The following is a 56,885-nucleotide window of genomic DNA, read 5'->3' on the forward strand; positions in this document are numbered from 1 at the left end:
CGTGTTGGTTGGCCCGGCTGATTCCGGTCCGTCACTCTCCCAGTCGACGACCGACGATAGCGCCGACACGTCGGTCGCCTCAGTCGTCGGCTCGTCGACGGAGTAGGTGGGCAGCCGCTTGGCGTTCGCCTTGGTCCCGAGGTCCACCGCGGTCGATTCGGTATCGGCCTCACAGACCAGCGCGTCGACGTCGAGTCGATCGATCTTTACAGCTAACTCGTCGGTCGTCTCTCGGACGTTCAGCGGCGCGACGGTCACGCCGAGGCGCATCGCCGCAAAAAAGAGCGTCGCGAAGGCGGGACGGGTGTCCATCAGGATCCCGAGACGGCCGCCGCGGTCGACGACGGAGTCGGACTCGAGTGCTGCTGCAATCCGATCGACCCGATGATCGAACTCGGCGTAGGTCCACTCGGTGTCGGTATCGGTGTCGACGTCGATCAGTGCCGGCTGCTGGGGCGTCGCGGCCGCACGATGTGAGAGCAGATCCCGCGTCGGCCACTCGTGTGTACCGATCATTCGTGCCACACCCCCTTGATGCCGAGCCCCTTTGCCTGCGGGACGACGGCAGCGCCGTTCTCGAGCAGGACTGGATCGCGTCCCAGATCATCGGCGAGTAGATCACCCGTCGCGAGACCGCACGCAGGCAGGTTCGGGGTGGCTGCAGCGAGGTGGACGGCACCGGTTCGGGCGACGACGCCGTCGATAGTCGTCGTCACAAGCGGTCTGACTCCGAGTTCCGTCACCCAGGCGGCAATCTTGCGCGCGATGTCGATTCCGCCGAGCGCCATCGGCTTCAGGACGAGGATATCGGCGGCCTGTGCCTCACAAATCGCGTCGACGCCGTGCTCGAGTAGTCCCTCGTCGATCGCGATGGAGAGGTCGCCTGTCGCGCGCTCGCGAAGATCGGCGTGGCCCTCGAGTGCCCCCGCCGGAAGCGGTTGTTCGACGATCGACACGCCGAGTTCGTCGTCGACGAAGGCGTCGATCGCCTGCGCAGCCTCGTCGAAGGTCCAGGTACCGTTCGCGTCGACGCGTAACTCGACTTCGGGGCCGACGACCTCGCGGGTTCGCCGGACGCGTTCGATGTCCGCCGAAACAGGACGGCGACCGACTTTGAGTTTACAGCAGTCAAACCCGCGCTGGACGGCGTTTGCAGTCCGGTGTGCCGTCTCCCTGGGATCGCCGTCACCGACCGTCGCGTTCACAGGCACGCGACCGACCATCGGTCCCTGCCCGACGTAGCGATACAGCGGCGTCGCCTCGTCTGTCGCTCGACAGTCCGTGATCGCGAGCGAAACACCGTGTCTGGCCGCCGCAGCACCCGCGGCTGTTTCGAGTGCATCCTCCAGATTCCCGCCATCGCGGAGTTCCCGACTGGCGCGTTCGAGGGCGTCCTCACAATCCGCAATCGGCTCCGTCCAGCCGGAAAGCGGCGTCGCCTCGCCGTAGCCAACCGTTGTGTCGTCGCCCGCTCGGTCCGCAAGTCGGAGCAGAAATCCCTCCCGCACATCGATCGAGCCCGACGCCGTCTCCAGTGGCTCTCTGAGCGGGAGCGAAAATCGTCGGTACTCGAGTTCGAACCGTGGGGCGTCGCCACCGGACACTTAGATCACCATCCCTGCGGCGAACAGTGCCGCGTACAGTGCGAGCAGTTTGCCGGTTGCCTCGAGCGCTGGGTTGAGTGCCTCGCCGTCGGTTCTGGTCCAGATCGTCCGTGCGGTGATGACGGCATAGGGAATCGTGGCGAGCGGGAGCAGGACGCTCACGGCGAAGCCCTCGCCGAGCCAGAGCCAGACGGGGACGAGGTACGCGAGCGCGAGCATGGCAGTGTACTCGATGCGACTTCCGCGATACCCGAGGCGGACAGCGAGCGTTCGTTTGCCGGTCTCGGCGTCGGTCTCGAGGTCGCGGACGTTGTTGACGATGATGATCGCCGTCGAGAGCGCGGCGATCGGGAGACTGGCGAGAAACGCTCCCCAGGTAATCGTGCCGGCGGGAACCGTCGTGATGAACGACTCGACCGCTGCGGCGGCCTGCACGTAGTAGGTGCCGACGACGGCGACGATGCCGAAGAAGACGAACACGAAGAGATCACCGAGGCCGTGGTAGCCGAGCGGGTAGGGGCCGCCGGTGTAGGCCCAGCCACAGAAGACGCTCACGAGGCCGATGACGAGAATCGGGAGACCGCCGATATAGACGAGATAGGTGCCAGAGAGAATTGCCAGGGCGAACGTGACGGCGGTCGCGAGTTTGACCTGTTCAGGGGGGATGATTCCTGCCTGCGTGACGCGGGTGAATCCCTCGCGGTCGTCGGTGTCTGCGCCCTTGATCGCGTCGTAATAGTCGTTCGCAAAGTTCGTCCCGATCTGGATCAATGCGGCACCGACGAACGCCATCAGCGCCGGCCCGGGTGCGAAGACGCCGTCGTGGATCGCGAGTCCCACGGCGACGATGATCGGGGCTGCGGCCGCGGGCAAGGTCTGGGGGCGGGCGGCCAACAGCCACGCCTTCGTCCGCGACATATCGACCTCGGCCGTACTCATACGTCGAGTGTCCGACTCGAAACAGTGTCAACGTTGGCATTGCAGCCGACCGCGTGGGGAAGCCACATACCGCGATTCTCGGCCGTGACACTGCTCAATACGTCAGCTACCGCCAGTCGCGGCGTCTCACAACTGCCGCAAGCGCGAGCGCAGCCAGCATGCCAAGTGCAGCAATACCCGTGAAGCCGGGAACGCCGTCTGCGCCACTCGCACCTGCCGCAGCCGAGCCATCGATCTGCACGTGCGCGTCACGATCAAAGGTCCCCTGCGGGTAGTCACTAATGAGAATTGCCTCCGAGTCGGTGATCTCGACCGTCTCGTTGCCACTCGGTGCATCCGACGCAACCTCGAACGTAATCGTCGCCATCGGCTCCGTTGTTTTCGCACCGTCACCAGACGGCTCGCGCTCCTGTTCGAGTGTTACCGTCCCCGCGTCCTCGTCGATCTCCTCGGACTCGTGTATCTCGACATCTGGGTCCCCATCAGCCAGCATCCGCTCGTGCACGATATCCGTGACTGTGAAGATATCGGCGTTGTACTCGAGTGTCGCTGCCAATTCGTCGACACCGTCGCCGACCAGATCTCCGTGGGTGTGCGCGACGAGTTCGAGTTCGAGCGTGTCGCCGGCGTCGGCTTCGGTGTCCTCCGGATTGAACCAGAAGCTGGCGATGTTGTCACCGGCACCGACGGGTGCGGGGACGAACGCGACGGCGACGAGCGCGAGACAGCACGCGGCGATGAGGGTGGCAACGCGGAGCCTGTGCCGTCCGCCGTCGCCGTCGCCGTCGCCGTCACCTTCACCTTCACCTTCACCTTCACACTCACTGTCAGTCGCCGACTCTGGGCGTGGTGTCGTCATTGCTCGGGAACGGTGAACTCGACCGAGGGCATCTCGAGGAAGGCTGTGTCGTACCCCTGGTGGCGCGCGACCTGTGGTGGTGAGTCGATCGTGACCGTCACTGAATCGCCGGCTTCGATCTGTGCGTCGTCGACCACCAATCCGTAGTGGATGCCGTACTCGCTATCGAGGGTTTCCGTGAGCCCTGCGTCAGGGCCGACGACCGTGTCGCCGTCGCGCTCGACGGTGACGCTGAGCGCGGCGTCGGCGAGCGGGACACGGTTGTACGGCGTTCGTGGGGAGACGAGGAGGTACTGGCCGGTGGCAGCGTTACCGTCGCCGTCGCCGTCGTCAGCGAGCCGTTCCGCGTCCGCGGATCCGTCCTCGAAGAGTGCTGCGAGGATCGCTGCATCGTCGCTTCGTGGGAGCGAGTCGTGGTCGGTTGGAACGCCGGCGGAACCGGACTCGTCGTCAGCAGTAGCGAGGATCGTACCGTCGTACTCCTCGATCTGGGGGAGAGCGGAGTAGGGGACGTGTGCGTGGTCGCCGTGGCCGTTGTGGTCGTTCTCACTGTCGTGATCGTGTTCATCTCCGTGGTCGTGTTCGTGTTCTCCGTCGTCGTGGCTGTCGTGGTCGCCGTGTTCGTGGCCGTCGTCGTGTTCATCCTCGTGGTCGTGACCGTCGTCGTGGTCGTCGTGGTCATCGTGATCACCATGCTCGCCGTGATCACCGTGATCCATCGGCTCCAGTGCACCACGGTCTCCCCACTCAGATTCGTCGAGGTACTGGACGCCGCCGATCACCTCGTGGCGGAACTCGTCGTCGTACTCGAACTCGAAGGTCGCGCTCACGCGCTCGTCGAGTCGGCCCACGAGGTCGCCGGTCTTTCGCACCGAAAGCGGCGGAACCGTCACCTCGACGGTGTATGTCCCGTCTTCGGGAAGGGTGACGTTGTCGCCAAAGTGAAAGCCCATCTCCTGGGAGATCATCGACCACGGCGAGACCGGCGACCCAACCTGCTCGTCGCCGTCGTAGACACGAATTTGGACGCCGTCGTCGACTGGCAGCACAGTTCCCGTCTGCTGGTCCCAGAGCGTGAACATCATGTGGACGCCACGGCCGTCGTCCGGACTCTCGCGTTCGACGGCGTCCTCCCCGCTGCCAGCGATGGTCCAGAAATCGTGCGGATACGAGAGCATCGGGCCGAGCATCATGTCGCCGGCTTCGACCGGATCGAGCATCCGCATGGCCTCGCGGTGGGTCGGGAGGTAGACCGCGTTCGGCGGGTCCTCCACCTCGATCGTGGGTCGCCCGTCGCCGTAGTCCTCGCCGGCACCGTTCTCGTCGCCGTTTTCGGCGTCCGGATCGTCTTCGTCTTCCTCATCGTCGTCACCGCTGAGACAGCCGGCGAGTGCGAGCACCCCCGTCGCTGCGCCCGTTTTGGCGATGAGCGTCCTGCGGTCGATCTCCATCTCGTCTGTGATCGGCGTAATGTCCTGCATGGTGTATCTGTCGTGTTTGCTGGTTTGATTGTGGTTCTCGTTTCGCGTCAGTGGGTGATGGAACGTTTCAGGCGTCCGGATTCGCTACCGGCAGCGCGCGCAACTCCCGCGGCGGGAGCAGGTAGTTCCCCCGCCGGTTGACGAAGATGTAGTGGAGGATCCCGTTGTTCGCCGAGGGCACGTCAAGATCCGCGCCCGTCATCGCCTCCCGTACCCGGACGAAGTCTTCAACCTCGTGCTGGAGCGAGACGAAGTGCAGCCCCGGCCGGTCGCCGTCGATCGTGTTGAAATCGCGGCGCAAGAGCCGCGGTTCCCCATCTTCGCGCCCTCGTGCTGCCTTCTGAGCGTGACCGACGACACCCTCCTGCCTGGCGTCGGCAGCCGTCGCCTCGATCCGCTCGTCGCTCAGTCCGCTGTCGGTTCCCAGTTCCTCTCCCACCTCACCGACGAGTTCCGCCGCGGCGTGTTCCGGGCTGAACATCTTCGAGACGCGCTGGTAGTGGTTCTCCTGCTCGAACCAGACTTCGAGCTGGATGTCCATCGAGGAAACGTGCTGTGTCGTCCCATCGGTAAACGGCCCGGAATCGATGGTCACGCGGCCTTCGCTCGCCTGCGTGCGGTCGAATCCTGAACGAAAGCCCATGAAAAACGGCGCGTCCTCGGGGACCGCGTCAGGGACGTTGGAGACGTCCGTGTGCTCCGCCGGCAGCCCCTCACCGACAAACCCAGTTCGGCGGTTCTCATCGACGCGCTCGAAGACGTCCGCGAGGTCGGACTCGAGTACGACGCCGTTGCGTTCAGGCTCCTCCTGCTCACCGAACAGTCCCTCCTCGACTTCGAGGACGACCTCGGGGCGGTCGCTCGCGAGGTGGAGCAAGGCGTCGAACTCGTCGAAGGCGGGGTCCTCGCGGGACGTGAGCGCCTCTGGTTCGGGGAGGTCGACTGTCTCGGGGAGGTCCGCGTCGAATCGCTCGAAGTACGCCGGCGTGTAGCCGAGCGTAAACAGCAGTCCGTCGGTGCTCCACTCGTAGGCGCGTTCGAGCGTTCTGAGGGTTGATTCGGTGATGTCGCGGGCATCTGCGGTTGGTTCTCCGTCGGCAGTCGCACGCTCAGTCAGCGCCAGTGGGAGCAAGACGTGGTGTGCCGGGGGGCTGACGTTCCCGTCGTCGTCGCGCGGTGCGAACTCGTTCCAGGCGTGCTGGCGAGCGGGCAGCGAGTCGGGGTCGTCGGTTCCCGGTGGGACGTCGCTTCCGTCGTCGTTCTCGTCTCCGTCGCTACTCGCGTCGAGACATGCACTGAGTGCGGTCGCGCCGCCAACGGCGACGAGCGCGCGGGCGTACTCCCGGCGGGAGAGCGTGGACCGATCGGGGAGCGTCACTAGTCTCACCACGGGACCGGATGGTCCAAAGCGTTACTCTTCGCGACGAGTCTACCGTTATCGTCGACAGAACGTGTTCGGCTCTCAGCCGAATTCCGTCCAGGAGTTCGACCGACCAGCACCATTTCGACGGTGGACTCGAGTACCCACGGCTCGTCGTTTGCGGCAAGCATTGCGAGCGGCGGACGAGAAGTCACCAGCGCCGGGTCACCTGGTCAGTAGTGCCACGGATAGTCGTCGAATTCAGGATCACGTCCCTCGACGAACGCGTCGCGGCCCTCTTTCGCCTCGTCGGTCATGTAGCCAAGCCGGGTCGCCTCCCCGGCGAACACCTGCTGGCCGATCATCCCGTCGTCGGTCATATTGAACGCGTACTTCAGCATCCGCATCGCCGTCGGGCTCTTCGCGTTGATCCGCTCGCCCCACTCCAGCGCGGTCTCCTCGAGTTCGTCGTGGGGGACGGCTTCGTTGACCATGCCCATCTCGGCTGCTTCCTCGGCGCTGTAGGTCTTCCCGAGGAAGAACACCTCGCGGGCTTTCTTCTGGCCGATCTGCTTGGCGAGGTAGGCCGAGCCGAAGCCGGCGTCGTAGCTCGCCACGTCGGGGTCGGTCTGGAGGAACTTCGCGTGCTCTTCACTGGCGAGCGTCATGTCACAGACGACGTGCAGCGAGTGACCGCCGCCGACGGCCCAGCCGGGGACGACGCAGACGACGACCTTCGGAATGTGGCGGATGAGGCGCTGGACTTCGAGAATGTGGAGTCGACCCTGCTCGGATGCGCGGGCTGTCTCGCTCTCCTCGTCCTCGCCGGTGTACTGGTAGCCGTCGTCGCCGCGGACCGTCTGGTCGCCGCCAGAACAGAACGCCCAGCCGCCGTCCTTCGAGGAGGGGCCGTTGCCGGTGAGCAGGATACAACCCACGTCGGTCTGGCGCTTTGCGTGATCCAGCGCGTCGTACAGTTCGTCGACCGTCCCCGGGCGGAAGGCGTTTCGAACGTCGGGGCGGTCGAACGCGATGCGAACCGTCCCGGAGTCGACCGCGCGGTGATATGTGAGATCGCGAAAGTCGAACTCGTCGACCGGCTCCCACCGGTCTGCGTCGAAGCATTCCGAAACCATTGGCCGACTGTCGGGGGCGAATCCTGATATAGGTTCTCGTCGCCGCTAACTACGACGAGTTCACTAGCTTTCGTTCATTTCATTAGATCATAATGGTTCTGCACGGTTCCTAACTCATATCGCACCCTTTGCGAGAGAGGCCTGAATGGTAGTACTACATCCCTGACGCCACGTATTGACAAGTAGGTACACGTCATAACATATATATCCCTCCCCGTCGAACGTCAATGTATGAGCGGATCAAGCTACGACAAGACGATTCAGTTCCGTGCCGGAGCCGAAAAAGAGGCCGCGGAACTCCTCGATGAGATCCACATCGGTGGCGTCAACGTGAGCGAACTCGCCCGCGTCGGCCTGGTCGAAATGCTCCGACAGTCATTAGATGAACAAGACAAGATTGCGGTGTACGAACGATACAGTCGTGGTGAGATTGGTGAGGACGTGGCCCGTGTCCTTCTCGGTGAGAAACTCGATAGGATGGAAGAAGAGAAAGCGTCGTTCGAGGCGGCTATGGAACGAGACACGTCTGAATTCTTGACGGGCAGCGATGGCGAGTGAAGCTCGCTATCCGATACTGGCTGATACGAGTTCCTTGATCGCGGTTGCGAACACCACTCAGTGGGAACGACTGAAAGACGCGATCCATCTTACAACGACGAACGTCTGCAAGCACGAACTTCAAAACCACGTCAGCTCGAACAAATACCCGCCTGAGGGCAGCCGTGAACACTACTTGAAACGAGGAAGCCAACGTGTTGTTGAACATCTAGACGAGGATTCGTCGCCATGGTCGTGCGTCACTGTCGTTCCCCGCCCGCATGGACCAGATGCAGGCGAGCAATCGCTCAAGCAGGAACTTTCTGAACACGGTTCATCGTATCTGATCGTATCGATTCTTGACTCAGCTGCGAGACGGTCAATTCGGCGTCTCATCGATGACAACGGGTACGACATTGACGTTGTGGGACCACCGTATCTCCTCTACATCCTGCTTGACAACGACCTCATCGAAAAGCCTGAATTCTGCGAGGCAACCGTGAGGATGATTCAAACGGAAGGGTGGACTGGGTACGAGGTTGTGAAGAACGCGTGGAGCAGTATTCCCGTTAATTGTTCTGAAATCCTTGACGGCGAATATGATGACGCCCTTCCACCGAAATAATCTGGCTTATACTGTCAATCTGATCAGTACAGGTGAAGCACACCTTATTCAGCACGAATATATTTCCCGCAAAGAGGGAAACAGGTTTGTCTCTGCAGAATGAATTTGTGAACGAACAAATATGACCCCGCTCAGCAGATTCCGTAAGAACATAAATTACGGACAGTTTCGCACAGCAGTCCTCCTCGGAATCGCTTCGATTCCATTTACTTTCGGGATTAATTGGGTACTCACGCCTGACCCGGTTTCAGCAACACCATTGTTCATTGCCTCCATAATTTCAGGGTATCTATACCAGTCTCATTCAATCAAAGGAACCCATGTAGGCGTTGTAACCGGTCTAACTGGGGGTATTCCGATTGTCCTCTGGCAGAGTGGAGCAACAGTCGTTGACTGGTGGGGACATTCAACCCTCGTGGATGCTGTCGGAGACTCTTGGCTGATGGCTATTTCCTCAGTTGGAGCGGGTGTGGCCACCTTTGGTCTTCTGACGATTGTCATGGTGGTAATTGGAGTGATTGGTGGATTCATTGGTGAATGGATGAACAATCGCATTGACCGAACGCACACGCTCAGGTCAGAAGCATAATCGTTTCTGAGGGAGTCATAATCTACCTACGTATTGATTCCATCTACGCCTACAGAGAATCAGGTGGTAAGTAGGCACACGCAGTTACCGTTCAGTACAGATGAAGAACTCAGCAGCAGGCCCAGTTAAAATATACTGAAAGCATCCAATATCCTATCAATATATTTGTCATACTTCCCTTCTTTCTCCTCCTCTTCGCCGAGCGGTTTTGTATCCTTCCTGTCACCAGTCATAGATAAACGGTTGATATGAACAGAAATTAACCTTCTGGTCATAATAGACGTTCACTTTGCAGCCGTAGTGATCTGCGGTCTCAAGAAACAATATCTCGAAATGAAGTCACTCGGAGAGTTACTCCTTAGTGAAGAACTCATCATCATAATCTCGATCAGAGTCTTCACCCGAGAAGTCCGTCACATCTTCACCGAACGGATCAACGTACGGATCACTGTCACTGCGTCTCGCTAACTCCTCTTTCGTCTCCTCACCCTCAATCCACTCCACCAGCTCTTGCTTCCCATCCTCAACTTGTGCCTGCATATCAAGCATTGTTCGATACGCGTGGACGATGTCTAATCGCTCCATTTTTGCTATTACATACTGCCCACGCTCTGTAATCCGATACTGGTTCTTCACCGATGTCTCCCGGTCGTCGATTTCCGGAGTAATCAGTCCGAGGTCCTTCGCTTCCCCGATCCGCTTCGACAACGTTGACGAACTAATCTGTAATCGCTCGTTCAGATGTTTGAACCGCTTGGAATCACCCTTCAGCACCACGAGGAGACCAATCCCGCCACGCAACTCAAAGAACTCCCTAAGCGTGTCTGCCATGTCTCACACGCTATACCCTGTTGGCATCCGTAGTCAAACTTTCTTCTACTCTGAACTCCACTTCGTTCCAAAATAGAGTTCGATTTGGAATAATTCGGAAATCGAATTGTCCTGTACGCGTATCGCGTTTAACCACCCGTAGCGTAGGATAAGGCAGGTTTCCGGAAACAACACCCCGAACCTTACACTTCGATTCGAAGTAAAATCACCTACCAATCTATGACGGCCACTCCCAACACGAAACAAACGGTCCTTGACTCCTTACGTGAGTCTCACCGGGAGTGGCCATACTCGGAAGCCTACGACACGGTCAACGGAGACCCATGGCCGCTCGCGTGGGATGCCGCCGCATTCATCGAAGAATGGTTCGCACACCCAGAACACAACGACGTAGAAGAAGCGATCTGTTACGTCGAACTCTCCCCGTCGAAATTCGGGTATGACGTGGCTGACTGGCATTTCAAACAGCCACCAGCATCGCTGCTAAAAGCACACCTGCTCCGTATCGTCAAAGGATGGGGCGGCGAGACTGCCCTTCACGACTATCTTGACGATAACCCAGAGCTGGTTGCTGAACTTGGATTTGAGGATGGGCTCGCATCGAAAACCACGCTCTGGCGGGTATGGAATGAAGATCGTCTCTCAGACGAGCACAAACAGGTTGTGCGGACTATCGGGCAGGTGCTGGTTGATGTCGCACGCGAACACGACGTGCCAGCACCGGACGAAGTCTTCCATCCTGATACGAGCGTTGACACACCTGACGGTATCGAACAGGATGATTCAACAGTTCGGGACCGGACGATTGCGAAAACACGGGAGATCTGGCAACAGGCCAAGCCGATAGTGACGGAGAACTATGAACTTCCGCGTGGGAAGAACACAGAGGTTCACGACAACGCATTCCTCGAAGCGCACGCGTTCATCGGTTCACGAGAGGAAATGTACGCGGAGAACGGTACGTGGAACTTCGCGGCAGAAACAACCCGTAACCGCGTTCAGACGGGCAGTACTCATCGCCACCATTTACAGAAAATCGGGCCGGATGCCGCTCGGAAGATGCACCGTGACACGACACGTGAGTTGATCGAGCGGGCTCGCCGTGACTCGGAACTCGTTGACGGTGTCCTCGTGAGCATTGACATCACGAAGTCGAATCCGTATCGGACGAAACGGAAAATCGAGTCTGACGAGGACGGGAACGTGACGAACACGTGGTTGCTCGGGTACAAGAACGATGGTGAAGACGAGTCTACGGAGTTCTACTTTCAGTGGGCGAGCATCCAAATTGTCGGATTAGATATTCCACTCGTATTGGATGCGATTCCCGTGCATCGCGGGCTCTCACGTGTCGCTATCGTTGACCAGCTCTTGGAGACTGCGACCGACATGGTTGATATTGAGTTGGTGATGATGGATCGGGAGTTTGCCCACGACCCGGTGAAAGAGGTCTGTGAGGATCACGGTGTGTGGTATTTGAATCCGGGGAAAATGCATTCGAGTGAGCGGGCGACGTGTACGCGTCTTCGCCGTCAAGAGAAACTCGTCCATATCGAGAGTGATGAGGCCAGCACCGCTGACGGTGATGAGGGCACAACGCTTGATGACTTCACCGCCGAGGAGACAACCGACGATGATGAGGGTGGACGGAAGCGTGTGTATGTGCCAGCAATGAATGCTGAGCGGACGAATGACACGATAGAGGACGATGAGGATTCTGTAGATGACGAAGCAGGTGAGGAGTCAGGCGAAGAGGATGTGCTTCGTCAGGAGTTACTCCGCGATTTCGCAGAAGCGACTGATGCGGATACGGAAGATGTGGGGCAGATGTTCGGTGACGTGATTGATGAGGTGCGTGAAGAGGAAGAAGAGCAGGAGCTGCCGGGAAGTAAGGAAGACAAGGAGTTGTATATGCTGTTTGAGACGAATCACCCTGATCTCGAACTTCCGGGCGATACAGGTGAGGACGGTGACGAGATGTCCGAGTTGGAGAAGGCGCATATGGCGGCGCGGGTGATCAGAAAATACAAGCATCGGTGGGGGATTGAGAACGGATTCAAGCAGATCAAGAGCTTCCGTGTCCGTACCACGTCGATGGACCACGAGTACCGGTTCTTCAATTTCCTGTACGCGTGTACGATGTACAATGTGTGGCGACTCACCGATCTACTGGTGAAGTTGGAGCTACGGGCTGAGTCCGAGTTCCGATATGAACCACTTGTGACAGCGGATCTGTTCCTGACGATTGCGAAGGATTACGTCGGATTAGATCCCCCCGACTGACGTTTTCGGTTCCGGGTATTCCCCTTCGTTAGTGGCGACACTACTGTGTAGTCGCTATTTTCCGGGTTTTCTTCTCAGACCTACCGACTGGCAGCGGGAATCAGTCCACCAGACATAATTTCAGAAAATTGCTGGTGTTAGAATATTGCTGTATTGGGCGTTTTGCTCTCTGTCTTGTGAAATTGCCCAACGTCAGAACTACGATTCTATATACCACTATTTGATTTATCGGACTGGAATCGGACAGCACTGAACAGCCACTAACCACCAGACAGTTCATATCAGTAATACTTACCAGCCAGTATACTGTGCCTCCGATAGGCTACTGGAACCGATGGGTGAGACGTACTACGACGTGCTCGGTGTCGAGCCAACCGCCACGCAGGACGAACTCGAGTCCGCCTACCGCGAGCGCGTCCTCGAGACCCATCCGGATCACAACGACGCCCCCAACGCGACCGAGCAGTTCCAGCGCGTCTCAACTGCACGCGAGGTGCTGACCGACGAGGCCGAACGAGCGAGGTACGACCGTCTCGGGCACGAAGCCTACGTCCAGGCAGAGAATGGCGGACCAACGGCGCAGGCGGGGTACTCGAGTACGGGTGCCACTGCAACCACAGAAAAACAAACGCGACGGGAGACGAATCGCGGTCGCCGAGCGGGGCAGCGGCGGACTCGTGACTGGTCGTTCGAGGAGATTCGCCAGGAGGCAGAACGGGAACGGGCGCGGTCGCAGTCTGGGTCGCGGTCCAGTTCCCGCTCTGGTTCCGGTTCCAGTTCCCGCTCCCGGACCCGTTCTCGATCCCAGACCCAGCGGACGAAACACACCCAGCGCACCAGACAGACACAACAGCACGCCTACACCCGGACCAGCACAGACACAACGAACACTGAATCCGGGTCAACTGCATCCGCAGATCAGACAGACAGCACAGCCGACAACACCACCAGCGACGACTTCCAGTACGCCGTCCACGACTGGAACGACGAGGTGGAACTCGAGTGGCAGGGACGAGCGCTCGACCACCAGACCATGGTCGGACTCGCCTGCATCTGGCTGCTCTACCCGGTGTTCATCTACGCGAGCCTGACACCGGTGTTTCCCACGAGCGCCAATGCGGTCGTCGCCGTCTGTACCCTCGGACTCGTCGCCTATCTGTTGACACTACCCCGAATCGCTGCCGGTATCTTCGGTTCGTGGAGCCTGCTCGTCCCGGTTGGGCTTCTCACGATCGAGGCGATTCCGGTCTCCCTGCTGTCGATCTACGGCTTTCTCGCGCTCGCGGGCGTCTGGGTGCCGTTTGGCTATGCACTCGCGGTTTGGTGGGTGCTACGGCCCTGACTCTGCACGCCAGAAATCCAAAAACCACCGCTAATTGTCATCTGCAGCGACCGCCGTCCGAACTGCCTCGTCTAGTTCCTCGCGCCGCCGGTGGCTCGCCGCCGAGTCGAACTTGACCGAAAGCACCTGCGTTCCCTCACTCGCGAGCGACTGCCGGTATGCACCCTCAAATTCTGTCGGGCCCACGTGTTGAAATTCGAGTTCGTACAGTTCTGCGAGCGCGTCGAACTCGAGTCCGTGGGGCGTCTTGAACTGCGACGTAAACGGCGGATCGAACGCCTCGACAGGGAGTTTGTGGAAGATTCCGCCACCATCGTTGTCCAACAAGACGATGGTCGCGTCGACGCCGCAGCGCTCGAGTGCCAGCAGGCCGTTCGAATCGTGGTAAAACGCGAGGTCGCCGGTGACGAGCACGAGCGGGTCGTCGGTCGCGCTGCCGGCTCCGAGCGCCGAACTCGTGATGCCGTCGATGCCGCTCGCGCCGCGGTTCGCGAGCACGGTGAGATCGGCCTGCCGTGGGCGACCGAACCGGTCGCCGTCCCGGATCGGCATGCTGTTCGAGACGAAAATCGTCGCCGGGTCCGGAGCCGCCTCGAAGACGGAGGCCAAGATTGCGCCCTCGAACGGGGTGGACTCGAGTACCTCGTCGGTGCGTGCGTCGTCGCAGTGCGTCCAGTGGGTGTGTTCGGCCTCGGCGAAGCGGGTTCGCCAGCCGCTGTCCGAATCGGTGTCTGCGAGTTCGTCGGCCAACGTCTCGAAAACCGCACCCGGTTCGGCAGCGACCAGATCCGTCGCGGTAAACGTCGCCTCGCGCCACGCACCAACGGGATCTATCAGGAACTGCCGCGGGTCGGCGTCGCGGAGGAAGTGACGCAGTCGTTTCGAGGTGGGTGAGGCACCGAATCTGAGGACGGCATCGGGTTCGGGCAGTGTATCGATATAGCCGTCGTAGCCGCCGTAGATGGTCTGTGTGTCCGAAGTGGAGCGGTCAGCGTCGACGTGCGAACCAAACCGAAGATTCGAGAGTGGATCCGCAAGCACCGGCGCGCCGACCGCATCCGCAACGGCGACGATGTCGGCAGAATTTAGCTGGGACGGCGACAGCGTCACCGGATCCGCAGGCCCTGCGACAATGAGCGGGCGCGCGGCCGACTCGAGTACCGCCCGAATCGAATCGACATCGGTGGCGTCGACCGACCCCGTCTCCGGCTCTCGCGTTTCGACGAACGCACCGTCGCGCCCCCCTCCGGCCAGCGTCTCAGAGAACTCAGCTGGAACGGACTCGAGTCCGTCAGTCTCAATCGGCTCGAGTGGCTTCCGGAAGGGGCAGTTGAGGTGGACGGGGCCGGGCTCGGAGACGGTCGTTTCCAGAAGCGCCCGTGCGGCAGTCGTCCGGAGGCTGCGAACGGTACGCTCGCTCGCTTCGGGGACCGGAAGTTCGGCGTGCCAGCGGACGGCGTCGCCGTAGAGGTCGAGCTGGTCGACGGTCTGGTTGGCCCCGCTATCGCGCAGTTCCGGCGGGCGGTCGGCCGTGAGCACGAGCATCGGGACGCGGGCCTGGTCGGCCTCGATGACGGCGGGATGGAAGTTCGCCGCCGCCGTGCCCGAGGTACAGACAAGCGCCGTTGGCTCGCCGGTTCGGCGCGCGCGTCCGAGTGCGAAGAAGGCCGCCGAGCGTTCGTCTAAGTGTGAGAAAACCTCGATTTCCGGATGCTCGGCGAACGCAATTGTCAGCGGCGTCGATCGGCTCCCTGGCGCGAGACAGACCGCCTCGAGCCCGCTCGCTGCGAGTTCGTCTACGAGGATGCGACCCCAGAGCGTCGCGCGATTCGGTGCGCTCGTCATCGTGGCTGTGGTCGTTCCTCGTCAGTTTCGGTGGCAGACTGGTCCGATCCTCTCTCGGACTGTGCCGTACTGGCTTCCTCGGGGCGCAACTCGTCCAGAATCGGCCGGAACTTGAGCTGTACTTCGTCCCACTCGTCGTGTGGATCGCTGTCGGCGACGAGGCCGCTCCCGGCGAACAGCGTCACGCGCTCGTCCGTCGCGACGCCGGACCTGAGCGCGACGGCGAACTCACCGTCGCCGTTGCCGTCGAACCAGCCGATCGGCGCGGCGTACCAGCCGCGGTCGAACGGCTCCGTCTCGCGAATCGTCTCCCAGGCCTCGTCGGGAGGCATACCGCCAACTGCGGGCGTCGGGTGGAGTGCTTCGACGAGTTCGAGCACGTGGGTCACCTCGTCGTCGAGCGTCGCCTCGATCGGCGTCCGGACGTGTTGGATGGTCGCCAGCCGGCGAATCTGCTGCTCGTCGATCGTCAGGCTGCTGGTCACCGGTGTCAACTGGTCACGGATCGCCTCCGCGACGAGAACGTGTTCGTGCTGGACCTTCTCGCTGTCACGGAGTTGGTCAGCAAACTCCTCGTCCGCTTCGGGCGTCTCACCGCGCGGTGCGGAGCCCGCGAGCGCCTCGGTTTCGACGCGTTCGCCGCGTTTCGAAACCAGTCGTTCCGGCGGCGCGCCGAAGAACGTTCCGCCGCCGTCGCTCGATCGAGCATGGTTGTGGTCGATCAAGAACCGATAGCAGTTCGGATACCGCCGGCGCAGCCGTTCGAGCGTCGCCGGTACGTCGATTTCGTCGGCGAGCCCGACCGACAGCGACTGGGCGAGCACGACCTTCCGAAGCGTCGTCGTCTCGATGCGCTCGATTGCGTCCTCGACCTGCTCGACCCACGCCGCACGCGAAGTCGTCCGTTCGGTGTCGGTGACGCCCGGCGGCGAGCCACTCGAGCGCATCGCGGGGAAACTCGCGTCCGCCAGCCGGTCGTGCCACTCGTCCAGTCGCTCGGTCGCGGTGTCGGCATCCGGGCCGACGGCCGTGAGCCACGTCGTCTCGTCGTCCCGGACGACGAGCACCTGTGGGATGACGAACGAGGCGGCAGTGAAGCCGCGCCACGGCGCAGTGGCGGCGGCTGTGTCCGCGTTCGTTTCGCCAGCACGCTCGAACGCGTCCTCGAACGAATCGTGAAACGACAACCCACCGAACGCTCGCGGCCGGGCGACTGCTGGCCCGTCGTACTCGAGTGCCCCGAACGTTCGGGCGGCCTGCTCGCGAACGTCGTCGAATCGGGTCGGACCGGTTGTGGTGAACTGGGCGGCGACACCGCGGCCGACGATCTCGAGGCCCCCAGGGGTGGCCCACTGGATGCGAGTCTTGTAGTGGCAGTGGGTGGTGGTGTCGGTTCTGTTTCCGGTGTCGGTGTCGGTGTCGGTGTCGGTGTCGGTGTCAGTGTTGGTACCGGTTCCGGTGTCGGCCCCACTCTCAATGTCGATATCAGCATCCAGCAGTGCCCCGAAGGAAATATCTGCAGCCGCATCGGTGAGTTCGCGACTCCGGCCGCAGAGGGACGATGGGGATGAGGGTGTGCGGTCGTGGTGGTCCTGGTCCTGATCCTGATCGTGAGATGGCGCAGTTCCCGCCAGTTCCCCCTCGCCCGACGTACGATTCATCGAGCACAGTTCAGGACCGACGCGCCTTCAGCCTAACTATATCGCTCCTCTTGCCACGGGTTCGCCGTCTCGGAGTACCCCCGACGTTCCCAGTAGCCGAGTTCGGGTTCGGTGAGAAACTCGACCCCGTCGACCCACTTTGCACCCTTGTACGCGTACTTGTGCGGGGTGACGACCCGGAGCGGACCGCCGTGGTCTGCGGGGAGGTCCTCGCCGTCGTAGGCCCACGCGAAGAGGACTTCTTCGCGCATGCAGTCCTCGAGTGGCAGGTCGGTCGTGTAGTTATCGAGCGCGGAGAACAGGACGTGGACAGCGTCGTCGTCGACACCAGCCAGGTCAGCGAGAGCAGGGAACGGAACGCCGGTGAACTCGCAGTCAAACTTGCTCCAGCCGGTGACACAGTGGAAGTCCTGTCGCTGGGTTTCACTCGGTAGGTCACGAAATTCGTCCCACGACAGCGAGAGTTCGGTCTCGACGGCACCGGTGACGGTGAACTCCCAGGTATCGGGGTCCCAGTCAGGTGTTCCACTTTTCGACAGTACGGGGAAGGCAGTCGTTTCGCGCTGGCCGGCAGGGAGTCGGTTGTCGCCAAATTCGTGGTAGAGGTCGGTTACGTCTCGGACGGACGTGTTGGCGTCGCCGTCAGCGTCGCCAGTCTCGGCCGCGCTTTCGGCGTCCGTACTGCTGGTCTCGCCTGCAGCGTCTGTCGTCTCGGTCGACTCCGTGGTCATGGCTGAGTCTTCGTGGCGAGCTACGTAGGTGTGACGCCACGCCGACACCGCATCGCAGTGTCAGTTCGCGTTCCGGAGTTGACCGAAAGCGTGACGACACCACAACCGATGTGTTATGAGATTTCGTAGCACAATATGACGAGTGAAAATAGAAATTACCCAGCAGGGAGCGTGGTCGAAACGATCTGAAACGGCGCACGGTGCAGACAAGTCGGAGCCTTCCGTCCGAAACCCTCGTCACCACTTAGTACAGTCTCGTCGAGACACTATCTGTATGGCGAGCAAACAACAGCTGACAGAACGGGAGGTTTCCGGACAGGCAGCAGGAGAAGTCGGTGAACAGGCAATGGGTCCCGCGGTCCTCGCGGCAGCGGCATCCGTCGGTCTCGCATGGTACTACTTCTTCCTTCGCGGGGACCGCGAGCGCGGATTGTTCGTCGGTCTCTGGCCGCCAACGATCCTCGCGTTCGCAAGCTACTTCAACCAGCGGAAGATGCGCCAGCAACTCGACAGCATTACGCAGCCCGGTACCACGATCAAGAACGCCCTCGATTCGATGATGGGCAACCGGTAAACTCGGTACTCGTTGCCACCCATTCGAAACGACGGTCGACTCCCGACATACTCACGGTGTTCGACCACCCGTCGATCCTTCTTTCGACCCGCTGTGTCTCTGTGACGACAGGAGCGGAGCGTAACTGGACTCCAACCAGTCGGAAACGATTGTTGTTTCGGTTGCTGCGGAGTCCCCGTCAAACCTAAATACCCCCTCACCGAAAGCCGAATCAGATGCCGAAAGTAGAGATCACAATCCCCGAACACCTCGAGATGCAGATCGCCCAGATGGTTGAACGCGGCGAGTTCGTCAACCGCGAGGAGGCAATCGAGGACCTCCTCTCGACGGGCATCAAAGCCTACAAGACAAGCGGGCCGATGGACGAAGAGGAAGCAGCCGGCGGTACCGGCCTCGAAGACGACGGAATGATGGGACACGACGACGAGTACGTCTTCTGATTTCGCTGTAGTTTCGCTGTAGTCGTCGACGTGACGTGACACAGGTACATCTACGGTCCGCCGACTGAGACTGAGACTGAGACTGAGACTGAGACTGAGACCGATACTGAGACTGTACTGTCGCTGTTGCTATCGTTGCCACTGCAACAGTACGTACTCCCGCAATCTTACTACGGACTGCCAGCTGAACGCGACCAGACGGGGCCGTACACCAGCGAGCAGTCGCTTCGAGAACCGCCAGTCACAGCCCCATCGCAACCAGCGGAATCCCGAACGAGATCGCGACGCCGACGATCGTGACAAGAAAGCCAATCCCAACCGAGCGCGAGGAGTAGTCGCTCATCGGCGCAGTCGTCCGGTCGGCGGCGAGGTCGTGTCCGACGTCTGCGGCCGAGTCGTGGTCTGCGGCGGGCTCCGTGTCGTCCGTGTCGTCTGCCATACCTGCGCGTTCCCGCCTCAGTTCCTTAAAGACAGCTATCGGGCACGACTCTGGCTCGGCCCGCACTCGAGTCGGTCTTGGTCCTGTTCGACTCTGTTCGCTGCTATTCGATTCTGTTACACTCTGGCCACACCCAAACCGAACACGATCGCGTTGCCCGATCCAGTCTCCTTTACTACGCTGGGTTCAAAGGCTCGAGCAAGACCAGCAATGACACTGACAAAGCGAATTATCCCGTGCATCGACGTCGACCTCGATGACGACGGGAATCCGGCGGTCTACACCGGCGTCCACTTCGAGGACCTGCAATATACCGGCGATCCCGTCGAAATGGCCAAGGCGTACAATGAGTCGGGAGCCGACGAGTTCGTCTTCCTCGACATCACCGCCTCCGCAGAGGGGCGCGAAACCATGCTCGACGTCGTCAAGCAGGTCGCAGACGAGGTATTCATCCCGCTCACCGTCGGCGGCGGCATCCGAACCACCGAGGACATCAAAGAAACCCTTCGCGCCGGCGCGGACAAGGTCTCGATCACGACGGGTGCACTCGAGCGACCCGAACTCATCAACGAGGGTGCGCGCGCGTTCGGCAGCCAATGCATCGTGATCAGCGTCGACGCCAAGCGTCGCTTCGACGAGGATGGCGAACACTACGTCGAGATCGACGGCGAGTCCTGCTGGTTCGAGTGTACGAAGAAGGGGGGCCGCGAGGGCACTGGAATCGACGTGATCGAGTGGGCCAAGGAGGCCGAATCCCGTGGCGCTGGCGAACTGTTCGTCAACTCGATCGACAAGGACGGCACGAAAGATGGCTACGACCTGCCGTTGACCGAGGCAGTCTGTGAGGCCGTCGACACGCCAGTGATCGCCTCATCCGGCTGTGGGAGCCCCGAAGACATGTACGACGTGTTCACGGAAGCTGGCGCGGACGCCGGTCTCGCAGCGTCCATCTTCCACTTCGACGAGTACTCGATCGAGGAGACGAAAGCGTACCTCGACGACCACGACGTGCCGGTTCGGTACTGACGGCCAGCGCCACCCCCGCTCGCGTTCAATACGCTTATATCACCGCAGTCCTGCCCTCTTACCAGTGAAGTGGCGGTGCACCTGGTGTGGGAAACCACACGCCGAGAACGACCCTCCCTGTGACAGTTGCGGACACAACACCTTCGAAGAGGCAGTTGTCCGGCAGGACGAGGCGGTCCAGAGCGACCAGTCGACCATCCAAACCGTCGACACCGGCACCACCTACATCTGGGTCTGTTCGAACTGCGGTCGCCAGCACGTCAAGAACAACCCGCCCTGTGCCCGCTGTGGCGAACACGACCTGGAGAAAACCGAACAAAACTACGACGAACTCGAGAACGAACTCCAGACGCCGAGCTGGTTCGAGGTCGCCAAACCGTACCTCCCGGTGTTCGCTATCATCGGTATCGTCCTCCTGCTGTTTGGGACCGGTATTATCTCACCGTCGATCATCCCCGGAATCGGGTCGCCGACACCACCGGAGGCACCCGGAAACAGCACAGAGGCCGCCGGAATCGACCTCGACGCCGTCGAGTCGCAGGTCGTCGACCAGCTCGCAGTCGAGCGTGCGGATGGGAGTCCGACCACCGACGACGCGCTCATGGCGTATGCGACCTACCACAACCGCGTCTACATCGAGGACGAGTACGGCGACGGCAGCCACAGCGCTGAACATCCAAACGAGTTCGACGTCAGTTGTCAGACCGACCTCGTCAGTACGCCGCTGTCACCGTTCGAAGACGACATCAACGACTACGCCGACGCAGGAGAGGAGCAGCTCGTGGCAGACGTGACCGAGGTGCTGGTCGAACTCGAGTCGGTGACAGAGGAGTACGACGTGGCGTCCGACGGCTTCGACCTTCACGTCGCGCCCGACGGGACGATTTACGTCTTCTACGCGGCGTGTTAGCCCAGCTGTGAGAGAGCAGCGCTCGCAGTTGGAAACGGAGCGGAGCCGGTAAGACAAGGAGTTGTCTGCAGACTCGCGACCTGCAGACTCGCAGACACACAAAAGCGAGAACGGGATCCAGATCTGTCCGAGCGGTTATGCGGCCGCTTCGAACGCCTCGCGGAACGCAACTGCTTTCTCGCGCACGTCGACTGCCGCCTCCTCGAGTGCGTCGAGTGGTTCGACGCCGTTTTCGGTCTTGATCGTCAGGATCGGCTCGGTCTGTCCACCCGACTGCTCGGGGTTCACGTCGTACGTTGCTGCGCTGATGTCGTCGTGTTCGAGCAGCGTACCCTTGAGTACGTTCATGAAGGTGTGATCCTCGCCGGCGATTTCGATCGAGAGTTCGTTCTCGCTGCTCTCGGTGACCCGCAGTTCCATGCCACGTCATCCGTTCGTCGGGCGCTTGTACCTTTCGAAGCCGTGTCGGTTCCAGCCGCGAGCCGTCGATTCGAGTAGCCCGTTCCGGGAAATCACAGCGATCAACGGCAAAAAACGAGCGTGGGTGATCGGGTGCTCGTGACTGTGCTCATCGAACGCGTTCGCCGGTGCGCAGCGCGGGTGCACAGCGCGGTCTCTCAGGCCTGCGTCCGAGCGCGTTCGGGTGCCTCGGCACTGCTGTTCGCGTAGGCGCTGTAGGCTGTCAGGCCGGCGACGACGAGACCGGCGATCATGGTACTCGTCGCGAGGTCGGTGCTTCCCATCTCGATCGCGAACGGCGAGACGAGTGCCCAGAGGCCGAGCAGGACGGCGAGTGAGGCGACGCTGACGTTCGCGAGGCGATCCTTTGTGAGCCGGTAGAAGTTGTACCCGGCGAACAGGAAGATCGCCGTTCCGACGAGCGTGTTGTTCCAGATCGCTGCCTCCGTGGACTCGATGAGAAACGGCGAGGCGACAAGCCACAGGCCGACGAGCGCGGCGAGCGCGCTCACCCACTGTATGACGTCCGTGTTGATCACATCTCGGTCGGACCGGGACGCGCTACGGTCAGTGCCGCTGGCATCAGTGTCTGATCGGTCGTCTGGTGTTGTGCTCATGACTCACACGGGTTATCCGACTAGCGAGTAAAACGGCAGTGCCTGCGCCTGTCGGGGCAGGTCCCGGACCAGACGCTGGTGGAACGAGCGCTCGAGGACGGGAGACAAAAGACGGGAGACTGCGCCGCCGTGCGTGTCGATAGCGACAGAAATCCCTATACGCCCGCGGGCGAACCAGTCGCACATGCGCCCGGTTACCGCCCTCTTTGCGGTCATTATCGTCGCGGTGCTTGCGCTCTCGGTAGTCGTAGTGAGCCGTCTGCACCGATCGGGCACGCACTGGCACGACGTTGCACAGCAACGGCTGCTCTTTGGCGTTCCGTGGGGTTCGCTCGTCGTCATCGCCATCGTCGTGGCCGTCTACCTGTTCGTTCAGGACGGAATCACGAACCTCACGGAACCCGTGACGATTCCGTACCGGGCCTGGTCATACTTCACCCCGCTCGGCATCGCAACGGCCTCGTTCTCCCACGCCAGTCTGGGTCACCTCACCGGCAACCTCGCCGGTGCGGCTGTCGCCGCACCAATCGCGGAGTACGCGTGGGGTCACTTCCCCGGTCGTGACCGAGCAGACAACACTCACTCACACGATGGCGAGCGAGGTGGCGTCCGCTCCCAACTCGAGTCGCTCCGGACCACGCCCTGGATTCGGGCGTTCGTCCTCTTCCCGCTCGCGGTGGTCGTCCTCAGCTTCGTCACGAGTCTGTTCGGACTCGGGCCGGTCATCGGCTTCTCGAGTATCATCTTCGCGTTCGCCGGCTTCGCTATCGTCCACTATCCGATTGCGACGTTGATCGCAACGGTCGCCGTCCAGAGTGCACTCTTGACGGTTTCACGGGCGCTGCAGGACGCGGTGAGCGTCTACGTCGCGACACCGAGTCCGGCGTCGGCACCCTCCTGGGCGGGCATTGCGATTCAGGGGCACGCACTCGGGTTCTTCATCGGGCTGGTGCTTGGCCTGCTGGTCCTCAAGCGCCGAAACGAGCGGCCGAACCCGTTTCACCTCTGGCTCGCCGTACTCCTCTATGCCTTCTCGAAGGGACTGTGGCAGATCTACTGGTTCGGTGAGGGGAACACCTATCTGCTCTTCCGGGGACCCGGCGTCGCCATCGTCGTCATCCTCGCACTCGTCATCACGCTCGCGAGCGCCGCCCCTGACCGACCGGTTCCGAAACGACCAGTTCGGAGGCTCTTCCGGCGGCTAACCGGCGCTGATAGCCGGAAGGGCCGGCCACCCTCCGAATCGAGTTCCGTCGGCAACGAAGGGCCAGACGCGAGCCATCACTCACGAACCGAGCGGGTACTCGAGTTGTCTGGGGTTGGAGGCGGAGGCGAAAGCGAGAGCAAAGTCGAAGTCGAAGACGAAGACGAGCCTGTATCACCATCGTCGGACGTGTCGGGTGACAGCCTCGATCGGATTCGGGAACTGTCAATCGGCGCGACGCCAAACAGCGGAGAGGAGTCACACACGCAGACACCAGCAGAAACGACAGCGTCGAGGATGACCCAGCGCGGCGTCGCGTTTCTGGCCGTCGCACTCGTGCTCGCCGTGCTCGCTGGGATGGCGATTCCCGTCAATCTGGCAGTTGTCGAGTCCGCGAGCGACGGGACGGCTCCTGGTGCAATCGAGGTCGACGACTACGTCATCGAGTACGACGAGAACGCGTCGAACCAGCTCGTCTCGGGGATCGGACTCGACGTGGCGATCGACGACGCGGGGCTTGCGGGCAGCGGCGTCATCGTCTCGAACGAACGCCACAGTATCTGGCTGGAGGCGGTGACGAAAGAGCAACTCGAGGCGACTGGGTACGAGACGGTAATCGTGGGTGAACCCGGCTGGCGAGAGACGGTCCACGTCGAGCGAACGGGCTGGGAGCCGGTCGGCGGCGAAAGTGTCTATCAGGTCTGGCTGTGGCTCGACGGTGACGAGGAGAACCGCCAGTTAGCCCACGAGTCCGAGGAGTCGATCGCGGAGGCGATTATCAACGACCGGACGGTAACGCTTGGGTCCGATGACGGTGAGTTCGTCCTCGAAGTCGAAGAGATCGAGACAGAGACGACGAGCACGACGGCCGTGCCAGACGAGAACGGGTCGGTCGAAGCCGGTGGTGTGGTCTTCGAGCGAACGGAGGACACGCTCGTAGCCTCGTCGGACGGAACCGAGGTCGTGATCGCGACGATGGAAGACCACGAGTACTGACCGACTGGAAGCCACGTTTCGGTCACGGAATCGAGTGCAACCTGCACTCGTGTTCCGGACTCGCTGAGACTCTGTTTTGTTGAACACTCGGTGCAGCGGAACACTCGCCCGTACGTTGACGTTTCACGCTGTTGCGAGCGCCTACACTGTTCGTTTGCGAGCGGTAACTGGCACAACGAGGCCGAATACGGCGATAGGTGAGTGGTATCGATCGGGGACGGGATGGCAGGGAACCTGACGAATCCGCCACACCGTTAACCGCCACGTGGCGGCTGGAAGCCGGACAGAAACAATGGCCGGGTGAGCCGTCTTCTCGACCGAGTTGAGCGCTGCACAGATGATTCATCGCGTACTGGGAACCCTGGCGTCGTCGGCGTCACAGGCTGCGGACGACCACCGGACACCGCCCGCTGTCCGACTCGCAGACGTCACACACGAGTACGGGACGGGCGGGAGCCGGTTTCGATCGGGTGACCGGCGAACCGTCACCGCGCTCCGGAACGTCTCGGTCGACATCCAGCCCGGCGAAATCGTCGGCCTCGAGGGACCGAGCGGCAGCGGCAAGTCGACGATTCTCCACCTCGTCGCCGGGCTGCTCGTGCCGACCAGCGGCAGCGTCGAACTCCACGGCACGGAGCTCTCTGCGCTCTCGAACCGAAAGCGAACGCGCGTCCGCCGCCAGCACGTCGGGATCGTCTTCCAGCACTTTCACCTGCTTCCCTCGCTCTCCGCGCGAGCGAACGTCGCACTGCCGCTCGTCCAGACCGGCGTCTCGAAACGCAAGCGCCGACGACGCGCCACGGAACTGCTAGAGCGAGTCGGTCTCGGCGACCGAACGACACACCTCCCCAGCGAACTCAGCGGCGGCGAGTGCCAGCGCGTCGCCATCGCCCGCTCGCTCGCGACCGACCCCGACGTCGTCATCGCCGACGAACCCACCGGCGAACTCGACACCGCGACCGGCGAGACCGTACTCGAGTTACTGACCGATATTGGGCGCGAGCGGGCGGTCGTCCTCGCCTCGCACGACGAGGCGACGCTCGCGGTTGCAGATCGTGTGCTCACGCTGCGGGACGGACGGGTGGTTTCGGATGGCGGATAGTCGTGGGCCCTCGGATGAGCGGCGTAAAAACGGTGAGCACGGGGACGAAGACGAGGGGGACCCAGTAACCGAAGCGTTCGACGCGCGCGAGACAAGCCGAACGCGCTGGGTCGGCCTCCTCAGGCTCTCGATCGCCAGACTGTGGCGACGAGCGACGAAAACGACCTCGGGGCGAATCATCGCGACGATCGCCGCCGTCGCGATGACCGTCGCGTTGCTCGTGCTCGTAACCGGCATCGCGCTCGCGCTCGCCGACGGCGGCACGACGAGCGAAAACGATGCCACCGCCCAGATCGTACCCGAGTCGGCGGACCTCCTCGCCTCCGTCAACGGCGTCGAAGGGGCCCGACTCGGTGAGACGAACGAACGCGCGGCGACCATCCGCGACGAACCTGGCGTCGACCACTCGAGTCCGGTTCTCATCGAACCGGTCCGACTCGAGCACGACGGCGGCGAGGACAGCCCCCAGACCGTCCTCCTCGTCGGCGTTGTCCCAGACGACGAGTCCCGAACCGTCGCCGGCCTCTCGACTGCGGCACTCGAGTCGGGTGACCCACACTACGCGGACGGCTCCTACACCGGGCCACAACGCGGCGAGGTCGTCCTCTCGAGTGCCGCGGCCGACCGCCTCGATGCAACCCAGGACGACGACCTCGCCGTCTCGAGTTCGCAGTTCGAGGCGATGGACGTCGAGAGTCCGGCGATAACGGTCACGGCTGTCGAGGAATCCGACGGCGAGAGTGGTGACGAGGACACCCCGGTCGCGCTCGTCCACCTGAGCGAACTCCAGACGTTCGCGGGTGCGAGTGAGGGCGAACTCGCAGACCAGGTTCTCGTCTGGGGCGAGGACGACGCTGCGACGGCCGCCGCGAACGGGGCCTATCCCGACGAAACCGTCGACGCGCCCGACACCACCCATCCGTCGCTCCTGTTCGACGACGGACTGGCGTTCGTCACCAGCGCCCTCGCGCTGCTCGTCGGCGTCACCATCTGCGCCGCCTTCGTCGCGACGACCGCCGGCATGACCGTCAACGAAGACCGGCGTATGCTCGCCGTACTCGAGTCCGTCGGCTTCCCGACCCATAGTCGCCTCGCGGTCGTTGCGATTTCGACGCAGGTGTTGACGCTGTGCGGGGCGGTGCTTGGCGGCGTGCTCGGGATTCTGGCGATCCACGGAGTCAACGGCGTCGCGAGTGCGGGCGGCGCGCCGGGTGCTGTTGCGCAGGCGCATCCGCTGTTCGTCCCCTACGCCGTCGTCATCGCGTTCGTCGCCGGACTGGTCGCGATCCCGTACCCACTCGTCGTCGCGGCCCGGACGTCGGTGCTCGCGGAGGTGAGTCGCTGATGGGGCTGTTCTCGCCGTTCGTCCGAACGCGGGCCGTCATCGGTATCGCGCTTGCACAGCTGCGGCGGTCACCTGGGAGAACCGTCCTCGCCGTTCTTGCGGTCACCCTCTCGGTGCTCGCGATTACCCTGCTTGCGAGTCTCGGCGTCGGCGTCGTCGAGGTCGGCGAAACCGGCCTGGACAACGCCGACCGGGACATCTGGGTCTCCAGCGATCCAGTCGATCCGTCCGCGGACGGGGCCGAGAATCCGATCCCCGACGCACACGGTACGTCGGCCGCGCTCACTGAACGCGACGACATCAGTTCGGCCGCGCCGCTTGCGATGCACCAGGTGTACGTCGGGACAGAGCCGGACCAACTCGAGCGCACCACCGCTGTCGGCGTCCAGGAGACACACGACGGCTTCGACTTCGAGGCTGGCTCAGGGTTCGATCGCGCCGAACTGCCGGACGAAGGCGAACGACCGACAGATCCCCAGACTGCCGAAATCGTCCTCGATCCGCAGGTTGCAGACGACGCCGGCGCAGACGTTGGCGACACGGTCTACGTCGGGACGAGTCGCCAGACCGCGCCGGAGTACGAGTTCACCGTGGTCGGCATCGCGTCCTACTACTCGCAGTTCCTCGGGACGCCCGCGGCGACGGTGCCGCTGCCGGACCTGCAGATCGTTGCCGGAACGACTGGAACGGACCGCGCGACGTTCATCACCGCCGACGTAGCGGACGGGGCCGATCAGGAAGCCGTCCGCGATGACCTGGCGACCGAGTACCCCGAGTACGACGTGCGAACCAGCGACGAACAGATCGAAGCGATGGTCGCCGAACAGCCGCTCGTCCTCGCAAGCGGGATGACGCTGGTCGGCCTGGCCGTCGTCGGCGGCTCGGTGCTCACCATCAACCTGTTCGCGCTCATGGTCACCCAGCAGCGTCGCGAACTCGCCGCGCTTCGGGCCATCGGACTCTCTCGCGGACTGCTCTCGGGGATGATCGCCGTCCAGGGACTCGTCATCGGACTGCTCGGCGGCATCGTCGGCGTCGCGGCGACGCCGCTGCTCGCGGACGGACTGAACCGCGTCGCGCTCTCACTCGTCGGCTTCGAAAATCTACTTCGAACGCCCGTCGAGGTCTACGTCGCCGGCTTCGCGCTCGCGCTCAGCGTCGGCACCGTCGTCGCCGGCATCACCGGCTGGCGCGTCGGGCGCACGCTGAAGCTCGAACATCTCGAACAATAGCACCTCGAACAAGAACACCTCGAACAGTAAGTACCGTCCAGCCAGCGCGGTAGAGACCGCCTACTCCCACTCGACCCGAAAGACCTCCGCCGCGAGCTCCTCGCTTTCTGCGGTATGGAACTCGAAGCGGCGTTCGATCGGGAATGCTGCCCGAAACGCGTGGGTTACCGTCCCACCCTCGTCGGCCGCGTAGGATTCGACGAACTCCTGGCTCCCTTCGTTGTGAATCGTGTAGGAAACGGACGCGAGCGAGCGAGCCGTCTCGAGAAACTCCCGATCTGCGTGGCGATTACCGCGCTGTGCGCCGAACGGCGGGTTCGAGAGCACGGTTGCGGATTGTGAGGAGCGAGCTGATGAGAACGAGAACGGAAGCGGCTGTCGCGAGACGTCAGCTCGAATCCAGTCCGTCTGTGAGGCCACCCCGACACGCGCCGCGTTCTCCCGGGCGAGCGCGAGTGCGTCGGAATCGAGGTCAACGCCGAGAACCTGCCCGGCACCGGCGAGTGCCGCGGCAGTTGCCAGCATCCCGGTTCCGGTACCGAGATCCACCACCGGCCGCTCGAGATCATCCTGCAACCCAGCCAGATGCGCAATATGGGCCGCAATCTCCGGCGGCGTGAGATACTGCTCTAACGATGGCGACGGCGATTCAAAATCAGCGATCGACTCGAGTTCGCGCGCGAGCGTCCGCCGGGAACGACCTGCCATGCGGACAGCTCAGTCGTCGAGCGTGAAGGAACCCTCGGACCCGTTCTGGTTCTGGTGGTCGAGGTCAAAGACGAGGCCCTCGCGCTCGGCGCGTTCAGCACAGGCTGCGAGAGCGGGACGGACTTTTTCCGGGTTCGCAACGCCGTCGATGGCGACTGTGACGGTTCCCGCCCCGAGGAACGACGCGGCGCGGACGTAGTCGCGAACACGGTTGATTTCGTCCTGGGTCGCGAGCGAGCAGTCCTCGTCGAAGCGGGCCTCGACTATCAATTCGACGGGCGAAACCCCTTCGGCAGCGAACTCGCGCTTGAGATCACGGAGGTGGCCGGGCGCGGTGGACTCGAGTGCATCGGCGTCGACGGAGACGGGGGTAACGTCGGCTGGTCGACAACAATCAATCGTGGACGGCTGGTCGGCGGACGACGTGGTGCTCATACAACCACATACATGAGTCGCATACAAAAACCTTCGTAAATGCTCAGTGGTAATATTGTGTGGCAGTAGGTCACGATTTCTGCGTCTCAGTCGGAGTGGGCGCTTCGTGATGAAAATCAGGAAAGTTCGAATAGAGTTAAGGAGTGGCCGTGAGAGTAATACGTATGGAGTGTCCACGGTGTCAGGGCTCGCTCGAAGAACTCTCGCTGGGGGAGGTGTCGACCGTCTCGTGTCCTCACTGTGCGTACGCGGATATCCCGGTCGAACACGAGCGACCACCCGAGGAACGCGAATCCTGGCGCGACGCGTTCAATCGATTTTACGACGGCTAAGCAGTACTGGCAGCGTCGGACTCGAGTGACAGCGCTCATCGCCAGCAGCTGCGCTGGAGCAGTGACGAACACGACCGTACACGGACACGTCCGTACACAGTGACTGGCGCTCAGGTACGTGTACGAAAAATCGAGTGATCGAAACCGAAACCAACAGTCGACAGTCGACAGTCGACGTTCGGCGTTCGGCGTTCGGAGACTAGAACCCGAAACTCGAATCGACGGCTAGCTTACTCGCTTGCGGCTGCGGCTTCTGCTTCCTCGTCGTCGTGGTCGATGTCTTCGTCCGAGCGGGCTGCGACGAGGCCACCACGGGCCACGCTGTACAGCGGCTCGTTTGCGTGCGTCACGTCGCTGATCGAGAACGGGATGCTCGCGTCCTCGAGGTGGTCACGGAACAGCGCCTCGAAGCCGCTTGGGCTCGAGGTGCCGCCGGTGACGACGACGGGGACGTCGAGGCCTTCCTCGACGTCTTCCTCGTCGACTTCGGAGACGATGTTGTCGATGACGTAGTCGAGCAGGTTCTCGTAGTAAATCGAGAGCGCACCCTCGACGCCGCCGACGTCCGTCGTGAAGTCCAGTTCGAAGTCATCCTCCTTGATGGAGGTGACCTTGTCGACAGGCGTGCCCGTCGCGCGGGCGGCCTGCTCGTCGACCCAGTCGCCACCGCGGGCGACAGAGAACTTCATGACGGGGACTGCGTAGTAGGACAGACAGACGTTCGTCATGCCGGCACCGAAGGAGATGCCCAGTCCGGTGAAGTTGTTGTCTGCGAGTTCACTGTAGATGACGGACATCCCCTCATTGATCGGTTCGGAGTCGTATCCCATGTCGTCTAAGAACGACTCGATCGTTTTCTGGTGGTACAGCGTCGAGAGATCCGAGTCGATCGGATCGGCCGGCGAGGAGAAGTAGAGCTTCTCGTCAGGGTAGGCCGGCTCGCCGACGACCTGTTCGATGATGAGCTTCATCATCGGGATCGCGCTCTGCTCGTCGTTCGAGAGGATCCCGTGTTTCATCGGGCGGCGGGTCTCCTTGTTGAAGATGTTTGCAAAATTCAGGGCGTCGTCGCCGACGACGTACACCTTGTCGTCCTTGCGGATGTGCAGGACTTCGCTTCGCGAGAGCATCTGCTCGGCCATATCCGAGTACTCGATCTCTACGAAGGAGTTGCGCTGTTGCACGAATACCGTGTCGTTCCCATCCTGTTGTGCGGACAGAATGTTCATGGTTCCGACGTCTAGGCCTTTCGCCATGGTTGGGCAAGGCGGCCGATAGATTATAAATCTATGTACCTAAAACCTATCGGCCGAAATCCACAAAGAATTTAGTGTTAGAACACTCGACACGCCTACTCTCGGCGAACGGCGGACCGAACCCGTTCAAGTGCTGCGGCGAGCGGGGCCAGAAGGCCGTCAGCTGATCTCCCGCCGCTTGCGGCCTCGGTGCCGTCGGCCGCCGACTCCGACTGTCGCTGCTCGCGCAGTTCCTTCAACTTCGCCGTCTGATCGTCAACCGTCGATTGCGAGGTCGTCGTCTTCGTCTCACCGCCTTTCAGTCCCTTGAGGCCTTCGACCTGCGCGTCGACGCCGGTCGAGCGCGTTTTCTTCGTTCCCGCATCGGTGTCGACGGAGACGCTATCGAACTGATCCTCCGAGAAACTCAGGCGCTTGTGCTCGGTCTTCTCGACGCCACCCCAGGAGAGTTCGACGCCGTCCATCGCCTCGTCGATATCGCGTTCGATATCGGCATCCGTGTACTCGGGGCCGGTCTCTTCGTCTTCGTCCTCCTCACCAACCTCGACCGTCTCGACCTGGCGAGCCAACTCGAGATAGTGCGCGACGAGTGCGGCCCCAGTGGAGGCCGTGATCCCAGCGAGTCCGACCGCGTAGGTCGCCGTTACCTCGACAGTGTAGTCGGTCTCGCCCATGAAGTTCCAACTGTCGGGGTAGGCGTACAGGAACCCAGCCGTTGCGACGACGGTAATCGCCGCGCCGACCACCGAGACGCCGATAACGCGGCGATCAGCGGGTAAGAGGACGACGACGCCGAGGATCATCGCCGGAAGCGAGAGCATCCCGAGCGCGTACGCCGGTTGCGCCCACATGAAGTACGCCGCGTCTGCTCTGCTGAATGTGCTGCTCCAGAGAAAGAGCACCAGTGCGACCACCGCCAGGCCGATCCCACCCAGGAACAGGCCGAACCCGAGATAGACGTCCGTCCGGTTCTCGGGTTCGCCGATATACCGGCGATAGAGGTCGAAGAGATAGCCGTCTGTAGGCCGTTCCGCTGCCATTACCACCCCGTTTAGACTCCAGTACTATGACTGTTGGGTCGGGTTCGAAGAAAAGAGTGTCAGTGAAGAGAACTCGAGTACAATCATCCACGCCCACCACACTGAACGGTGAGTGCCGGCACCGGCGAGCGCTCACGTCCGAGAGGAGGTGACACGGAGAAGCGCCGCCGTTATACGTTCGTGGCCGTTAGGACGGCCAATGAGTCAGGAGTCGGAGTCAGAGTCGACGTACACCGAGGGGGACCTTCGGAACACCGGAATGCAGCTCAAGCACGACCGCGAGTGGGACTACGAACTCGATCGGATCATCGACGCCATCGAGGAACGCGACGCCGAGAAGGTCGGATTGCAGTTCCCCGAGGGCCTTAAGCGCCGCGGTCCGAAGGTAGCAGACGACCTGCGCGAACTCGCCGACGACGACGTGACGTTCATGCTCTCGGGCCAGCCCTGCTATGGAGCCTGTGACTTAGACACCTACCTGATGAAGCGCACCGACGTGTTCGTCCACTTCGGCCACTCGCCGATGAAGAACACGGACAAAGTCATCTACGTCCCGCTGTTCTCGAACGTCGAAGTGCTCCCGATTATGGAGGAGGCACTCGATACGCTCGAGGATCCAGAGGAGACTGCGGGCGTCGGCCTCGTGACGACGGCCCAGCACATGAACCGCTACGAGGAGATGTCGACGTTCCTCGAGGAGCAGGGCTACGAGGTTCACAGCCGCCGTGGCGACGAGCGACTCACCCACGAGGGGCAGGTTCTGGGGTGCAACTACGCGAGCGCGGATGTGCCCGCAGACCAGGTGCTCTACGTCGGCGGCGGGAAGTTCCACCCGCTCGGACTCGCGATGGAACACCCCGACAAGCACGTCGTCATCGGTGACCCGGTCAACAACGTCGTCACCGTTGCGGACACGGAGAAGTTCATGAAGCAGCGCTACGCCTCGGTGCACAAGGCGATGGACGCCCAGAAGTGGGGCGTCATCTTCTGCACTAAGATCGGCCAGGGTCGCTGGGACCAGGCCCAACAGATACTCGAGAACAACGACGACGCCTACCTCATCACGATGGACGAGGTTACTCCTGACCGCCTCCGGAACTTCGACATGGACGCGTTCGTCAACACTGGCTGTCCGCGGATCACGACAGACGACGGCCCGCAGTTCTACAAGCCAATGCTCACGCCCGGTGAGTACGAGATTGCCGTCGGGAACAAGCCACTCGACGAGCTTTCGTTCGACACGTTCCACGGGACCTGGTAGTCACAGCGTTTCTGGCACTCCGCTTCGACTCCGCTGTTTCTCGCCTGCGTGATTCTTGAGTCTTGATTTGCGACCAGTCCAACGTTCCTCCGTTCCACCGTGGTGATTGCTCCAGCAGCGCAGTCGCCACCGACGACACAGTAACACTTACCCAACCAGTCCGCCCATCAGCAACTATGATCCAGAGCGACTGGGGAGACTGGCTCGTACGTGACGTCGAAGACGCCTCGCCGAACGGCGTCTCCATCTGGTATCTCGGCTGTAACGGCTTCATCCTCAAGGGAAGCGACGAGACAACGATCTACATCGATCCGTACGTCGGACTCGGCGATCCGCCGCGGACGGTCCGGATGATCCCTGTCCCGTTCGATCCCGAGGACGTCGACGAGGCCGATGCTGTGCTCGCGACGCACGAACACACCGACCACGTTCACGGCCCGAGTCAGGCACCAATTCTTGCGAATACGGGCGCGACGTTCTACGCACCCGACGACAGCCTCGCGGTCGCGCGCGAAGAGGAATCGTGGACCGACGAGTGGGACGTCGACGAGGAGCAGTTCAGCGAGGTCAGCGAGGGTGACACGGTCGAGGTCGGCGAGTTCACCATCCACGTCGAAGTGGCGAACGACCCCGACGCGAGCCATCCCGTGAGCTACGTCATCGAACACGACGCCGGCACGTTTTTCCACGGCGGCGACACCAAACCGAGCGACGAGTTCGACCGCATCGGCACGGCGTACGACATCGATCTGGGCGTGCTCGCGTTCGGTACCGTTGGCCAGATTCCCGACAAGGAAACCCGCGAACCGAAGCGGACGCGCTGGTACAACGACGAAAACCAGATCGTCGAGGCCGCCGCCGCGCTCGAACTCGACCGACTCGCGCCGAGCCACTGGGACATGTGGAAGGGGCTCACCTCGGATCCGACGGTGCTCCACCACCACGCACAGAGCTTCGAGTACCCACAACGGCTCGATATCATCGAGATCGGCGACCGGATCGAACTCGAACCGTAGCAACGGACCGCTGGGGTCCTGTCAGTCTTACTGTCGCAATCTGACATCGTCGATTCGGACGCGACGAGCGAACCCTGCAGGAACGATCGGACCGCCGTGACTGTCCGTATCATTTATAGTAATGGTCTAGTAACGTTGGTCCCATGAGTAACACCGCCGACACGGACGACGTGGTCGAGGTCAGTGCTGACGGGCTCACCGTCCGAAAAACGTTCGCGGCGGACGAGTTTCCCGTACCTGCGCTGCGCTTCGAGATCGAATCGGAGCACGACGAGCAGGTCGCGTTTCGACTCTCCGAAGACATTCCCGAATCGTTTCCGATGGACAAGGTTGGGTTCCATCCCGAATACTATAGCGACGACTGGACTGCTTTCCAGGACAATCGCGTCGAGTTTACCCACACGATCGACACCGACGAACAGCTCGTGACGGTGTACGGCATCCGGATCGACGACGAATCGGTCGTCCCTGATTTCCTCAGTGAACCAGAGATCGTCGAAGTCAGCTCCGAAGCCGACGCGAGCAGCGACGGTGACGAAATCGACGACGCGGTCATCGACAGTATCGTCTCCGACGAGCGCACGCAGGCGGTCAAAGACATGATTGCCGGCGACTCCGGCTCCGTGCCTGGACTCGAAAACGACCAGCCTGACGACGCTGTGGCTGCAGACAGTTCGGGTCTCGAAGCCGAAGGCGATGCCGACGAAGATAGCGATAGTGACGACGGCGACGGAGACAGTGAGGGCGAGGGCGAGGGTGACATCGAACTCGAACTCGAGGGCGAAACTGACGCACTCGATCTATCCGACGACGATGGACCAGAACTCGACAACTCCGGCGACCTGGATCTCGACCTGGGCGATGTCGAGATTCCCGACCCTGACGACGCCGACGACGGTGACACGGACGACGCCCCGGACATCGACCTTGGCTTTGACGACGACGAGATTTCGGACCTCGACGCAGACGAGACGATCTCGAGTGCACTCTCGGCTGAAACAGCCGACGACGCTGACGAGGACGAAGCGCTCGAACTCGAATCCGAGTCCGACGACGAGCCAGGTCTCGAACTCGAACTCGACGATGCTGACGAGGACGAAGCGCTAGAGACGGATCTCGAAGACGAGACCGACGAGGATGCAGTAGAGGGTGAGGAAGAGGGCGAAGACGAAGGCGAATCCGCAGCCGTCGAGACTGACGACGACACAGAACTCGCCGAGCCGACAGAAGCAGACGAAATCGACGAGGAAGTTGCTGAGGACGGTGAAGTCGACATTGACGACACGGACGACATCGACTCCGACTCCGACGACGAAACGACTGTTGGCGACACCGAACTCGATTCTGACGACGCTGTCGACGCCGGCGAGACGGACGATGATCCATCCGAAGGAGCCGCCGACGAAACAGCCGCCGACGAAACAGCCGCCGACGAAACAGCCGCCGCCGAAGCAGCCGCCGACGAAACAGTGACCGCAGACGACACAGACACAACACCCGCTGCATCCGGAACGGAAGACAGCACGAGCCTCGCCAGTCAACTCGCAGCCGAACTCCGCAACGACGAACTCGCAGACGACGACCTCACCGTCATTCGCGAGGCACTCACGTCTAGTTCCGACGACACGGACAACGAGGCAGAGGCCGACACAGACGACACACTCCCCGCCGGCGTCCAGCAGGCGAAGCTCAGCCATCTCCAGTCCCGCGTCGAGGAGGTCGCCGCCTACACCAACGCACTCGAGTCCTTCCTCGGCGAGAACGGCACCGACGAACAGATCATCGAGGAGTTCCGCGGCGAACTCGCTGCGTTCGAGGACGAACTCGGGTCGATGACCGACCAACTCGATACAACCGATTCACAGGTTGGTGCACTCGAAACCGAAGTCGAGACGCTCACCGAGTGGACGGCTGATCTCGAAGACGACCTCGCATCGACTACCGACGAGGTCGAGACGCTCGACACACGAACCGAGCGTATCGACGGCGACGTCGACGACGTTGCCACCGATCTGGAACGGGTCGATTCCGATGTCGACCAACTCGAGACGGATCTCACGTCGGAACTCGAGGACGTCGACAGTGCCGTCGACAGTGTCGATAGCCGTGTCGACGACCTCGAGGAGACGGTCGACAGTCTGGCAGACGAGCTTCAGACTGCAGCCGACGATCTCGGCGAGGATATTGCCGCCGTCGAATCCGACGTTTCGGCCGTCGAAACTGACGTCGAAGCCGTTGCGGACGACGTTGATGCTGTTGAAGACGACGTCGATCGTGTCGAGCGCAACCTCGACGACGTCCGTGACGACGTGACCGAGATTCAGGAGTGGCGCGACCAGCTCGGGTCGATGTTCTCAGACTCCTAAACAGACACTGGCGCTGCTCAAGACCGGCGCACACACGCGGCTATTTTCCGGTGAAACGCAACTCGTTTATCTCTCGCCGGGTGAGAACCCGTCGATGGGCGAGACGATTCCGATCGCAGTTCCTCGCAAAGGACGACCACTCGAGTCGGTACTAGATCGACTCGCAAGTCGGCTCGGCGTCCCGGATCTCGCAGATGAGATCACGTCGACGCTTCGCCACGAAAAGGCCCTGACGAAGGGCGTGCTGGATCCAGACGAGGAAAACGTGTACCATCGTCTCGCAGACTACAGTACAGTCGACGACCCGGCCGCGCCGGAGTACACGCTGGTCCGGGATACGCGCGCCGGCAAGCCACGGCGGATCGTTTTCGATAGTGTGACGATTCCGCTCGACGACGGAAGTGAGTCCGATTTCGACGGGACCGGCGATGACATAGAGATCCAGCTCGTCGGCCGCGAAGAGCCCTTCCGCGCACTCCGAACCCACGAGTTCGCACTCGGGTTCGACAGCGCCGACCTCGTGCTGGAGGAGGTCGTCGAACTCCGTCCTGACCCACTGGGACGGATCGCCGACATCAACGCGCGGATCAATCCCGCGGACTCGGACGTTCGCGTCGTCACCGGCCTCGGAGACACCGTCTACCACACGCTGATGGGAAGTCCCGAAACCGTCCCCGCAGCGACCGCCCTCGACCGCGACTTTCTCGCCGACTACGCAGGGCCGCTCTGTATCGAACCGCGGTACGAGCGCCTGGTCCGGGCCGTCCTCGGAACCAGCGTGCTCGAAGACATCGAGTTCCACTACCCAGAGGAGGGACGCGAAGAGGAGGCCGCCATCGCCGACACCGGCCTCGGCGTCTACCTCACCGTCACCGGTTCAACCGCCCGCGAACACGGCCTCCTGCTCGGCGAACAACTGTTCCCGAGCGAAACGGTGCTACTCGAGAGCACCCCCGAAGTCTCCGACGAGGTCGCGGCCGTTCGGTCGCTGTTGGACGGCGGCGATCTCGAGACGGAACTCGCCGTCGAGCAGTAGCCGACCCTTACTCCTGCGAAACAGTACTCGCTGACATCTGAATCGCCCGTACACAGCCACCAGACCCCATTATTTCGGAGGAGCGAAATATAATCGCGAGATGTACATCGCGCCATTTTCGATATAGCCACATATGGTATACGTGTTCGAGTCAGGACGATATCGTTTGGGACAGGTGTAGTAAATAAGTCACACAATAGCGTGGCCTACACCGAATTCGGTACGGACGCTACGGTGTATATGTGGTCCAGATACGTCTCTCGCACCCGATCTCCCCAGTTGTGCGTGTAGGTGTCGATCACGTCACCTGCGACGTCGCCGCGGAGGTACTGTACAGTTCCCCGATCACCCGTTCGATCCCGGAGATGGGTGGTGAAGAAGTGCCGAAAGTAGTGGGGCGTAACGTTCTCAGTCGTGCCGCCGCCAGTCCGGTACCAGCCGTGCTCGCGGGCGTGTTTTTCGACGACATAGCGAACGTCTGAGGGCGTCAGGCGTTCGCCCCACGAGTCTCTGGTGTCGAGAAACAACGGCTCTGCGGGCGAAACTGAATCCGGCCGAATCGCAAGCCAGGACTCGAGTTCGGTTCGCAACTCGTCGTCGACGGGAATCACCGTCTCGCGCTTTCGCTTGTTCGACGCCGTCCGTTCCTCGCCGTTCGTGACCGCGCCGCGGGAGGGATCGTCCGAGACGTACACCGACGAGGGACGGCGGTCGAGTTCGACGCGCGGCGTCCACTCGAGTGCGACTGACTCAAATTCTGCGTTGAGGTCCCGCAGGTCGAGGTTACAGAGTTCACCGACACGCATCCCGGTCTTCAGCAGTGTGACGACGACGGCGCGCTCCAGCGGATGCGAGATCGAGGCGACGAACGACCGCATTTCGTCGATAGAGAGCTCTCGTCTGGTCGGGTTCGTGTCGATGGATTCGGACAGTTCCTCCATGACGAGCGCCATCGGGTTCTCCTCGAACGCGCCGATGCGATTCATGTAGTCGTAGAATCGGTTGAGATAGGAGGCGTACGTGGCGATCGTGCTCGGTTCGAACTCGCCGCGCAGGGAGTGGATCCAGGCCATGCAGGCCCGTCGATCCGCGTCGGGAACCGCCTCTACGGAGCTAAATTCCTGGCCGAGGAAGGTCTCGAACTGCCGGAGAACTCGCTCGTAGGCCTCGAGCGTCCGTTCGCTCTTGCCGTGATAGCGCTGGTCGTCGAGGAAGTAGGCGATCGGATCATCGACGTCCTCGACCTGTCCGGTCGCGTCAGTTGCCATCGCCACCACCGGTCGTCGTGTATCCACCGTGGCGACCGCTGTATCGAATTCGGTTGTCAGACTGCAACTCTTCGAGTGTGTCATCGAGTCGCGATTCGATGTCTTCGCTGACCGCGTCCAGAAGCTCGTCCCACGAATATGTGTCAGTTGATAGTAAGTTGAGGACCTGTGTTTCGAGGGCGTTACCCCCAGGGTCTGACCCCTGAGAAGTGGGTTCCTCTGAGGCGGGTTCGAACCCCTTTCGACCGGCCTGTACCATCGTCCGAACGAACTCACTCTGACTCATGTCGAGTTCGTCGGCGTGGGACTGCCATTCTGCCTTCTGATACGCCGGCACGTATGCTTTAACAGATTTCCGAGAGGTGTCCGTAGAGTCGCTCATACAGCACCCCTCACTCGCCGTGATATTCAAGGTTCCCATTAGTAGAGCTAAGTGAGTTTATCTCCATTTCCGTCACCCATAATGCGGTGATTACAGAGACATTATTCGAGATAAAGATCTCTAAATCCCTACGAGTTGGGATACAGTATACCCCAATGTGGTTCTACCAGTTCAGATATCTACTCAGAAACAAAGCGGAGTATAGCAGGTTTCCGGGGCCTGAAGAATACGCGCTTTCTGATAGATCTGCGGACCACTCACCCGAGAATGGGAGCCAAACGCAGCGAGATTCAGCACCGATTTGCGGCTGTACTCGAGTCCAATCTGGCACCCATTCCTCGTGCATTCATACTGCCGGACAGAACTATTCGAAGATCGGGCGCTACTGCGGCCGTCACCTTCGGGAACGGTCGCGACTTTTCGACCGGCTTCTCACTGACTTCTGTCCGACAGTATCAGATGCGAAGTGATCACGACGGAGGCGACTGCGATCGCGCTGACTGAGTGGAGTGCGGATAGTGGAGGCTGGGTATCGAAGAGTGGGTATCGAAGGGTGAACTCGAGTCCGGTCCCAATCCAGCAGCCGAGTTATCGTCACGGCTGGCGGTAGGGGTGTGGGTGGGTGGTGAGGAATGGAACGGACAGCCCATCGTCTGAGCGAGCACCAGCAATCGATTAAACAGGAAGAAGGGAGTCTGAACGCCAGACCCGTCCGCCGAACGGGTGTGAGGGTGGGTCGAGAGTTGCACATGCACAGAAACGGTGTGAAACACCAGTGAGCAGCTCCCGGCGGCGACTACAGGAGCCACTGAAAGTCAAGACACACCTGATCGCAAGACAGCTACGTGACCAGTGTGTGAACCGTTTCAGTTGTTCCTATAGCGGGTCCAGTACCGAGAGGTGCGAACAAATCACCCCTCGGTAGCCCAGGACGGCGAAGCGCTGTGCGGAGACAGGGGCAACCGTGCGTTCGCCGATCGCTGGCACAGCAAAACGCTGTCGACAGATGACAGCAGTAGCGGGGTGGTCACAACAGACGGACCGCCATCGGAGAAATCATGAGGGAGCGGCCGCCACACGCACGCCAGCAGAAGCTCTTCGAACCGGTTCCAGGCGGTAAGTTGTGTAGAAGTTCACATCCTCCGGTAGTCACCAGGACCGGATCAGAACGCTCTGAGAGTAGCGCAGAGCGCGTTTTGATGGTGTGGTATGCCTGTGGCCATATAGCCCGTTCAACCGCGTTAACACCATCTCTCGAGTAGAATCGGAAGGTGACGTGCGGTCGTCGGCGCTGACGTCGTAACCAGCCCCGTAGATTTGGCACCTGTCTCTCGTGAGACTGTCTGGTCGTGTGGTGTACTCGAGTACATTGCCAGAACAGGGGAGCAGCTGCTGAAGCGGGCGTGAAGCAAAATCAGTGTGTCTGTGTTGTCGAGAAGGGCTGTGAGAGCGATTCGTTGATCGCGTAGAGCACGAAGAGGCAGAGTGACGGCGCTCAAGGGGGTCCACTCTCAGTCTCGGAGCGATAGTACCAACTGACACTCGTTTGCATACCGATCGCAGAGTCTGCAGTTTCACTTGCCGTTCTCGCTCCGAACTGCGCTTCCTACGTGCCATCGGATGCGTACTGACCGTCAGCGGCTACGATGGAGCTACCGCGATAGCGCTGGTCACCAATCCGAACGACATGGTTGTAGGCCTGGCTGCAACCAGGGAGTGAGACCGGGAAGAGCGGCGATACAGAGGCTGGAGAAATAGTGTTATTTGATAGCATTAGACACGGCTTACTGATGCATACCAATCAAATGAATCCCATAGTGCTATATCTAATACCAGGTGAGTCGGTTGCATATTGAGACTCGAAAAACACGCTCTCAGGCGTGACAGACCCCGAAAGCAGTTGAATACGGCTATTGGTCAAATGACAACCAAATCGAAAACCGCCTGCAACCCAGTCAGTGTGTCGCCGTTCGAACGTCGTCGACGTGATAGAGATCCTGTCGAATCCCCTCACCGTCGCACTCCTCGCTCGGACATTCGTAGTGCCATCCGTCCTGGGTCGCAGCCGCTTCACGGAAGCGGTCACCACATACCTGGCAGAACAATTGTCCCTTCTGACAGGTGTCCCGGTGAAGTTCGAGCGCGAGTTCGGTCTGGAACGACTGGTTGCAGTCGCGACAGGTGTGCATATTATGTCTGACGCGAGCATCCCCCAAAACTGCTTGGGTATTTTTATTCCGCCCATATCAGACGTGATACGGCACCATGGCGTCGATTTGGTCGCGAGCATCGTGGAAGAAAAACAGACTCAGAACGAAGAGTACCTGCTTCCGATGGAACTGTTCGCTGTCAAGATGTGTGCAGACAGCAACCGAAAGCAACCGTCTGGAAAAGCAGTCAGCAGAGTGGTAAACAGAAACCCGGAACAGAGTAGTTTACTCGTCCTGGCCGAGAATGCCGCGCTGAGTCATCGCAGCGGGGTCGAGCACTTCGTCGGCTTCCTCTTCTGAGAGGTAGTCCTTCTCGAGTACGACCTCGCGAACGGTCTTGTCCTCTTTGAGCGCGGTCTTTGCGACCTCGCTGGCCTTGTCGTAGCCGATGTGGACGTTGAGCGACGTTGCCATCGCCATCGATTGTTCGACCTGGTTTTCACAGAATTCCTCGTTGGCCTCGAGTGGGTCGACGAACCGGGTGGCGAAGACCTGGCTCGCGTTCGAGATGAGTTCGGCGGACTCGAGGAAGTTGTGCGCGAGGACGGGCTTGTAGAGGTTGAGGTCGATCTGGCCCTCCGCTGCGCCGGCGGAAACGGCGGCGTCGTTGCCGACGACCTGTTTGTGGACCTGGTTGACGGCTTCGGCGACGACCGGGTTGATCTTGCCGGGCATGATCGAGGAGCCGGGCTGGTTCTCGGGCTGCTCGAGTTCACCGAGGCCGTTGCGCGGTCCGGAGGCGAGCAGACGCAGATCGTTTGCAATCTTGTTCAGCGAGCCGGCGACGACGCGGAGTGCGCCGTGAGCTTCCGACATTGCGTCGTGAGCGGACTGGGCCTCGAAGTGGTTGTCCGCCTCGCGGAACTGGACACCGGTCTCCTTCGTGATGTACTCGGCAGCACGACCGGGGAACTCCTCGTGCGTGTTGAGCCCGGTTCCGGTCGCGGTGCCGCCGAGTGCGAGTTCTGCGAGGTGCTCTCGGGCCTTATCGACGCGGGAGAGCCCTTTCTCGACCTGCGTGCGGTAGCCGCCGAATTCCTGACCGAGCGTGACGGGTGTCGCGTCCTGCAGGTGGGTTCGGCCCGTTTTGACGACGTCGTCGAACTCCTCTTCCTTCTTCTCGAGGGATTCGCGGAGCGTGTCGAGTGCGGGAATAATGTCCTTCTCGACGGCTTCGAGGCTCGCGACGTGCATTGCGGTCGGGATGACGTCGTTGCTCGACTGGCCGTAGTTGACGTGGTCGTTCGGGTGGACGACGCGGTCGCCGATCTCCGCGCCCATACTCTCGGCGGCGCGGTTGGCGATGACCTCGTTGGCGTTCATGTTCGAGGACGTACCGGAGCCGGTCTGGAAGACGTCGACCGGGAACTGATCGTCGTGCTCGCCGGCGATAACCTCGTCTGCGGCCTCGATGATCGCCTCGGCTACGTCGTCTTCGACCAGTCCGAGGTCACGGTTTGCCTGCGCGGCGGCCTTCTTGACGACGCCGAGTCCGCGGACGAATCGGCGGCTGAAGGAGATGCCCGAGATTGGGAAGTTCTGGATCGCGCGCTGGGTCTGTGCGCCCCAGTAAGCGTCGGCTGGAACTTCCATCTCGCCGAGACTGTCCTCTTCAATTCGGAACTCGCCGTCATCACTGCTATCGTCGGTACCGTCAGGTGATCCCATACGCTGAGCCTTGCGTCCGGTCAGGTAAAATCCACCGAAACGCCGAGGTCGTCGGCCTCCGCTCGCTCACGGAGTGCCGTCTGGAGTCGCTCACGACACTCGTAGTGGACGTCTCGTGCATCCCCGAGTTCCTCGTCGTATATCGTCGGCGTGCCGCGAACCATCGTCCGCGAACTCGCCGTGTCGATCACGAGCGAGGCGAGGCCGAGTCGACGCTGGAAGATCGACCGGCGCGTCGACACGGTCTGAATCCGGTAGTAGGGAATCACGGTCGTCTGGCGCTTCCAGAAGCCACGTCGAACCACGAGATGGTCCTCTCCGACGTAGTAGCCGAGATTGACGTAGCGCAGGTGTGCCGCCGGCGGCACCGCGGCGAAGACGACGGCCGCGAGATACCAGCGCTCGAGTACGGTCACCTGCGTGATCCCGAACGCAATGGCGACGATGACGCTGGCAATGATGGAGTATCGCGCGAGATAGCGCCGGCGTGCAAGCTTGGGTAGCTGTTCGAACTTCGGCGTCTCGACGCCGGTCAGGTTCTCGGTGAACGTGTAGACGCGCGCTTTCTCGGCCAGTGGGACGGCGGACTGACTCCCGCCGTTGCTCTCGGGGCCGTAGCCTGCGGTTTCGACCCAGAGGCCGGCGTAGCCGATCAGGCGCTGGAGCGGGTTGTCCGTGACCGTTACGGACTGGACCTTCTCGGCCGGGATCGAGCCGCTGTAGCGCTGGAGCAGCCCGCGTTCGTAGACGAAGTCCTCGTCGACGCGACCGAGCCGGAAGTCGTAGTACGTCGCAAACGTGTAGGCCACGCTCAGGATGTACGTGATGACAATACCGTTGATTAGCGAGACGATCGTCAGGATGCCGTAATTCGTGGGCGTCCCGGTTCCGAGATCTTCCGGGCCGCCGACCGGTTCGGCGACCGTCAACAGGTAGTCAAAGACCAGATCGGTTCCCAGGAAGAAGACGAAGAGCACACCTGCAACCGCTGCGGCTCGAATCGATGTGAACGAGTAGAGCAGCAACTCGCGAGCCTGCAGGTCGAACAGCGGCTGTTTCTGTGGCTGACCGAATTCGTCGAACTCGTCGCGGTCGTCTTGGTCAGCATGCTCGTCAAATCCAGCACCGTCGTCGAATTTATCGAACGTATCGTACTCATCGTCATCGACCGCGTCGGTCGGTTGCGGACCCATACGGTCGTGATCGGTCTCGGATCCGACTTCGGCCGCCGACTCGGAGTCGGGAGCAGGAACGCGATCCGCGTCCGGGACTGGTTCAGACTCCGAGGCTGGCTCTGGACCTGGCTCCAGCTCTGAATCCGGATCCGCATCCGCATCCGCATCCGAATCCGCATCCAGACCGGACTCGAGTGGATGATCCCACGGCTCCTCCTCCGCAGCCTGGTCGCGTTGGTCAGCGGACTCACGCGGGTCGGTCTGACGGGGGGAGTCAGTATCTATGCCAGCCGTCTCCTCGCCCGCCTGGCTCGCTCTGCGGCGGTCTCGCGCCGCAGCCGTTCGGCGGCGAATCTCGCGCTGGAGGCGGGTTGCTTCGGCTTCGCTGACGAAGTTCAGCGTCGCTTCGGTCGTTCCGCCGCCAGCGGTCTCGATCGAGACGATTGCGAGATCGAGCAGCCGTTGCAGGACGCCCTGTCTGATGTCGACGTTCTGAATGCGGCCGTACGGAATCTCGCGAGAGCGGCGGGCGAACACGCCCGAGGAGACGTCGACGGTGTCGTCGGTGACCTCGTAGCCAAAGCGATAGTAGTAGGCGATCCCGTAGGCGATGCCCGCAAGAAAGCCGAACGGAGCGGCGAACGGTACCCAGGCGCCGCTGATCGGGTCGAACGCCCCTGCCAGCACGAGCAGGAGGACGACCGGAATCCAGAGCCAGAGGAAGCCGTACTGGAGGGCGTACGTGACCGCGCTGAGCGGATGGAGTCTGTTCATAGTCGGAGCCATAGCGATCAGACCGCGTCGTCGGCCTCGCTCTCGATGGCGAGGTCGCGAAGGGTGTCCTGTAGCTCACGCGCTCGCTCCGGTGTCAATCCCGGAATCCGAACGTCGGCGTTACGCGAGCCAGCCGTGTAGACGATGACACTCGAGAGGCCGAGTGCGCGCTCGATCGGGCCGAACTGGGTGTCGACGTGCTGGACGCGCACGAACGGAACGGCGGTTTCGACGAACGTGATGACGCCCCGTTCGAGGTAGAGCGCGTCGGGCTGGAGTTCGAATTGCCAGACCTGATAGAGCCGAACGGCGTAGGCGAGCCCGAGAACGATTCCGACGACGACGACGCCTACCTGAGCGACGGTCGGAATCTCGAGGAGCCACGGGTCGATGGCGGCGAGGACGATCCCGAGGATGATCGCCAGAATCGCAGCCTGGGCGATCCAGAGCAGTCTGATCCGGGGGTGTAGTGATTCCATAGCAGTATCCTATCAGGCGAGCAGGAGAAACCTACGGTTCTGTTTCGATCGGTGAGTGTTCACTCGGGAGGTGATTTTACTCGTCCTCCGCTCCACCGTGCTCCTCGTACTCGTCCGGCGTGTACGTCGAGAGCTCGAGTGCGTGGATATCCGTCGTCATGTGGTCATCGAGGGCGTCGTAGACCTGCTGGTGTTGTTGAACCAGTGATTGACCCTCGAAAGCCGGCGAGATGACCGTCGCCGCGAGGTGGTCCTCGTCGTGTTTGTCTCGGGCAGGTCGCACCGTCGCGTCGGCGTCCTCGAGTTCCGATTCGATCAGGTCTGCGACGTCTGCTGGGTTCATAGGTGACAGATTGGGCGCTCGCGGCAAAAGCGCCCCGGTCGGCAGTGAGTTTTGGAGCGACTCGCGGCCACCAGTCGGCGACTTTATGCTGCCCGGGTGCCAGTGCTGTGACGAACATGTCACTGGCAGCCGAGACGCGCCGCGCGGTCGAGGCCCACCCGTTTCTCGTGACGGCGCTTCGCGCGGGCGTCGCGAACTACACTGCCGCCGCTCGGTTTCTCTCGGGCGACGAGTCCGATGCAGCTACTGGCGTTGGCGAGAGCAGCGACAGTGTCGCCGAGATCGACGGCGACATCGACGCCATCGCCACCGCGCTCCGACGCTACGCCGAGGAGCTCCCCGCCCAAACCCACGACGCTCGCGACGTCAGCGTCCGCATGGAGAGCAGCATCGGCACGGTTGACGACCCCGGCTCCGCGCTCGTCACCGTCGGCGGCACCGCCTTCGGCTCCAACGGCGGCGACCTGACCGCAATCTACGCCACCGGCGCGGTTGACGCCGCCGCGCTGGCGGCCACACTCGAGTCCCTTGCCGTCGCAAAGATAGAACCGGTGGCGGCGGCCGTCGGGAATGAGACGCTGATTGTAATTGTCGAGCGCCGGGAGGGGGCGAACGCGGTGCGGACGGTGGAGGCGGCGCTGGAACGGGTGCCGTCGACTGAGTAGTCTGGTAGCTGGCACAAGCCCACACAGATCGAACGTAGTGAAGAGACTACAATGCCGCCGCAATGCCCCTATTGACAGCGTTTAACTACGGGCCACGGGTACACTCTCCTAATGACCCTGCACGTGACGAACACGTTGACGGGCGAAAAGGAACCGTTCGAGCCACAGGACCCCGAGAACGTCTTGCTCTACTACTGTGGCCTGACGGTCTCCGATCCGCCCCACCTGGGCCACGCGCGATCGTGGGTCCACGTCGACGTCATGCACCGCTGGCTCGAGTACCGCGGCTACGACGTGCGCCACGTCGAGAACTTCACCGATATCAACGAGAAAATCGTCGCCCGCGTCGGCGAGGACGAACTGGGGGAGGGCGAAGCCGAGGTCGCAGAGACGTACATCGAGCGCACCCTCGCGGACATGCGCTCGCTGAATCTCCTGCGAGCGGAGGTCTACCCGCGCGTCTCCGAGCACATCCCCGAAATTATCGATCTCGTCGAGACGCTCATCGAGAAGGGGTACGCCTACGAATCCAACGGTTCGGTCTACTTCGACGTGAGTAGTTTCGAGGAGTACGGCAAACTCTCGAACCAGGAACTCGACGAGATCGAATCCCAGGGCGACCCTGACGAGCGCTCGGAGAAGCGCAACCCCGCGGACTTCGCACTCTGGAAGGCCGACGGGGTCGAACCCGGCGATATCGAAGAGCACCGCCACGAGGCCGCTGCACCCGCCGAACACGCCTGCGAGACCGCTCTCACGTGGGACTCGCCGTGGGGCGAGGGCCGCCCCGGCTGGCACATCGAGTGCTCCGCGATGAGTACGACCCACCTGGACGACACGCTCGACATCCACGTCGGCGGCCGTGACCTCGTCTTCCCCCACCACGAGAACGAAGTCGCCCAGTCCGAAGCCGCGACCGGCCAGCAGTTCGCGAACTACTGGCTCCACTGCGAACTGTTCCAGATGGCCGACGAGAAGATGTCCTCCAGTCTCGGTAACTTCGTCACCGTCGACGAGGCAGTCGACCAGTGGGGGACGAACGTCATACGCACGTTCCTGACGGCAGGCTCGTACAACAGCCAGCAGCTCTACTCGGACGAGACCATCGCCGAGGCCAGAGAGCGCTGGGAGCAACTCGAGCGCGCCCACGAGAGAGCTGTTGAGGCTGTCGACTCGCCGGCAGCACGAACGAAAGTCGAGGACGACGACCTTCGAACGGCCGTCGACGAGGCCCGCGAGACGTTCACGACGGCGATGAACGACGACTTCAACACGCGCGAGGCACAGTCCGCGCTGCTGTCGGTGGCCTCAGCGATCAACGCCCACCGTGAGGATCGGGACGAGTACGACTACCGCGGCCTCCGCCGCGCCATCGACACACTCGAGGAACTCGGCGCTATTCTCGGCCTCTCCTTTACCGGCGACACTACGGGTAGCGCCGCGCTCGCGGGCGATGTCGTCGACCTCGTCCTCGACGTCCGCGAGCAAGAGCGCGCCGACGGCAACTACGAGCGCGCCGACGACCTGCGCGACGAACTCGAGTCGCTGGGCGTCGAAGTCCAGGATACGGACGAGGGGCCGACGTATCGACTGCCGTCGGGCGAGTAGGCCTCTTTCGTCGGCCGAGGCAAAGGGACAGGAGATCGACGGGCCGGCCACGGGATGGCAAGGTTCGCTCTTTTGCGGATGGTCGTGGTCAAACACGTATGGATAGACGCGAGTTCGTCGCCGCAGGGGCAGTCTGCGGACTCGGCCTCATGGCCGGCTGTCTCGACGACGCACTCGCAGACGTCACCTCGTTCTCCGCGACACCCGCGGTCGTCGCAGACGATGCACTCGAGGAGACCGGCTACGCCTACCAGGGAACCGAGGAGGTCGTCGAGACGCGAACGGTTGCCCGCCAGACCGTCGAGGCGACGAACTTCGCGAGCGAGTACACGCGGACGATAGGGATACTGTCGACCGTACTGGGCGATGGACCGGCAGAGGCGGACGCGGGACTGTTCGGTGTCGCGACGACGCCACAGGTAGGGTTGCTCGGCGAGGAGTTCAACCCTGTTGCCGAGCTGTCGACCGCCGAGATCGCGAGACGAGTCGAGAGCCAGTTCGACGAGGTGACGCTCGACAACGAGACGGTCGTCGACGAACGGACTGTCGAGTCGCTTGGCGAGACAGTGGTACTCGAGACGTTCGAGGGTGAGGCGTCGATGTACGGTGCAGACGACATTCCGGTTCGTGCCGATGTTTCGAAGTTCGCCCACGACGGGGATCTCATCGTGGTCGCCGGTGCGTATCCGGACGCAGCGGCGGTAGAGCTGTTTCAGGACGAACCAGAGGCAGAGCGGATTGACACGCTCGTGGCGGGACTCGAGCACGATTCGGATGTGACTCTCGAGATGGTCGACTGAGTGTGGTTGGCTGAGGGGGTGTGAACAGAGTGCTGAGGAAGTGCAGCGACAGTTACAGTCCAGCTACAGCCCGAGTGCCGTCGCGATCGAGAGCCCGCTCGCGAGTGCGCCGAGGAGGTAGCCACCGATTGCGCCGCCGTTGAGCAGCGGGAGCCCGGCGTGTGCGCGTCCGCGGATGACCATCGCCATGAGGACGACGAGACCGATGATCGTGCCGATAATCGCGCCGAGTGCGGGTAGGTTGAGCGCGAGTCCGGGGACGTCGAGCGTGCCCGCGTCGAGGAAGTAGGCCGCGCTGACGACGAGAATGGTCGGGATCACGGCGTCACCGAGGCCGATGAACAGGGCGTCGCGTTGTGGTTCTGGTGTGGGTTCGTCGGTTGGGTCCGTACCTTCGGACAGCTCCGTTGTGGCAGAGTCAGACGACTCGACGGCGTCGGCGGAGTCGGTAGAGTCGGTAGACGCAGCAGCCTGCGCAGACTCCTCAGGCGGAGACAGGTAGGAGTACGACAGCGTCAGCGGAATTACGAGCACGACGGGGATCTTGAGGTCCATGACGCCCTCCGCGAGGTCGAGCATGTGCTCGGTGCCGTAAACGCTGATGGCGTCGTAGATGGCGAGCACCGCGAGCAAGAGCAGGGCAGGCAAGAGCCCGAAACTGATCCCGAAGAGCGCGGCCGCGCCAGCGCCCATCAGGACGCCGGCGGTGTCGATGACGTACCACTCCGGATGGACCAGAAGCGCAGCACCGACACCGAAGGCGGCGAGTACCGCGAGGACGTTGACACCCGCATCACCGGCCGTGACGACTGGCGGGACGAGTTCGGCGAAGACGAACCAGGCGACCATCACGCTCACGCCAATGATCAGCGCGCGGATGAGTCCCTGCAGATTGTACTTGAACGCGGCGAGCATGAGGGCGGTCGCAACGAGGATAATGGCGACGTAGACGACGCTGTTAGTGGGGTCTTCCGGGTTCTCGACGGCCTGGTGGCCGGCCTCGTAGAACGGCTCGGTGAGCGCCAGCGCGCCGAGCTGGACGCCGAGAAACAGCAAGACCGTCACCCCGACGGCGGCGAAGACCCGAATCCGGTCGTTCATGGCGCGGGGTTTGACGCGCGCTCGTATGGGTGTTTTCTTCTCGGTTCCCGATTTTCGATCCTCTCTTTCCGGCATCCCGGATCACTCCCGTTCCGGCATCTCGGGTCGCGTCGAGTCCGGTGGTCTCTCCGACGCTCGTCAGCGCGCGTACAGTGTCGACCCCACGAGCGCCGGCAAGTGGACACCGGAATCCGGCGTAACCGCAAGATACGGCTGATCGACCGGGCCGAAGACGTCGACGACGCGTCCCACTTCGTCGAGTGAGTCATCCAGTACGATCGTCCCGATTTCGTCTCTGTGTGCGTCGTCCGCATCCCCGTCGGTGGCATCCGCTCGCAGCACCGCGAGTCCCTGTGCCGTTCGGACGACTGTTCCGATTCGTTTCATTGGCAGTTCATTGGCAATTCATTGGCAGTGTGGTTGATAGCGAGCAGCGCAACGCTCCATCACTCGCGCATCGCCACGACGTACGCCGCGACGGCTTGCACGAGATCGTTCTTCGACGAGTCCTCCGCGCCACGGACAACGACTCGGCCGCGTCTTGCCCACGGTTCGCGCGAATAAGCTTTATCGCGCTCGATTGTCGCGTCGTAGCCGATCTGCTGGACGGCCTTCGCGATTTCGTCGACCGATGGCTCATCGACTGCCAACTCCTCTGAGACACGCCGTCCGTCGGCCCGCGAGAGCGAGGCATCGAGATAGGCGGGCCAGATAACGTTCTCGACCATGCCCGTTCCTGTGCGGGGAAGTGAGTAAACCTTTTTCAACTTCGTTCGTCGTTCGTCGTTCGTCCCGAATTCGAGTGGGGCCAGCGGCGAAAAGGGTAGTCGACAGAACCGAAGAGACTGCCACCGAGACTGCGACTAAGAAGAGTGGACGAGTAGAAGATGTGAGCGGAGAGATTAGCGCAGTCGTGCGCCGAGACCGAGTGTCGCAAGCACAGCAGCAAGGGCCCCAGCAACGCCGAAGCCAGGGATCGAATCGTCGCCGGCATCTCCGTCATCAGTCGTCGCCTCCCCGTCCTCGTCGTCGCCCGCACCAGCACCATCATCATCGCTCGCCGCCGATCCCTCGAGTTCTGCACTCGCCTCGTCGTAGGCTTCAGGGTGGATCTCCTCCACGATCGACGTGACCGCCAGCACGACCTGCGGTGCCGGCTGGTTCAGTCGGTTTGCATCGACGGCGATCACGTTATCCTCCTCGACAGCCGTAATCTCACTTGCTGCATCCGGGATCGGTGGTTCTTCCCTATCGTCTGGGTAAACGACCCACTCCGGATCAGCGTCGACGACCGTCTCGGCGTTGATCGGCTCGTACCACGTAATGCCCGCGTCCTCGGCGACGTTCTCGAGTCCAGCGGTCGACAGGATGTCGCCGATGAACGTCCCCGTTCCAGCCGTCATCCCGTCATCACCCATCGTGTAGTAGACGAGCGGGCGGTCGGCATCCTCGAGTGCAGTCTCGACGATTTCGAGCTGGTCGTCCATCCAGTCGACCGTGTCGTCGGCGCCGTCGCACTCGTCGACGAGCGCGCCAGTCGTCTCGACGTTCTCGCGCACGTCATCGATCGATTCGGCCTCCGGGAAGTGGTAGACGGTGAAGTCTGCCTCGTCGCGTAGCGTCTCGATATCCTCGGCCTGCGTCGCGTTCGCCGCCAGCACGAGGTCAGGATCGGTTGCAATGATCTGTTCGTGGTCGACAGTCCAGCCGTCACCGACATCTGCGCGGTCGCCGCGGTCGAGTCCGCTCGTCGCGTCGCTGTAGGGCATCCCATCGAGGCGGTCCTCCGCGCCGATTTCGTACATCGTCTGGGCGTCGCTGGCCTGCAGCGCAACGACGGAGTCAGGCGCTTCCTCGAGTGTGATCGTCTCGCCCGTCGCGTCGGTCAACTCGAGTGGGTACTCACAGGAGACGGCCTCCTGTGTGAGTGCCGATTGTGTCTCTAGAAGCGATTGCGAAGGGGTCTGGTCTGTCTCAACCGACTGGGCGGCACCGGTGGGGTTGTCGCCTGCGATACCGCCAGCGGCCGCAAGCGGCGCCGTTGCCGACGCAGCAACGACAGCCATCAGTACCGCGAGTAGCACGAGCGTACGTTTGTGTCGCATCGAGCGTGAGTGAGATCTACTCCAACAAATATTTGGCTAAAGCAATCATGCTTGCACAGTATGTACCAACCGGGCCGCACTGTCGCGTGGTCGGCGGGACTCCTCGTCCTGCTCGTCGCCGTCGTCCTCGTCAGCGCTGCACTCGGCCCGGTACGAATTGATCCCGTAACGGTCGCGATGGCCGCGCTGAACGCCGTCGTCGTTCCGACCAGTGTCTCGGTGAACACCACAAGCATCACCGTTCTCGGGTTCGCAATCCCCGTGCTGATCCCGGCGTTCGAGTACACTGCCGTCTTCTCGTTCGATGTCGCTGGCTCACACCAGTTGATCGTCGAAACGATCCGAATGCCCCGAATCGCGCTCGCCGCGACGGTCGGCTTCTCGCTTGCTGCTGCAGGAACCGTCATGCAGGGATTCTTCCGGAACCCGCTCGCAGATCCGTCGATCATCGGTGTCTCCTCTGGAGCTGCGGCGGGTGCCGTGGCCGCTATCGCCTTTCCCGCGATCGTGCCGTTCGGGAGTATTCACCTCTCGGCGTTCGTGGGCGCGCTCGTCACGGCGTTCCTCGTCTACGCTATCGCGACAGAGGGCGGACGCACGCCAGTCGCAACCCTACTGCTCGCCGGCGTCGCGATTCAGGCCTTTCTAGGCGCGCTGATCTCGTATATGCTGGTTCACAGCGGCGACGACCTCAGACAGGCCGTCGTCTGGATGATGGGCCACCTGAATAACACGACCTGGAGCGACGTGGGATTCGCCTTGCCGGTTGCGCTGCTCGGTGTCGGCGTCCTCGGTGCGTACGTCCGCGAACTGAACGTCCTCCTGCTCGGCGAGGAGGACGCCCACCACCTCGGCGTCGACGTCGAACGGACCAAGCTCCTCCTGCTCGCTCTCGCGAGCATCGTGACGGCAGCGGGCGTCGCGGTCGCCGGCGTTATTGGCTTCGTCGGCCTCGTCGTCCCGCACATCATGCGCCTGATCGTCGGCCCGGATCATCGGATTTTGCTCCCGACGAGCGCACTGGCCGGCGCGTCCTTCCTCGTCGTGACGGACACCATTGCCCGCACCGGGCCGGCCGAAGTCCCGGTCGGCATCGTCACCGCCTTCGTCGGCGTCCCATTTTTCCTGTTCCTGCTCGTTCGACGGGAGGTGCATTCGCTGTGAGCGACCCGACCGACTCGATCGACCCGACCGACTCGATCGACTCGACCGACTCGACCGACTCGAGTAGCTGGGACGACTCCGACGCTAGCGAACCACAGGAGGACACACTCCAACTCGAGCCGGCTCCGATCACGGTCACCGACCTTTCGCTGTCGTTCGGCGATCTGACCGTTCTGGAAAACGTCTCGCTCTCGATCGAACCCGGCGAGTTCGTCGGCTTCGTCGGCCCGAACGGCGCCGGGAAGACAACCCTGCTGCGCGCCATCAGCGGCGCACTCACGCCGGATTCGGGAACCGTGACGATCGATGCCACTGACGTTCACACCGTCTCTTCGCGCGCATCGAGTCGACTCGTCGCCGTCGTTCCGCAGGATACCTCGCTGTCGTTCTCGTTTCCCGTCCGCGACGTCGTCGAGATGGGCCGCCACCCTCACCGCTCGCGATTCTCTGCGCCGACACACGACGATCGCGACGCGGTCGAACGAGCACTCGAGCGGACCCGGACGACGGACCTCGCAGAGCGGCCGATCGACGAGGTCAGCGGCGGCCAGCGCCAGCGGGTCGTCCTCGCGCGCGCAATCGCACAAGAGACGCCTGCGCTGTTGCTCGACGAGCCAACGGCCAGTCTGGACGTGAACCATCAGATCGAGACGCTTGAACTCGTTCGCGAACTGGTCGATTCAGGGCGGACGGCGGTCGCAGCGATCCACGACCTGGATCTGGCGGCGCGCTACTGCGACCGACTCGTGGTGCTCGCCAACGGCACAGTCCACGACGTCGGCGCGCCAGACGCGGTGCTCACCGCCGATGCGCTCGCCGAGGCGTTCGACGCGAACGCGACGGTAACGACGAATCCGGTGACCGGGACGGAGACGGTGACAGCGCTCCCGGACGCCACGGCGGTTTCGGGCAGCGGGGGCGAGCAGTCGGGAGACAACGCCGCCAACGTGTCGGGTGAGAACGCCGCCCACATCCACGTTCTCGGCACCGGTACGACCGCCGCGAGCGCTGTCGCACGGCTCGCCACCGCCGGCTACGAGGTGTCGATCGGACCGGTCACACACGGCGACGCGGCTGCGGAGACGGCAGCCCGACTTGCAGAGGGAGCGTCCTCCGCCCCTGGCGGTGATGGCAGCAGCCGAGCCGTCGAAACCGTTACAGTCGAACCCTTCGCCGCACTCTCGACCGACGACCGCGCCGAACTCGAGTCGTACATTGGAAACGCAGACACGACCGTACTCGCGGACCTGACGCTCACTGCCGGCAACCAACTCGTGCTCGATCCACTCGAGTCCGTCGAGAAACCGATCCTCGTCGAAACGACGCCGCTCGCGGAACGCAGCGGTGTGGGTGCGGCGGCACGGGAGCGCTACGAGGCGTGTCGCGAGCGCGGTATCGAAGTCGGTCTTGACGAGGTTCTCGACGGTGTCGAGAGTGTGCTGTCAGTGTCGGACACTGGGACAGGGGCTGTGGGGGTGGACTCGAGTAGCGAGGTGAGTGCGGACAAGACGAGCGCAGAAACGCGAGCGTCTATTGGGGACGAGACGGAAGGCGAGTCTGCGGTGTCGCGGGAGTTGCGGGAGTCGCTGGAGTCGCAGGACGACTGAGACAATAGTAGCCACTGCAAGTCACTGCACACCAGCTCGCACGATGGCAGCGCGGTTCGGAGCGAGCGCGGTTCGAAACGAACGAAGTGAGTGAGAACCGCGGACCGCGAGCGGGGAACAACGTGACCCGCGAGCGAGTAGAACGAGTGAGAACCGCGGACCACGAGCGGGGAACAACGTGACCCGCGAGCGAGTAGAACGAGTGAGAACCGCGGAAGTGCGATCAGTGTGTAACAAGTTGCAGTTGTTACTATAGGTGCGTACTCGCCGAGATCTGACGCGGCCAGAAGCAACGTGGGCGGCGGCGCGTACAATCTGGGGCGGTTCGGGACGTGCCGGGTCGCAATCATCGGCGCAACTGGACGGTTTTTTACCCCTCCACCACCGATTACCGCGCAATGAGTACACGCGAGACCGCATCCGGCTCCGGGGCCGAGTCCGACCTCGACTACGACGACCTCGGACTCGTTGCCGGGCTGGAGATTCACCAGCAACTCGATACGGCGACGAAACTGTTCTGCCAGTGTCCGACTGAGATTCGCGAGCCCGAAGCGGCCGATCGAACCTTCACGCGCTACCTCCACCCAACGCGGAGCGAACTCGGCGAAATCGACGAGGCCGCCCTGGAGGAGAGTCGCGTCGACCGCGAGTTCGAGTACCTCGCCTACGACTCGACCTGTCTTGTCGAGGAAGACGACGAACCGCCCCACGAACTCGATGCGGAGGCACTCGAGACGGTCCTCGAGATTGCCCAGCTGATGGATATGTCGCCGGTCGATCAGGCCCACGTTATGCGCAAGATCGTCGTCGACGGCTCGAACACCTCGGGTTTCCAGCGCTCGACGCTGATCGCGACCGACGGCGAGATCGAGACCAGCGAGGGCGCGGTCGGTATCGAGGATCTCATGCTCGAAGAGGAGAGCGCCCAGCGCGTCGAGGAAACCGACGACGGCGTCCGCTACAGCCTCGATCGACTCGGCATTCCGCTGGTCGAGATCGGCACGAAGCCCGATATCTCGACGCCGGAGCAGGCCCTCGAAGCCGCCGAACGAATCGGGATGCTCCTGCGCTCGACGGGCAAGGTCAAGCGCGGACTCGGGACGATTCGCCAGGACGTCAACGTCTCCATCGCAGACGGTGCACGCGTCGAGATCAAGGGTGTCCAGAGTCTGGACGACATCGACGACATCGTCCGCACCGAGGCCGCCCGGCAGCGCGAACTCGTCGAAATTCGAGAGGAGCTCGCCGAACGCGACGCGTCCGTGGGTGACGTACAGGACGTGACGGACGTCTTCGAGGACACCGAGAGCGGTGTTATTGGTGGCGCGCTCAACTCCGGTGGTGCCGTGATGGGCGTCCTGCTCTCCGGCTTCGATGGGATCGTCGGCCGCGAAATTGCGCCTGACCGACGGCTCGGCACCGAACTCTCCGACCACGCAAAGCGCCACGGCGCGGGCGGCATCTTCCACACCGACGAACTCCCCGCCTACGGCGTGACCGAGGCCGAAGTCGCGGCGCTGCGCGAAGCCGTCGGTGCCGGGCCGGACGACGCCGTCGCCATCGTCGCCGCCGACACCGACGTCGCCGAGGCCGCAATCGAAGCCGCCGCCGAGCGCGCCGAAGCCGCGCTGGAGGGCGTCCCCGAAGAGACCCGCGGCGCGAACGACGACGGCACGACCCGCTACCTGCGCCCGCTCCCCGGTGCAGCGCGGATGTACCCCGAAACCGACGTGCCACCCGTCGAACCAGACCCGAGCGAGGTCCCAGAGCCTGAACTGCTCACCGAGAAGGTCGAACGCTACCAGGACGAGTTCGACCTCGGCGAGGGCCTCGCAGAACAGGTCGCCTACGGCAAGCACATGCCGCTGTTCGAGGTCGTGGTTGCGGACGGCATCGATCCGACGCTCGCCGCGACGACA

The 56,885-nt window shown here is 62.2% G+C and carries 53 protein-coding genes (2 of these 53 running past the window's edge); 24 read left to right on the plus strand and 29 right to left on the minus strand.

Going from position 1 to position 56,885, the window contains the following annotated elements; translation table 11 throughout:
• The 7 genes from NMAG_RS17195 to NMAG_RS17225 all read right to left on the minus strand — a co-directional run.
• Positions 1–516, minus strand: partial view of a class I adenylate-forming enzyme family protein gene (locus NMAG_RS17195; protein WP_004267705.1) — the 5' portion only. The gene continues 1,170 nt to the left of window position 1, outside the view; the window shows 516 of its 1,686 coding nt (coding positions 1–516); the start codon lies at positions 514–516; its stop codon lies beyond the left edge, outside the window.
• Positions 513–1,604 (minus strand): mandelate racemase/muconate lactonizing enzyme family protein, encoded by a 1,092-nt coding sequence (locus NMAG_RS17200; RefSeq protein ID WP_004267704.1) that lies wholly within the window; start codon positions 1,602–1,604, stop codon positions 513–515. Before NMAG_RS17200 ends, NMAG_RS17195 begins: the two co-directional genes overlap by 4 nt.
• A complete protein-coding gene (locus NMAG_RS17205) occupies positions 1,605–2,543 on the minus strand; it encodes a 1,4-dihydroxy-2-naphthoate polyprenyltransferase (RefSeq protein WP_004267703.1) in 939 nt (312 codons plus the stop codon). It abuts the gene before it with no gap.
• A gap of 106 nt (positions 2,544–2,649) precedes the next feature.
• Positions 2,650–3,402, minus strand: a complete 753-nt coding sequence (locus NMAG_RS17210) for a hypothetical protein (protein ID WP_004267702.1) — start codon at positions 3,400–3,402, stop codon at positions 2,650–2,652.
• On the minus strand, positions 3,399–4,883 hold the full coding sequence (locus tag NMAG_RS17215; protein WP_004267701.1) for a DUF7350 domain-containing protein: 1,485 nt from the start codon (positions 4,881–4,883) through the stop codon (positions 3,399–3,401). The genes NMAG_RS17210 and NMAG_RS17215 overlap by 4 nt, the downstream gene beginning before the upstream one ends.
• Before the next feature lie 67 nt (positions 4,884–4,950).
• Complete coding sequence (locus NMAG_RS17220; protein ID WP_004267700.1) at positions 4,951–6,261, minus strand: DUF7405 family protein; 1,311 nt, start codon at positions 6,259–6,261, stop codon at positions 4,951–4,953.
• A 215-nt stretch (positions 6,262–6,476) separates the two neighbouring features.
• Positions 6,477–7,379 carry a 1,4-dihydroxy-2-naphthoyl-CoA synthase gene (locus NMAG_RS17225; RefSeq protein WP_004267699.1) on the minus strand — a complete coding sequence of 301 codons (903 nt, stop codon included), beginning with the start codon at positions 7,377–7,379 and terminating at the stop codon, positions 6,477–6,479.
• A 231-nt stretch (positions 7,380–7,610) separates the two neighbouring features.
• Between NMAG_RS17225 and NMAG_RS17230 the strand changes: the two genes are divergently transcribed.
• The 3 genes from NMAG_RS17230 to NMAG_RS21100 all read left to right on the plus strand — a co-directional run bounded on the left by NMAG_RS17230 (position 7,611) and on the right by NMAG_RS21100 (position 9,130).
• Entirely contained in the window at positions 7,611–7,937 is a 327-nt protein-coding gene (locus NMAG_RS17230) for a hypothetical protein (RefSeq protein WP_004267698.1), read from the plus strand.
• Entirely contained in the window at positions 7,927–8,541 is a 615-nt protein-coding gene (locus NMAG_RS17235; protein WP_004267697.1) for a hypothetical protein, read from the plus strand. The genes NMAG_RS17230 and NMAG_RS17235 overlap by 11 nt, the downstream gene beginning before the upstream one ends.
• Positions 8,542–8,662: 121 nt before the next feature.
• The gene (locus NMAG_RS21100; protein ID WP_012996850.1) at positions 8,663–9,130 is read left to right on the plus strand and encodes a DUF5518 domain-containing protein; all 468 of its coding nucleotides are present in this window, start codon (positions 8,663–8,665) and stop codon (positions 9,128–9,130) included.
• Between the two features lie 351 nt (positions 9,131–9,481).
• Here NMAG_RS21100 and NMAG_RS17240 read toward each other — a convergent pair whose 3' ends face one another.
• On the minus strand, positions 9,482–9,961 hold the full coding sequence (locus tag NMAG_RS17240) for a winged helix-turn-helix transcriptional regulator (RefSeq protein ID WP_004267695.1): 480 nt from the start codon (positions 9,959–9,961) through the stop codon (positions 9,482–9,484).
• Between the two features lie 219 nt (positions 9,962–10,180).
• Between NMAG_RS17240 and NMAG_RS17245 the strand changes: the two genes are divergently transcribed.
• Positions 10,181–12,244 (plus strand): transposase, encoded by a 2,064-nt coding sequence (locus tag NMAG_RS17245; protein WP_004267694.1) that lies wholly within the window; start codon positions 10,181–10,183, stop codon positions 12,242–12,244.
• A gap of 334 nt (positions 12,245–12,578) precedes the next feature.
• Complete coding sequence (locus NMAG_RS17250; RefSeq protein WP_004267693.1) at positions 12,579–13,586, plus strand: J domain-containing protein; 1,008 nt, start codon at positions 12,579–12,581, stop codon at positions 13,584–13,586.
• Between the two features lie 30 nt (positions 13,587–13,616).
• Here NMAG_RS17250 and menD read toward each other — a convergent pair whose 3' ends face one another.
• The 3 genes from menD to NMAG_RS17265 are packed head-to-tail and all read right to left on the minus strand — an operon-like array spanning position 13,617 to position 17,823.
• The gene (gene menD, locus NMAG_RS17255; protein ID WP_012996851.1) at positions 13,617–15,431 is read right to left on the minus strand and encodes a 2-succinyl-5-enolpyruvyl-6-hydroxy-3-cyclohexene-1-carboxylic-acid synthase; all 1,815 of its coding nucleotides are present in this window, start codon (positions 15,429–15,431) and stop codon (positions 13,617–13,619) included.
• Positions 15,428–17,092, minus strand: coding sequence for an isochorismate synthase (locus NMAG_RS17260; RefSeq protein ID WP_004215845.1), 1,665 nt, complete (start codon positions 17,090–17,092; stop codon positions 15,428–15,430). The genes menD and NMAG_RS17260 overlap by 4 nt, the downstream gene beginning before the upstream one ends.
• A gap of 32 nt (positions 17,093–17,124) precedes the next feature.
• Positions 17,125–17,823 (minus strand): sulfite oxidase-like oxidoreductase, encoded by a 699-nt coding sequence (locus tag NMAG_RS17265; protein ID WP_004215844.1) that lies wholly within the window; start codon positions 17,821–17,823, stop codon positions 17,125–17,127.
• A gap of 274 nt (positions 17,824–18,097) precedes the next feature.
• On the opposite strand from NMAG_RS17265, the gene NMAG_RS17270 reads away from it, so the two are divergent.
• Together NMAG_RS17270 and NMAG_RS17275 are read left to right on the plus strand one after the other, a co-directional pair.
• A complete protein-coding gene (locus NMAG_RS17270) occupies positions 18,098–18,397 on the plus strand; it encodes a hypothetical protein (RefSeq protein WP_004215843.1) in 300 nt (99 codons plus the stop codon).
• Positions 18,398–18,612: 215 nt separating this feature from the next.
• A complete protein-coding gene (locus NMAG_RS17275) occupies positions 18,613–18,837 on the plus strand; it encodes a ribbon-helix-helix domain-containing protein (protein ID WP_004215841.1) in 225 nt (74 codons plus the stop codon).
• A 241-nt stretch (positions 18,838–19,078) separates the two neighbouring features.
• On the opposite strand, the gene NMAG_RS17280 is transcribed toward NMAG_RS17275, so the two are convergent.
• Positions 19,079–19,276, minus strand: coding sequence for a DUF7550 family protein (locus NMAG_RS17280; RefSeq protein WP_004215839.1), 198 nt, complete (start codon positions 19,274–19,276; stop codon positions 19,079–19,081).
• 210 nt (positions 19,277–19,486) lie between these two features.
• Between NMAG_RS17280 and hisF the strand changes: the two genes are divergently transcribed.
• On the plus strand, positions 19,487–20,302 hold the full coding sequence (gene hisF / locus NMAG_RS17285) for an imidazole glycerol phosphate synthase subunit HisF (protein WP_004215837.1): 816 nt from the start codon (positions 19,487–19,489) through the stop codon (positions 20,300–20,302).
• Positions 20,303–20,366: 64 nt separating this feature from the next.
• The gene (locus NMAG_RS17290; RefSeq protein ID WP_004215835.1) at positions 20,367–21,212 is read left to right on the plus strand and encodes a hypothetical protein; all 846 of its coding nucleotides are present in this window, start codon (positions 20,367–20,369) and stop codon (positions 21,210–21,212) included.
• Between the two features lie 135 nt (positions 21,213–21,347).
• Here NMAG_RS17290 and NMAG_RS17295 read toward each other — a convergent pair whose 3' ends face one another.
• Positions 21,348–21,632 (minus strand): DNA-directed RNA polymerase subunit L, encoded by a 285-nt coding sequence (locus tag NMAG_RS17295; RefSeq protein WP_004215834.1) that lies wholly within the window; start codon positions 21,630–21,632, stop codon positions 21,348–21,350.
• 197 nt (positions 21,633–21,829) lie between these two features.
• A complete protein-coding gene (locus NMAG_RS17300) occupies positions 21,830–22,288 on the minus strand; it encodes an SPW repeat domain-containing protein (RefSeq protein WP_004215832.1) in 459 nt (152 codons plus the stop codon).
• Positions 22,289–22,472: 184 nt separating this feature from the next.
• Here NMAG_RS17300 and NMAG_RS17305 point away from each other — a divergent pair, with 184 nt between their 5' ends.
• From NMAG_RS17305 to NMAG_RS17320, 4 genes are all read left to right on the plus strand, one after another.
• Positions 22,473–24,488, plus strand: a complete 2,016-nt coding sequence (locus NMAG_RS17305) for a rhomboid family intramembrane serine protease (protein ID WP_004215830.1) — start codon at positions 22,473–22,475, stop codon at positions 24,486–24,488.
• A 337-nt stretch (positions 24,489–24,825) separates the two neighbouring features.
• The gene (locus NMAG_RS17310) at positions 24,826–25,590 is read left to right on the plus strand and encodes an ABC transporter ATP-binding protein (RefSeq protein ID WP_004215828.1); all 765 of its coding nucleotides are present in this window, start codon (positions 24,826–24,828) and stop codon (positions 25,588–25,590) included.
• Positions 25,580–26,935, plus strand: coding sequence for an ABC transporter permease (locus NMAG_RS17315; protein ID WP_004215826.1), 1,356 nt, complete (start codon positions 25,580–25,582; stop codon positions 26,933–26,935). Before NMAG_RS17310 ends, NMAG_RS17315 begins: the two co-directional genes overlap by 11 nt.
• Positions 26,935–28,167: an ABC transporter permease gene (locus NMAG_RS17320; protein ID WP_004215824.1), complete on the plus strand. Its 1,233-nt coding sequence runs from the start codon at positions 26,935–26,937 to the stop codon at positions 28,165–28,167. Before NMAG_RS17315 ends, NMAG_RS17320 begins: the two co-directional genes overlap by 1 nt.
• Positions 28,168–28,227: 60 nt before the next feature.
• Here the strand turns inward: NMAG_RS17320 and NMAG_RS17325 are convergent, their stop codons facing one another.
• Positions 28,228–28,875 carry an METTL5 family protein gene (locus NMAG_RS17325; RefSeq protein WP_004215821.1) on the minus strand — a complete coding sequence of 216 codons (648 nt, stop codon included), beginning with the start codon at positions 28,873–28,875 and terminating at the stop codon, positions 28,228–28,230.
• A 9-nt stretch (positions 28,876–28,884) separates the two neighbouring features.
• On the minus strand, positions 28,885–29,310 hold the full coding sequence (locus NMAG_RS17330) for a hypothetical protein (protein ID WP_004215819.1): 426 nt from the start codon (positions 29,308–29,310) through the stop codon (positions 28,885–28,887).
• Between the two features lie 164 nt (positions 29,311–29,474).
• Here NMAG_RS17330 and NMAG_RS21105 point away from each other — a divergent pair, with 164 nt between their 5' ends.
• Positions 29,475–29,642 carry a zf-TFIIB domain-containing protein gene (locus NMAG_RS21105; protein WP_004215818.1) on the plus strand — a complete coding sequence of 56 codons (168 nt, stop codon included), beginning with the start codon at positions 29,475–29,477 and terminating at the stop codon, positions 29,640–29,642.
• 230 nt (positions 29,643–29,872) lie between these two features.
• On the opposite strand, the gene NMAG_RS17335 is transcribed toward NMAG_RS21105, so the two are convergent.
• Positions 29,873–30,898: a disk-shape morphogenesis protein volactin gene (locus tag NMAG_RS17335; RefSeq protein WP_012996852.1), complete on the minus strand. Its 1,026-nt coding sequence runs from the start codon at positions 30,896–30,898 to the stop codon at positions 29,873–29,875.
• 95 nt (positions 30,899–30,993) lie between these two features.
• Positions 30,994–31,938: a DUF7139 domain-containing protein gene (locus NMAG_RS17340; RefSeq protein ID WP_004215816.1), complete on the minus strand. Its 945-nt coding sequence runs from the start codon at positions 31,936–31,938 to the stop codon at positions 30,994–30,996.
• A gap of 199 nt (positions 31,939–32,137) precedes the next feature.
• Here NMAG_RS17340 and dph2 point away from each other — a divergent pair, with 199 nt between their 5' ends.
• The 4 genes from dph2 (at position 32,138) to NMAG_RS17360 (ending at position 37,617) form a co-directional block, all read left to right on the plus strand.
• Positions 32,138–33,199 carry a diphthamide biosynthesis enzyme Dph2 gene (gene dph2 / locus NMAG_RS17345; RefSeq protein ID WP_004215815.1) on the plus strand — a complete coding sequence of 354 codons (1,062 nt, stop codon included), beginning with the start codon at positions 32,138–32,140 and terminating at the stop codon, positions 33,197–33,199.
• A 176-nt stretch (positions 33,200–33,375) separates the two neighbouring features.
• Positions 33,376–34,215 carry an MBL fold metallo-hydrolase gene (locus tag NMAG_RS17350; protein WP_004215814.1) on the plus strand — a complete coding sequence of 280 codons (840 nt, stop codon included), beginning with the start codon at positions 33,376–33,378 and terminating at the stop codon, positions 34,213–34,215.
• 143 nt (positions 34,216–34,358) lie between these two features.
• Positions 34,359–36,581, plus strand: coding sequence for a midas domain-containing protein (locus tag NMAG_RS17355; protein ID WP_004215813.1), 2,223 nt, complete (start codon positions 34,359–34,361; stop codon positions 36,579–36,581).
• A 94-nt stretch (positions 36,582–36,675) separates the two neighbouring features.
• The gene (locus NMAG_RS17360; RefSeq protein WP_004215812.1) at positions 36,676–37,617 is read left to right on the plus strand and encodes a hypothetical protein; all 942 of its coding nucleotides are present in this window, start codon (positions 36,676–36,678) and stop codon (positions 37,615–37,617) included.
• A gap of 206 nt (positions 37,618–37,823) precedes the next feature.
• On the opposite strand, the gene NMAG_RS17365 is transcribed toward NMAG_RS17360, so the two are convergent.
• From NMAG_RS17365 to NMAG_RS17400, 7 genes are all read right to left on the minus strand, one after another.
• Positions 37,824–38,885: a tyrosine-type recombinase/integrase gene (locus tag NMAG_RS17365; RefSeq protein WP_004215811.1), complete on the minus strand. Its 1,062-nt coding sequence runs from the start codon at positions 38,883–38,885 to the stop codon at positions 37,824–37,826.
• Positions 38,875–39,267, minus strand: coding sequence for a DUF5805 domain-containing protein (locus NMAG_RS17370; RefSeq protein WP_012996853.1), 393 nt, complete (start codon positions 39,265–39,267; stop codon positions 38,875–38,877). The genes NMAG_RS17365 and NMAG_RS17370 overlap by 11 nt, the downstream gene beginning before the upstream one ends.
• 1,955 nt (positions 39,268–41,222) lie before the next feature.
• The gene (locus tag NMAG_RS17380) at positions 41,223–41,456 is read right to left on the minus strand and encodes a hypothetical protein (protein ID WP_004215808.1); all 234 of its coding nucleotides are present in this window, start codon (positions 41,454–41,456) and stop codon (positions 41,223–41,225) included.
• 246 nt (positions 41,457–41,702) lie between these two features.
• Positions 41,703–43,145: a class II fumarate hydratase gene (locus NMAG_RS17385; RefSeq protein WP_004215807.1), complete on the minus strand. Its 1,443-nt coding sequence runs from the start codon at positions 43,143–43,145 to the stop codon at positions 41,703–41,705.
• Between the two features lie 20 nt (positions 43,146–43,165).
• Positions 43,166–45,106 (minus strand): PH domain-containing protein, encoded by a 1,941-nt coding sequence (locus NMAG_RS17390; protein ID WP_012996854.1) that lies wholly within the window; start codon positions 45,104–45,106, stop codon positions 43,166–43,168.
• A 5-nt stretch (positions 45,107–45,111) separates the two neighbouring features.
• A complete protein-coding gene (locus NMAG_RS17395; protein ID WP_004215802.1) occupies positions 45,112–45,573 on the minus strand; it encodes a PH domain-containing protein in 462 nt (153 codons plus the stop codon).
• A gap of 76 nt (positions 45,574–45,649) precedes the next feature.
• On the minus strand, positions 45,650–45,916 hold the full coding sequence (locus NMAG_RS17400; RefSeq protein ID WP_004215800.1) for a BolA family protein: 267 nt from the start codon (positions 45,914–45,916) through the stop codon (positions 45,650–45,652).
• 116 nt (positions 45,917–46,032) lie between these two features.
• Here NMAG_RS17400 and NMAG_RS17405 point away from each other — a divergent pair, with 116 nt between their 5' ends.
• The 3 genes from NMAG_RS17405 to NMAG_RS17415 all read left to right on the plus strand — a co-directional run bounded on the left by NMAG_RS17405 (position 46,033) and on the right by NMAG_RS17415 (position 48,989).
• Positions 46,033–46,581 (plus strand): DUF7523 family protein, encoded by a 549-nt coding sequence (locus NMAG_RS17405; RefSeq protein WP_004215799.1) that lies wholly within the window; start codon positions 46,033–46,035, stop codon positions 46,579–46,581.
• Positions 46,582–46,692: 111 nt separating this feature from the next.
• A complete protein-coding gene (gene cysS / locus NMAG_RS17410; RefSeq protein WP_004215798.1) occupies positions 46,693–48,189 on the plus strand; it encodes a cysteine--tRNA ligase in 1,497 nt (498 codons plus the stop codon).
• 98 nt (positions 48,190–48,287) lie between these two features.
• Positions 48,288–48,989: a DUF6517 family protein gene (locus tag NMAG_RS17415; protein WP_004215796.1), complete on the plus strand. Its 702-nt coding sequence runs from the start codon at positions 48,288–48,290 to the stop codon at positions 48,987–48,989.
• Between the two features lie 63 nt (positions 48,990–49,052).
• Here NMAG_RS17415 and NMAG_RS17420 read toward each other — a convergent pair whose 3' ends face one another.
• The 4 genes from NMAG_RS17420 to NMAG_RS17435 all read right to left on the minus strand — a co-directional run bounded on the left by NMAG_RS17420 (position 49,053) and on the right by NMAG_RS17435 (position 52,195).
• On the minus strand, positions 49,053–50,090 hold the full coding sequence (locus NMAG_RS17420; RefSeq protein WP_004215794.1) for a presenilin family intramembrane aspartyl protease PSH: 1,038 nt from the start codon (positions 50,088–50,090) through the stop codon (positions 49,053–49,055).
• Between the two features lie 138 nt (positions 50,091–50,228).
• Positions 50,229–50,477 (minus strand): H/ACA ribonucleoprotein complex subunit GAR1, encoded by a 249-nt coding sequence (locus NMAG_RS17425; protein WP_004215792.1) that lies wholly within the window; start codon positions 50,475–50,477, stop codon positions 50,229–50,231.
• Between the two features lie 59 nt (positions 50,478–50,536).
• Complete coding sequence (gene srp19 / locus NMAG_RS17430; protein ID WP_004215791.1) at positions 50,537–50,818, minus strand: signal recognition particle subunit SRP19; 282 nt, start codon at positions 50,816–50,818, stop codon at positions 50,537–50,539.
• A gap of 174 nt (positions 50,819–50,992) precedes the next feature.
• Entirely contained in the window at positions 50,993–52,195 is a 1,203-nt protein-coding gene (locus tag NMAG_RS17435; protein ID WP_004215790.1) for a PGF-CTERM-anchored ABC transporter substrate-binding protein, read from the minus strand.
• 60 nt (positions 52,196–52,255) lie between these two features.
• On the opposite strand from NMAG_RS17435, the gene btuC reads away from it, so the two are divergent.
• The 3 genes from btuC to gatE form a co-directional block, all read left to right on the plus strand.
• Entirely contained in the window at positions 52,256–53,359 is a 1,104-nt protein-coding gene (gene btuC / locus NMAG_RS17440; RefSeq protein WP_004215789.1) for a vitamin B12 ABC transporter permease BtuC, read from the plus strand.
• Positions 53,356–54,966, plus strand: coding sequence for an ATP-binding cassette domain-containing protein (locus NMAG_RS17445; RefSeq protein ID WP_004215788.1), 1,611 nt, complete (start codon positions 53,356–53,358; stop codon positions 54,964–54,966). The genes btuC and NMAG_RS17445 overlap by 4 nt, the downstream gene beginning before the upstream one ends.
• A gap of 398 nt (positions 54,967–55,364) precedes the next feature.
• Positions 55,365–56,885, plus strand: the 5' portion of a protein-coding gene (gatE, locus tag NMAG_RS17450; protein ID WP_012996855.1) for a Glu-tRNA(Gln) amidotransferase subunit GatE. The gene runs 384 nt beyond the window's last position; 1,521 of the gene's 1,905 nt are visible here — the first part of the coding sequence; the start codon lies at positions 55,365–55,367; its stop codon lies off the right edge, out of view.

This window comes from Natrialba magadii ATCC 43099 (assembly GCF_000025625.1).
GTDB classification, from domain to species: domain Archaea; phylum Halobacteriota; class Halobacteria; order Halobacteriales; family Natrialbaceae; genus Natrialba; species Natrialba magadii.

Excerpts from the sequence above, each read along its gene's own strand:
- NMAG_RS17385 (WP_004215807.1), bottom strand. The coding sequence starts at position 43,145 with ATGGGATCACCTGACGGTACCGACGATAGCAGTGATGACGGCGAGTTC.
- NMAG_RS17215 (WP_004267701.1), bottom strand. The coding sequence starts at position 4,883 with ATGCAGGACATTACGCCGATCACAGACGAGATGGAGATCGACCGCAGG.
- NMAG_RS17205 (WP_004267703.1), bottom strand. The coding sequence starts at position 2,543 with ATGAGTACGGCCGAGGTCGATATGTCGCGGACGAAGGCGTGGCTGTTG.
- NMAG_RS17295 (WP_004215834.1), bottom strand. The coding sequence starts at position 21,632 with ATGGAACTGCGGGTCACCGAGAGCAGCGAGAACGAACTCTCGATCGAA.
- NMAG_RS17420 (WP_004215794.1), bottom strand. The coding sequence starts at position 50,090 with ATGAACGACCGGATTCGGGTCTTCGCCGCCGTCGGGGTGACGGTCTTG.
- NMAG_RS17310 (WP_004215828.1), top strand. The coding sequence starts at position 24,826 with ATGATTCATCGCGTACTGGGAACCCTGGCGTCGTCGGCGTCACAGGCT.
- NMAG_RS17250 (WP_004267693.1), top strand. The coding sequence starts at position 12,579 with ATGGGTGAGACGTACTACGACGTGCTCGGTGTCGAGCCAACCGCCACG.
- NMAG_RS17405 (WP_004215799.1), top strand. The coding sequence starts at position 46,033 with ATGTCACTGGCAGCCGAGACGCGCCGCGCGGTCGAGGCCCACCCGTTT.
- NMAG_RS21100 (WP_012996850.1), top strand. The coding sequence starts at position 8,663 with ATGACCCCGCTCAGCAGATTCCGTAAGAACATAAATTACGGACAGTTT.
- NMAG_RS17280 (WP_004215839.1), bottom strand. The coding sequence starts at position 19,276 with ATGGCAGACGACACGGACGACACGGAGCCCGCCGCAGACCACGACTCG.
- NMAG_RS17315 (WP_004215826.1), top strand. The coding sequence starts at position 25,580 with ATGGCGGATAGTCGTGGGCCCTCGGATGAGCGGCGTAAAAACGGTGAG.
- NMAG_RS17340 (WP_004215816.1), bottom strand. The coding sequence starts at position 31,938 with ATGGCAGCGGAACGGCCTACAGACGGCTATCTCTTCGACCTCTATCGC.
- NMAG_RS17380 (WP_004215808.1), bottom strand. The coding sequence starts at position 41,456 with ATGCACACCTGTCGCGACTGCAACCAGTCGTTCCAGACCGAACTCGCG.
- NMAG_RS17235 (WP_004267697.1), top strand. The coding sequence starts at position 7,927 with ATGGCGAGTGAAGCTCGCTATCCGATACTGGCTGATACGAGTTCCTTG.
- NMAG_RS17245 (WP_004267694.1), top strand. The coding sequence starts at position 10,181 with ATGACGGCCACTCCCAACACGAAACAAACGGTCCTTGACTCCTTACGT.
- NMAG_RS17425 (WP_004215792.1), bottom strand. The coding sequence starts at position 50,477 with ATGAAACGAATCGGAACAGTCGTCCGAACGGCACAGGGACTCGCGGTG.
- NMAG_RS17335 (WP_012996852.1), bottom strand. The coding sequence starts at position 30,898 with ATGGCGAAAGGCCTAGACGTCGGAACCATGAACATTCTGTCCGCACAA.
- menD (WP_012996851.1), bottom strand. The coding sequence starts at position 15,431 with ATGACGAGCGCACCGAATCGCGCGACGCTCTGGGGTCGCATCCTCGTA.
- hisF (WP_004215837.1), top strand. The coding sequence starts at position 19,487 with ATGACACTGACAAAGCGAATTATCCCGTGCATCGACGTCGACCTCGAT.
- NMAG_RS17210 (WP_004267702.1), bottom strand. The coding sequence starts at position 3,402 with ATGACGACACCACGCCCAGAGTCGGCGACTGACAGTGAGTGTGAAGGT.
- NMAG_RS17320 (WP_004215824.1), top strand. The coding sequence starts at position 26,935 with ATGGGGCTGTTCTCGCCGTTCGTCCGAACGCGGGCCGTCATCGGTATC.
- NMAG_RS17265 (WP_004215844.1), bottom strand. The coding sequence starts at position 17,823 with ATGACCACGGAGTCGACCGAGACGACAGACGCTGCAGGCGAGACCAGC.
- NMAG_RS17260 (WP_004215845.1), bottom strand. The coding sequence starts at position 17,092 with ATGAATCGTACGTCGGGCGAGGGGGAACTGGCGGGAACTGCGCCATCT.
- NMAG_RS17395 (WP_004215802.1), bottom strand. The coding sequence starts at position 45,573 with ATGGAATCACTACACCCCCGGATCAGACTGCTCTGGATCGCCCAGGCT.
- NMAG_RS17390 (WP_012996854.1), bottom strand. The coding sequence starts at position 45,106 with ATGGCTCCGACTATGAACAGACTCCATCCGCTCAGCGCGGTCACGTAC.
- NMAG_RS21105 (WP_004215818.1), top strand. The coding sequence starts at position 29,475 with ATGGAGTGTCCACGGTGTCAGGGCTCGCTCGAAGAACTCTCGCTGGGG.
- NMAG_RS17305 (WP_004215830.1), top strand. The coding sequence starts at position 22,473 with ATGCGCCCGGTTACCGCCCTCTTTGCGGTCATTATCGTCGCGGTGCTT.
- NMAG_RS17225 (WP_004267699.1), bottom strand. The coding sequence starts at position 7,379 with ATGGTTTCGGAATGCTTCGACGCAGACCGGTGGGAGCCGGTCGACGAG.
- NMAG_RS17230 (WP_004267698.1), top strand. The coding sequence starts at position 7,611 with ATGAGCGGATCAAGCTACGACAAGACGATTCAGTTCCGTGCCGGAGCC.
- NMAG_RS17370 (WP_012996853.1), bottom strand. The coding sequence starts at position 39,267 with ATGAGCGACTCTACGGACACCTCTCGGAAATCTGTTAAAGCATACGTG.
- NMAG_RS17435 (WP_004215790.1), bottom strand. The coding sequence starts at position 52,195 with ATGCGACACAAACGTACGCTCGTGCTACTCGCGGTACTGATGGCTGTC.
- NMAG_RS17300 (WP_004215832.1), bottom strand. The coding sequence starts at position 22,288 with ATGAGCACAACACCAGACGACCGATCAGACACTGATGCCAGCGGCACT.
- NMAG_RS17350 (WP_004215814.1), top strand. The coding sequence starts at position 33,376 with ATGATCCAGAGCGACTGGGGAGACTGGCTCGTACGTGACGTCGAAGAC.
- NMAG_RS17330 (WP_004215819.1), bottom strand. The coding sequence starts at position 29,310 with ATGAGCACCACGTCGTCCGCCGACCAGCCGTCCACGATTGATTGTTGT.
- srp19 (WP_004215791.1), bottom strand. The coding sequence starts at position 50,818 with ATGGTCGAGAACGTTATCTGGCCCGCCTATCTCGATGCCTCGCTCTCG.
- NMAG_RS17400 (WP_004215800.1), bottom strand. The coding sequence starts at position 45,916 with ATGAACCCAGCAGACGTCGCAGACCTGATCGAATCGGAACTCGAGGAC.
- NMAG_RS17365 (WP_004215811.1), bottom strand. The coding sequence starts at position 38,885 with ATGGCAACTGACGCGACCGGACAGGTCGAGGACGTCGATGATCCGATC.
- NMAG_RS17415 (WP_004215796.1), top strand. The coding sequence starts at position 48,288 with ATGGATAGACGCGAGTTCGTCGCCGCAGGGGCAGTCTGCGGACTCGGC.
- dph2 (WP_004215815.1), top strand. The coding sequence starts at position 32,138 with ATGAGTCAGGAGTCGGAGTCAGAGTCGACGTACACCGAGGGGGACCTT.
- NMAG_RS17275 (WP_004215841.1), top strand. The coding sequence starts at position 18,613 with ATGCCGAAAGTAGAGATCACAATCCCCGAACACCTCGAGATGCAGATC.
- NMAG_RS17325 (WP_004215821.1), bottom strand. The coding sequence starts at position 28,875 with ATGGCAGGTCGTTCCCGGCGGACGCTCGCGCGCGAACTCGAGTCGATC.
- NMAG_RS17355 (WP_004215813.1), top strand. The coding sequence starts at position 34,359 with ATGAGTAACACCGCCGACACGGACGACGTGGTCGAGGTCAGTGCTGAC.
- NMAG_RS17360 (WP_004215812.1), top strand. The coding sequence starts at position 36,676 with ATGGGCGAGACGATTCCGATCGCAGTTCCTCGCAAAGGACGACCACTC.
- NMAG_RS17270 (WP_004215843.1), top strand. The coding sequence starts at position 18,098 with ATGGCGAGCAAACAACAGCTGACAGAACGGGAGGTTTCCGGACAGGCA.
- cysS (WP_004215798.1), top strand. The coding sequence starts at position 46,693 with ATGACCCTGCACGTGACGAACACGTTGACGGGCGAAAAGGAACCGTTC.
- NMAG_RS17240 (WP_004267695.1), bottom strand. The coding sequence starts at position 9,961 with ATGGCAGACACGCTTAGGGAGTTCTTTGAGTTGCGTGGCGGGATTGGT.
- btuC (WP_004215789.1), top strand. The coding sequence starts at position 52,256 with ATGTACCAACCGGGCCGCACTGTCGCGTGGTCGGCGGGACTCCTCGTC.